Genomic DNA, 56568 nt, shown 5'->3' with positions numbered 1-56568 from the left:
CCTGACGCGCGCGTTCAGTCCCATGTCACCCTCATCCCCATCTGTCCGCAGGCGGCGATCGGTCCACCGTCGCCCCAAGCACCACCCATTGCACCAGCGTGCGGGGCTTTCGACATCCTTCGCCGGGAGGCTCCCGTCTCCTCCCCGCGGAGTAGACCGCCGGCCCGGAACGCCCGGAACCCGTAAGGGTTCTCCCCACAGGGGTGCGCAGGACACGCGCAAGGGGCGGTGCGCAGGCACCGCCCCTTCCCGTCTCCGCGCGCCGGAGCGCGCCCGCGCACGGCTACCGCGTACGGTCCGCCACCAGGTCGCACAGCGCCGCCATGGACGCCTTCGCCGGCCCCTCCGGCAGCGGGGCGAGGCAGCGGCGCGCGTCGTCCGCGAACCGCAGCGTGTCCTGCTTCGCCGCCTCCAGCGCCGGATGCGCCCGCAGCCCGGCCAGCGCCGCCGCCAGCCGCGCGTCGTCGCTCAGATCACCGGCGATCAGCTCGCACAGCTCCCGGTCCGCCGCCGACCCGCCGCGCGCCGCCATCTCGCGCAGCCGCAGCACCGGCATCGTGGGGACGCCCTCGCGCAGATCGGTCCCCGGCGTCTTCCCCGACTCGCCCCCGTCACTGGCGATGTCGAGCACGTCGTCCGCGAGCTGGAAGGCGATCCCGATCCGCTCCCCGAACTGCGTGACGACATCCACCACGGCCTCCTCGGCGCCCGACATCATCGCGCCGAACCGCCCGGCCACCGCGATCAGCGAGCCGGTCTTCCCGGCGATCACGTCCAGATAGTGGGCCACCGGGTCCTCACCGGCCCCGGGCCCCGCCGTCTCCTGCAACTGCCCGGTCACCAGGCGCTCGAACGCCTCGGCCTGGATGCGCACCGCCGCCGGGCCGAGATCGGCCACCATCGTGGACGCCCGGGAGAAGAGGAAGTCGCCGGTCAGCACCGCCACCGAGTTGTCCCAGCGGGCGTTCGCGCTGGGCACCCCGCGCCGCATCTCCGCCTCGTCCATGATGTCGTCGTGGTAGAGCGTCGCCAGATGCGTCAGCTCCACCACCACCGCGGCCGGCACGACCCCTGGCGCGTACGGATCGCCGAACCGCGCCGCCAGCATCACCAGCAGCGGCCGGAAGCGTTTGCCACCGGCCCGCACCAGGTGCTGGGCGGCCTCCGTGATGAAGGGGACATCGCTCTTCGTGGCCTCTATCAGACCCGCCTCGACAGCCGCCAGACCGGCCTGGACGTCCACTTCCAGAGCCCGGTCCCGCACGCTCACCCCGAACGGACCCACGACGGTCACGAGCGTTCTCCTGTCTCCGTTGCCATGTCCTGGGCAGCGTAGCCGGTCACCAAAGGATCACCACGGGCACATCCCCATCAGCGGCGCGTACCCGTCAAGCAGTCGGGCATACGCTGTCCCCGCCCCGTAACCGACGACCTCGAAGGCGAGGCACCGCATGGCCGTCACTCCCCAGGAACTCTTCGGTCTCGACAACTTGCCCTACGGAGTGTTCAGCATCCCCGGCGACCCCGGAGAATCCGGCGAACCCGCCCGGCGCCGGATCGGCGTCCGGTACGGCGACCACGTCCTGGACGCCGGCGCCGCGGCCCACGCCCTGGGCTCGCCCCACACCCCGCTGCTCCGGGCCCCCTCCCTGGGCCCGCTGCTCGCCGCCGGACGGCCCGTGTGGCAGTCCGTACGCGCCGCTCTGCGCGACTGGCTCGGCAACCCGGCGCACCGGGAAACCGTTTCCCCGCTGCTTCTCCCCCTTCACCCGCCCGCCGAATCCCCCCGGCTCACCTTCCATCTGCCCTTCGACGTGGCCGACTACGTGGACTTCTACGCGAGCGAGCACCACGCGACCAACGTCGGCCGCATCTTCCGCCCGGACGGCGAACCCCTCACCCCCAACTGGAAGCATCTGCCGATCGGTTACCACGGCCGGGCGGGCACGGTGGTGGTCTCCGGCACCCCGGTCGTCCGCCCCAGCGGCCAGCGCCGCCCGCCGGGGGCCGAGGCGCCCGGCTTCGGCCCCAGCCGCCGGCTGGACATCGAGGCGGAGGTCGGCTTCGTCGTCGGCACCCCGTCCGAGCTGGGCAGCCCGGTCCCGATGGCGGCCTTCCGCGACCACGTGTTCGGCGTGGCGCTGCTCAACGACTGGTCGGCGCGGGACATCCAGGCGTGGGAGTACGTGCCGCTCGGCCCGTTCCTCGGCAAGTCCTTCGCCACCTCGCTGTCGCCGTGGATCACGCCGCTGGACGCCCTGGAGCACGCCCGTACCGCGCCGCCCCGGCGCACCCACCCGCTGCTGCCGTACCTGGACGACACGGGCCCGGACGCCGAGCCGCAGGGGCTGGATCTGCGGCTGTCGGTGTACCTGAACGGCACGCTCATCAGCGAGCCGCCGTTCTCCGCCATGTACTGGACCGCCGCCCAGCAACTGGCGCACCTGACGGCCAACGGCGCGAGCCTGCGCACCGGCGACCTGTTCGCCTCCGGCACCGTCTCGGGCCCCGAGCCGGGCCAGCGGGGCTGTCTGCTGGAGCTGACCTGGAGCGGGGCCGAGCCGCTGCGGCTGCCGGACGGCGAGGAACGCGCCTTCCTGGCCGACGGGGACGAGGTGACCCTCACCGCGTGGGCGCCGGGGCCGGACGGCGCCCGGATCGGCCTGGGCGAGGTGAGCGGCCGGGTGCTGCCCGCCCGGTAGGGGTGTCCGGCAGGTTGCGCCCTGGCCGCGTCCGCGCAATAGGTCCGTAACCGATGGGATGATCATGCCCTTTTCGTAGGGGAGTGTCGGTGGGTCCGGATAAGGTGCCCTCACCACACAGTTCGAGGGGAACTCATGCGCAAGGCAGTACGACTCGCCGCGCCCGCGGCGCTCGCGGCGGCGGCTCTGGTGCTCACCGGTTGCAGCAGCGACAGTGACAGCGACAGCGGAAACGACGCCAAGGGCAGTGGCTCCCAGGAGGAGACCACCACCGGCGGCGACGACGCCACGGACGACGAGGCCGCGGGCGACGACGCGCCGGCCGGTGGCCCCAACGCGGAGGACCTGACCGGCTGGTGGTCCTCGGACCTGACCTCCACCGAGGCCAACACCATCGTCGTCTCCGAGGGTGAGGTCACCGCGCTGCTGAACCTCAGCGCGGTAGACGCCGACATCTGCAGCGGCACGGTGACCGACGGGGCCCTGGCCCTCGACTGCGCCCTCGGCGCCGACTTCGAGGCGGCCACCCTCACCCTGGACGGTTCCACCCTCGACGTGGCCTGGTCCAACGGCACCACGGAGACCTACCACCAGGTCCCCGGCATGGAGGACTTCGACATGGGCGACCTGGGTGACCTCGGCGACCTCGGTGACCTGGGCGAGATCGACATGGAGTTCGACTTCTGACGGTCCACGCACCCCAGCACCGGCTGAGGGCCCGGAACCCCGCGGGGTTCCGGGCCCTCAGCCTGCGCGCACCCCGGACCGCGGGGACGGGCGCCCGGCGCTACCGCAGCACGAACACCCCGGCCTGACCGGCCAGGTCAAGGAAGTACTGCGGCGCGATGCCCAGCACCAGCGTGACCGCCGCCGCGAGCCCGACCACCGACATCGTCAGCGGGCTCGGGATGACCACCGAGGGGCCGTCCGCCTTCGGCTCGCTGAAGAACATCAGCACGATCACCCGGACGTAGAAGAACGCCGCCACCGCCGAGGCCGCCACACCCGTGATGACCAGGCCCATCGCGCCCGCGTCCGCCGCCGCCCGGAACACCGCGAACTTCCCGGCGAAGCCGGAGGTCAGCGGAATGCCCGCGAAGGCCAGCAGGAACAGCGCGAAGACCCCGGCCAGCAGCGGCGAACGCCGCCCGAGCCCGGCCCACTTCGACAGGTGCGTCGCCTCGCCGCCCGCGTCCCGCACCAGCGTGACCACCGCGAACGCGCCCAGCGTCACGAAGGAGTACGCCGCCAGGTAGAACAGCACCGAGGACACCCCGTCCTCGCTCACCGCCACCACACCGGCCAGGATGAACCCGGCGTGCGCGATCGAGGAGTACGCCAGCAGCCGCTTCACATCGGTCTGGGTGATCGCGATGACCGCGCCCGCCACCATGGAGGCGATGGCCACGCCCCACAGCACCGGCTCCCAGTCCCAGCGGGTGCCGTCCAGCGCCACGTACAGCAGCCGCAGCAGCGCGCCGAACGCCGCCACCTTGGTCGCCGCCGCCATGAAGCCGGTCACCGGGGTCGGGGCGCCCTGGTACACATCGGGGGTCCACATGTGGAACGGCACCGCGCCCACCTTGAACAGCAGCCCCATGACGACCAGCGCGCCGCCGATCAGCAGCAGCGCGTCGTTTCCCATCGTCGAGGCGAGCCCCGGGTCGATGGCCGCCGGCGCCCCGCTGATGACGTCCGCGATCCCGGCGTAGGTGACGGTCCCGGCGTAGCCGTACAGCAGCGCGATCCCGAACAGCAGGAACGCCGAGGCGAACGCGCCCAGCAGGAAGTACTTGACCGCCGCCTCCTGCGACAGCAGCCGCTTGCGGCGGGCCAGCGCGCACAGCAGGTACAGCGGCAGCGACAGCACTTCCAGCGCGATGAACAGCACCAGCAGGTCGTTGGCCGCCGGGAAGATCAGCATGCCGCCGACCGCGAACAGCAGCAGCGGGAAGATCTCCGTGGTGGTGTGCCCGGCCTTCACCGCCTCCTGCTCGGCCTCGCCGCCCGGCACCGCCGCCGGCTGCGCCGCGAAGGAGTCCACCCGGGTACCGTGCCGGGCCGGCTCCAGGCGGCGCTCCGCGAAGAGGAACACCGACAGCAGCCCGACCAGCAGGATGACGCCCTGGAGGAAGAGGGCGGGGCCGTCCACCGCCAGCGATCCCATGCCCGCGATCTGCGCCTCGGTGGTGGCGTGCCCGCCGGCCGCGAGCGCCACCACGGCGGCGAACGCGCCCGCGAAGCCGAGGGTGGTGAGCACCACCTGGGTGCCGTACCGGGCCGCCCGGGGCGCGAACGCCTCGATCAGCACCCCGATCACGGCGACCCCGAACACGATCAGGCTCGGCAGCAGGGCCAGCCATTCGATCGAAGGAGCCTGAAGGTCATTCATGGGAGGCGCCCTCCGCTTCGGTCACGGTCACATTCGGCTGCGGATCGGTCTTGTTGACGTCCGACAGCGTGTGCTCGACGGCCGGGTTGACGATGTCGGTGACCGGCTTGGGGTACACGCCGAGGAAGATCAGCAGCGCGATCAGCGGGGCCACCACCGCCAGTTCCCGCATCCGCAGATCCGGCAGCTTCTCCAGCCCCGGCTTCACCGGTCCTGTCATGGTCCGCTGGTACAGCACCAGGACGTACAGCGCCGCCAGCACGATGCCCACGGTCGCGATGATCCCGGCCGCCTTGTACCGGCTGAAGGTGCCCACCAGCACCAGGAACTCGCTGACGAACGGGCCGAGCCCCGGCAGCGACAGGGTGGCGAGCCCGCCGACCAGGAAGGTGCCGGCCAGCACCGGCGCGGTCTTCTGCACCCCGCCGTAGTCGGCGATGAGCCGGGAGCCGCGCCGCGAGATCAGGAAGCCGGCCACCAGCATCAGCGCCGCCGTCGCGATCCCGTGGTTGACCATGTACAGCGTCGCCCCGGAGTGGCCCTGGCTGGTCATCGCGAAGATGCCCAGCACGATGAACCCGAAGTGGGAGATCGACGCGTACGCGATCAGCCGCTTCATGTCCCGCTGGCCGAGCGCCAGCAGCGCCCCGTACACGATGCTCACCAGCGACAGCACGATCACCGCCGGGGTGGCCCAGTTGCTCGCCTCCGGGAAGAGGCCGAGGCAGAACCGGAGCATCGCGAAGGTGCCGACCTTGTCCACCACGGCGGTGATGAGGACGGCCACCGGCGCGGTCGACTCGCCCATGGCGTTCGGCAGCCAGGTGTGCAGCGGCCACAGCGGCGCCTTGATGGCGAAAGCGAAGAAGAAGCCGAGGAACAGCCAGCGTTCCGTGCCGGTGCCGAAGGTCAGCTCACCGGCCGCCTTCGCGTCGGCGATCGCCGCCAGCGAGAAGGTGCCGCTGCCCAGCTGGTCGTTGGTGGCGACCCACAGGCCGATCACCGCCGCCAGCATCACCAGACCGCCGGCCAGGTTGTACAGCAGGAACTTGACGGCGGCGTAGCTGCGCTGCCGCGCCTGCCCCGCCTCGTCGCCGCTGCCGGCCCGGTCCCCGAAGCCGCCGATGAGGAAGTACATCGGGATGAGCATGGCTTCGAAGAAGATGTAGAAGAGGAAGATGTCGGTGGCGGCGAAGGACATGATGACCATCGCCTCGACCAGCAGGATCAGCGCGAAGAACCCCTGGGTGGGCCGCCACCGCCTGCCCTGCGGGGTCTCGCCCTCCTTCGGGTCCGCGTCGTTCCAGCCGGCCCCGATGAGGAACGGGATGAGGATCGCGGTGAGCCCGATCATGGCGACACCGATGCCGTCCACGCCCAGCTCGTAGGTGACCCCGAAGTCCCTGATCCAGGTGAGGGATTCGGTCAGCTGATACCGGTCGGCACCGGGCCCGGTGTCGAAGCGCAGCAGCACCGCCGCCGCGAACACCACCGTGACCACCGAGAAACCCAGCGCCGTCCATTTGGCGGCCGTGCGCCGCGCCGCGGGCACCGCGGCCGTGGCCACCGCGCCGATCGCGGGGGCCAGGGCCGTGGCCGTCAGCAGGGGAAATGACATCTCAGACCGCCCTCATCAGCAGGGTCACGGCGATCAGGACCGCCGCACCGCCGAACATCGAGACCGCGTAACTGCGGGCATAGCCGTTCTGCACCCGCCGCAGCCGCCCGGACAGACCGCCGAACGCGGCGGCCAGTCCGTTGACCACGCCGTCCACCAGCTTGTGGTCGACGTACACCAGACCCCGGGTGAGATAGGTGCCGGGGGTGACGAACGCGGCGTGGTTGAAGTCGTCCTGGAGCAGGTCGCGGCGCGCCGCCCGGGTGACGAAGCTGCCGGCCGGTGCGACCACCGGCGCCGGGCGCCGCCCGTACTGGAGGTACGCGGCGCCGACCCCGATCACCATCACGGCGGTCGCGGCCAGCGACACCGTGCCGTGCCCGACCGGGGAGTCGCCGTGGGCGAGCCCGGTGACCGGCTCCAGCCAGTGCGCGAAGGACTCGTTCAGGTTGAACGCGAAGCCCGCGCCGACCGAACCGATCGCCAGCACGATCATCGGGATCGTCATGGTGGCGGGCGACTCGTGCGGGTGCGGCTCGTGCCCGTGCGCGTCCGGCTGCCAGCGCTTCTCGCCGAAGAAGGTCAGCAGCATGATGCGCGTCATGTAGTACGCGGTGAGCGCCGCGCCGAGCAGCATCACCGAGCCCAGGATCCAGCCCTGGGTGCCGCCCTTGGCGAACCCGGCGTAGATGATCTCGTCCTTGGAGAAGAACCCGGACAGATACGGGAAGCCGATGATCGCCAGATAGGCGAGCCCGAAGGTGATGAAGGTGACCGGCATGTACTTCCGCAGGCCGCCGTACTTGCGCATGTCGACCTCGTCGTTCATGCCGTGCATGACGGACCCGGCGCCCAGGAACAGCCCGGCCTTGAAGAAGCCGTGCGTCACCAGGTGCATGATCGCGAAGGCGTAGCCGATCGGGCCGAGCCCGGCGGCCAGCATCATGTAGCCGATCTGCGACATGGTCGAGCCGGCCAGCGCCTTCTTGATGTCGTCCTTGGCGCACCCGACGATCGCCCCGAACACCAGGGTGACGGCCCCGACGACGATGACGACGGTCTGGGCGTCCGGCGCGGCGTTGAAGATGGCGCCGGAGCGGACCACCAGGTAGACGCCGGCGGTGACCATGGTGGCGGCGTGGATCAGGGCCGAGACCGGGGTCGGGCCCTCCATGGCGTCGCCGAGCCAGGACTGGAGCGGCACCTGGGCGGACTTGCCGCAGGCTGCCAGCAGCAGCATCAGGCCGATGGCGGTGAGGGTGCCCTCGCCGGTCTCGGCGGCGCTGGAGAGCACCGGGCCGAAGGCGAAGGTGCCGAACGTGGTGAACATCAGCATGATGGCGATCGACAGGCCGATGTCGCCGACCCGGTTGACGATGAACGCCTTCTTCGCCGCGGTGGCCGCGCGCGGCCGGTCCTGCCAGAAGCCGATGAGCAGGTACGAGGCGAGGCCCACGCCCTCCCAGCCGGCGTACAGCAGCAGGTAGTTGTCGGCCAGGACCAGCAGCAGCATGGCGGCGAGGAACAGGTTGAGATAGCCGAAGAACCGCCGCCGGCGCGGGTCGTGCTCCATGTAGCCCACCGAGTACAGGTGGATGAGCGAGCCGACACCCGTGATGAGCAGGACGAACGTCATCGACAGCTGGTCGAGCTGGAAGGCGATGTCCGCCTGGAAGCCCGCCACCGGCACCCAGCTGAACAGGTGCTGGTGCAGGGTGCGGTCACCGTCCGCGCGACCCAGCAGGTCGAAGAAGAGCACCACCGCGAGGACGAAGGACGTGGCGGCCAGCGCGGTGCCGAGCCAGTGGCCCGCGCGGTCCAGCCGCCGCCCGCCGGTGAGCAGCACCAGCGCGCCGAGCAGCGGTGCCGCGACGAGCAGTCCGATCAATGACTCCACTGGTATTACCCCTTACAGCTTCATCAGTGAGGCGTCGTCGACCGAGGCCGAGTGGCGGGAGCGGTAGAGCATCACGATGATCGCCAGCCCGACCACGACCTCGGCGGCGGCGACGACCATGACGAAGAACGCCAGGATCTGGCCGTCGAGGTTGCCGTGCATCCGGGAGAACGCGACCAGCGCGAGGTTGGCGGCGTTCAGCATCAGCTCGATGCACATGAACACGACGATGGCGTTCCGCCGCAGCAGCACCCCGCAGGCGCCGAGGGTGAACAGCAGCGCCGCCAGATACAGATAGTTGTCCGGGCTCACCGGCTCTCCTCCCCGGCGTCGCCGCGCTCATCCTCGGTCCCGTTGCCGGCGCCGACGGACGCGCCGTCCGTGCCGCCGTCGATGCCCTGTTGCCGCCGCTGCCCGTGGTAGGTGGCGGTGCGCTGTTCCAGGGCGGTGAGATCGCGCAGCGCCTCGCGGTGCACCTCGCGGATCTGGCCCCGGCCGCGCAGGGTGGCGTTGACGCTCAGCTCCGACGGGGTGCCGTCGGGCAGCAGGCCGGGGATGTCCACGCCGTTGTGCCGCGCGTACACGCCGGGGGCGGGCAGCGGCGGGATGTGCGTGGCGTTCTTGATGCGGTCCACCGACTGCTCGCGCTGCGACTTGATGCGTTCGATGCGCTCGCGGTGGGTGAGCATGGTGGCGCCCACGGCGGCGATGGTCAGCAGGATGCCGGTCACCTCGAAGGCCACCACGTAGCGGGTGAAGAGCAGCGAGGCCAGCCCTTGGACGTTGCCGCCGGCGTTCGCCTGGCCGAGCCCGGTGAAGGAGCCGCCCGCCGCCTGCCCGATGCCGGCGATCAGCAGGGTGCCCAGGCCCAGGCCGAGCAGGGCGGCCAGCCAGCGCTGCCCCTTGAGTGTCTCCTTGAGCGAGTCGGCGGCGCTCACCCCGACCAGCATCAGGACGAACAGGAACAGCATCATCACGGCGCCGGTGTAGACGACGATCTGCACCACGCCGAGGAAGTAGGCGCCGTTGGCGAGGTAGAACAGCGCCAGGATGATCATGGTGCCGGCCAGGCAGAGCGCGGAGTACACCGCGCGCCGCATCAGCACCGTGCCCAGGCCCCCGGCCACCGCGATCGGGGCGAGGATCCAGAACTGGACGGACTCCCCGGTGGAGGTGGAGGTCTCGGCGGCCAGGGTGCCCAGGGTGGTCAGCGCGTTCATGCCGGCACCCCCGAACCGCCGCCGGCGCCGGGGGCGTCGGCGGCCGGGTCGGGCAGCCTGCCCGCTTCGGAGAGGGCGTCGACGGGGGCGTCCTCCGCGCCCGGCTCGCCCTTGGAGCGGGCCGGCTGCCGTACGGTCCCGGGTGCGGCGGCCTTCACCTCGCCCCGGTAGTAGGTCTGCTCGTCGGCGCCGGGGTACATGGCGTGCGGCGAGTCGACCATGCCGTCCTGGAGCCCGGCCAGCAGTTCCTCCTTGGTGTAGATCAGGGAGGCGCGGGTGCGGTCGGCCAGCTCGTACTCGTTCGTCATGGTGAGCGCCCGGGTGGGGCACGCCTCGACGCACAGGCCGCACAGGATGCAGCGCAGGTAGTTGATCTGGTAGACGCGGCCGTACCGCTCACCCGGGGAGTAGCGCTCCTCCTCGGTGTTGTCGGCGCCCTCCACGTAGATGGCGTCGGCCGGACAGGCCCAGGCGCACAGCTCGCAGCCGATGCACTTCTCCAGCCCGTCGGGGTGACGGTTGAGCTGGTGCCGGCCGTGGAAGCGCGGCGCGGTGGGCTTCTTCTCCTCCGGGTACTGCTCGGTGAGGGGCTTCTTGAACATGGCCTTGAAGGTCACGCCGAAGCCGCCCACGGGATTCCGGAACTCAGGCACGGTCGCCCTCCTTTCCTCGGGTTGCCTCGGATTCAGCGCGATCGGCGGTGTCGGTGGCCTCGGCGGCCCCGACCTTGGCCGTGGGCCCGCGCGAGGGCCGGCGCGGCACCGGCGGCAGCGTCTGCCCCGGCAGCGGCGGTACGGGGAACCCGCCCGCCATCGGGTCGAACGGCTCCTCGGCGCGGGCCGCTTCCTCCGCCTCGCGCCGTTCGTCGGCGCGGTCGCGGAAGATGTCCACGACGAAGGAGATGAGCAGCAGGGCGATCACGCCGCCGACGACCCACAGCACGATGTCGCGGAAGCCGTAGCCCTCGTTCTGCATGGCGCGGACGGTGGCGACCAGCATCAGCCACACCAGGGCGGCCGGGATCAGCACCTTCCAGCCGGCGACCATGAACTGGTCGTAGCGGACCCGGGGCAGCGAGGCCCGGACCCAGATGAAGAAGAAGATGACCGCCAGCATCTTGAGGGTGAACCACAACAGCGGCCACCAGCCGGTGTTGGCGCCGTCCCAGAAGCTGAGCGGCGCCGGGGCCCGCCAGCCGCCCAGGAACACGGTGACCATCAGCATGGAGACGGTGACCATGTGGATGTACTCGGACATCATGAAGAACGCGAACTTGATGGACGAGTACTCGGTGAGGTAGCCGCCGACCAGGTCGCCCTCGGACTCCGGCATGTCGAACGGCGGCCGGTGCGCCTCACCGATCATCGCGATCATGTAGATGAGGAACGACACCGGCAGCAGCACCATGAACCAGCGGTCGCTCTGCGCCTCCACGATGGCCGAGGTGGACATCGAACCGGAGTAGAGGAAGACGGCGGCGAAGCTCAGGCCCATGGCCACCTCGTACGAGATGATCTGCGCCGTGGCCCGCACCCCGCCGAGCAGCGGGTAGGTCGAGTTGGACGACCAGCCGGCCAGCACCGTGCCGTACACCGCGATGGCGCCGGTGGCCAGCACGTACAGCAGCGCCACCGGCAGATCGGTGAGCTGCATGGCGGTGCGGGTGCCGAAGATGCTCACCGGGTTGTCGGCGGGACCGAACGGGATGACCGCGACCGCCATGAAGGCCGGGATGGTCGCCAGGGCGGGGGCAAGGATGTAGAGCACCTTGTCCGAGCCCTTGACGACGATGTCCTCCTTGAACATCAGCTTGATGCCGTCGGCCAGCGACTGGAGCATGCCCCAGGGCCCGTGCCGGTTGGGGCCGATCCGCAGCTGCATCCAGCCGAGGACCTTGCGCTCCCCGACGATGCAGATCAGCACCGTCAGCATCAGGAACGCGAAGCAGAAGACCGCCTTCAGCAGGATCAGCCAGAAGGGGTCACCGCCGAACACCGACAGATCCGCCTCCTGGGCGAGCGGCAGCATCGACGCGCGCATCAGGCGTTCACCTCCTGGGACTGGCTCGGGGCGTCCGCCGGGGCCGCGCCGATGGTGACCACGGCGCCGGGGACGGCGCCCAGGTCGGAGGGGACGCCGCCGCCGCGGGAGTTGAGCGGCAGCCACACCACCCGGTCGGGCATCTCCTCGGTCACGGTCAGCGGCAGCACCACCGAACCGGTGGGCCCGGTGACGGCCAGCGGCTCGCCGTCGGCGACCCCGGCCTCCTCGGCGGTGGCGGGCGACAGCCGGGCGACGGTGGCGTGCCGGGTGCCGGCCAGCGCCTCGTCCCCCTGCTGCAACAGGCCCTGGTCGAGCAGCATCCGGTGCCCGGCCAGCACCGCCTCGCCCGGCTCGGGGCTCGGCAGTTCCACCGGGGTGGCGGTCGGGCCCAGCGGCAGATCGCCGGTCCACGGCTCCAGGCCGTCGATCTCGGCCCGGATGGTGGGCAGATCGGGCAGCCCGAGGTGGACGTCCATGGCGTCCGCCAGCATGTTCAGCGCGCGGGCGTCGGTCTGCACCAGGCGCCGCGTCATCTGGTCGGGCTTCACGGCGGCCTCGAACGGACGCGCCCGGCCCTCCCAGTTGAGGAAGGTGCCGCCCTTCTCCACCACGGCCGCCACCGGCAGCACCACATGGGCGCGCGCGGTGACCTCGGAGGGCCGCAGTTCCAGCGACACCAGGAAGCCGCTCCCGGCGACCGTGTCCAGGGCCTTCCTGGCCAGCGCCGGGTCGGGCAGGTCCGCGACCTCGACCCCGCCGACCACCAGCGCGCCGATGTCGCCGGCCGCGGCGGCCTCGATGATCTGCCCGGTGTCGCGGCCCGCGCGCTCGGGCAGCGCGGCCACCCCCCAGGCGGCGGCGATCTCCCGGCGCGCCCGCGGGTCCTCGGCCGGCCGGCCGCCGGGCAGCAGCCCGGGCAGCGCGCCCACCTCGATGGCGCCGCGCTCGCCGGCGCGGCGCGGGATCCACACCAGCCGGGCGCCGCTGGATCCGGCCAGCGCCACGGCGGCGGTGTACCCGCCGGGGACGGCGGCCAGCCGCTCGCCGACCACGATCAGCGCGCCGTCGGCCGCGATGGCCTCGCGCGCCGCGCTGCCGTCCGGGCCGAGCCCGCTGCCGCTCGCCAGCGCCTCCAGCCAGCCCGTCTCGGTGCCGGGCGCGGCCGGCAGCAGGGTGCCGCCGGCCTTCGCCAGGCCCGGGGTGATGTGCGAGGCGAGCGAGAAGACCCGCATCCCGCGCTTGCGGTGCGCCTTGCGCAGTCGCAGGAAGACGCTGGGCGCCTCTTCCTCCGACTCGAAGCCCACCAGCAGCACGGCGGGCGCGGCCTCCAGCGCGCGGAACGTCAGCCCCTGGGTGCCGTCCAGGTCGATGCCGTGCCCGGCGACCTGGGAGGCGAGGAACGCGGCTTCCTCCTGGCTGTGCACCCGGGCCCGGAAGTCGATGTCGTGGGTGTGCAGCGCGACCCGGGCGAACTTGGCGTACGCGTAGGCGTCCTCGACGGTGCCGCGGCCACCGGTGAGCACGGCGGCGCCCCGGTCCCGGCCGGCGGCCAGCCCCCGGGCGGCGGCCTCCAGCGCCTCGGGCCAGCTCGCCGGGACGAGTTCCCCGCTGTCGGCGTCCCGGACCAGCGGCGTCGTCAGCCGGTCACGCTGCTGGGCGTACCGGAACGCGAACCGGCCCTTGTCGCAGATCCACTCCTCGTTGACCTCGGGGTTCTCCTCGGCGAGCCGCCGCATGACCTTGCCGCGCCGGTGGTCGGTGCGGATGCCGCAGCCGCCGGCGCAGTGCTCGCACACGCCGGGCGAGGAGACCAGGTCGAAGGGGCGGGAGCGGAAGCGGTAGGCGGCCGAGGTGAGCGCGCCGACCGGGCAGATCTGGATGGTGTTGCCGGAGAAGTAGGACTCGAACGGGTCCCCCTCGCCGATGCCGACCTGCTGGAGGGCGCCCCGGTCCACCATCTCGATGATGGGGTCACCGGCGATCTGGTTGGAGAAGCGGGTGCAGCGGGCGCACAGCACACACCGTTCCCGGTCGAGCAGCACCTGGGTGGAGATCGGCACCGGCTTCTCGAACGTCCGCTTGTGGCCCTCGAACCGGCTCTCGGCCGATCCGGTGGTCATCGCCTGGTTCTGGAGGGGGCATTCGCCGCCCTTGTCGCAGACGGGGCAGTCCAGCGGGTGGTTGATGAGCAGCAGCTCCATCACGCCGCGCTGCGCCTTCTCGGCGACGGGCGAGGAGAGCTGGGTCTTGACGACCATGCCCTCGGTGCAGGTGATGGTGCAGGAGGCCATCGGCTTGCGCTGGCCCTCGACCTCGACGATGCACTGCCGGCAGGCGCCGGCCGGGTCGAGCGCCGGGTGGTCGCAGAACCGGGGGATCTCGATGCCCAGCTGCTCGGCGGCGCGGATCACCAGGGTGCCCTTGGGCACGGAGAGCGCGATGCCGTCGATCGTGAGGGAGACCAGGTCCTCCTGCGCCGGCCGGGCGGCCTGCCCACCACCGTTCTTGGCGTCGGTGGTGACCGTCATGCCTTCACCTCCACTGATGCGTTCGAGTCGTCGTCCGCCCAGACGGTGGACTTGGCGGGATCGAAGGGGCAGCCGCGCCCGGTGATGTGCTGTTCGTACTCCGCGCGGAAGTACTTGAGGGAGGAGAAGATCGGCGAGGCCGCTCCGTCCCCGAGGGCGCAGAAGGACTTGCCGTTGATGTTGTCGGCGATGTCCGCGAGCTTGTCGAGATCGTCCGGCCGGCCCTTGCCCGCCTCGATGTCGCGCAGCAACTGCACCAGCCAGTACGTGCCCTCGCGGCACGGGGTGCACTTGCCGCAGGACTCGTGCGCGTAGAACTCGGTCCAGCGGGTGACGGCCCGCACCACGCAGGTCGTCTCGTCGAAGCACTGGAGCGCCTTGGTGCCGAGCATCGATCCGGCGGCGCCGACGCCCTCGTAGTCGAGGGGGACGTCGAGGTGCTCGTCGGTGAACATCGGCGTGGAGGAGCCGCCGGGGGTCCAGAACTTCAGCCGGTGGCCGGGGCGCATCCCGCCGCTCAGCTCCAGCAGCTCCCGCAGAGTGATGCCCAGCGGCGCCTCGTACTGGCCGGGGCGCGCCACGTGGCCGGAGAGCGAGTAGAGCGTGAAGCCGGGGGACTTCTCGCTGCCCATGGACTTGAACCAGTCCTTGCCGCGGTCGATGATCGCGGGGACCGAGGCGATGGACTCCACGTTGTTGACCACGGTGGGGCTGGCGTACAGACCGGCGATCGCGGGGAACGGCGGGCGCAGCCTGGGCTGTCCGCGCCGTCCCTCCAGCGAGTCGAGCAGCGCGGTCTCCTCGCCGCAGATGTACGCGCCGGCCCCGGCGTGCACGGTGACCTGGAGGTCCTTGCCGGGGCCGAGGGCGTCCTTGCCGAGGAACCCGGCGGCGTACGCCTCGGCGACCGCGGCGTGCAGCCGCCGCAGCACGGGCACCACTTCGCCGCGCAGATAGATGAAGGCGTGCGCGGAGCGGATCGCGTGGCAGGCGATCACGATGCCCTCGATGAGGGAGTGCGGGTTGGCGTAGAGCAGCGGGATGTCCTTGCAGGTGCCCGGCTCGGACTCGTCGGCGTTGACGACGAGGTAGTGCGGCTTGCCGTCGCCCTGCGGGATGAACTGCCACTTCATGCCGGTGGGGAAGCCGGCGCCGCCCCTTCCCCGGAGTCCGGAGTCCTTGACGTAGGCGATGACGTCGTCGGGCTCCATGTCCAGCGCCTTGCGCAGGCCGCGGTACCCGCCGTGGGCCCGGTAGGTGTCCAGCGTCCAGGATTCGGGCTGGTCCCAGAAGGCGGACAGCACCGGGGAGAGCAGCTTCTCCGGGCCGCCGCGTGCGGTGTCGTCGGTGCTCACGATCATCACTCCCCCTCCTCGGCGGCCGGCCCGGCGGGGTGGTGCGGGTCGGAGGCCGATGTCTGCTGGGGCGCGTCGTGCGAACTCGGGTGCTCGGCCGGCTGCTCGCCGGACGGCCGGTCGGCGCCGCGCTGGGTGACCACCCGGCCGGGGCTCGACTCGCCCTTGGCGAGCCGCAGTCCGGCCAGCGAGGCGGGGCCCGCGCTGCCGCCGGCGGCGGTGGCGCCGGGCCGCTCGTCGGGGAAGCCGGCCAGGGTGCGGGCGGTCTGCTTGAAGTCGCACAGCGGCGCGCCGCGGGTGGGGACGACCTTGCGGCCGGCCCGCAGGTCGTCGACGAGGCGCTTGGCGGACTCGATCGTCTGGTTGTCGAAGAACTCCCAGTTGATCATCACCACGGGGGCGAAGTCGCAGGCCGCGTTGCACTCGATGTGTTCGAGGGTGACCTTGCCGTCCTCGGTGGTCTCGCCGTTGCCCAGCTCCAGATGTTCCTGGAGGGCGGCGAAGATGGCGTCGCCGCCGAGCACCGCGCACAGGGTGTTGGTGCACACCCCGACCTGGTAGTCACCGGAGGGCTTGCGCCGGTACATGGAGTAGAAGGTGGCCACGGCCGTCACCTCGGCGGTGGTCAGCTCCAGGACGTCGGCGCAGAAGCCGATGCCGGTGCGGGTGACGTACCCCTCCTCCGACTGCACGAGGTGCAGCAGCGGCAGCAGCGCGGAACGGGAGTCGGGGTAGCGGCCGATGATCTCGCGCGCGTCCGCGGTCAGCCGCTCGCGTACCTCGTCCGGGTAGGCGGGCGGCGGGAGCTGGGGCATCCCCAGCTGGACGTCCGTCATCGGTCGACTCCTCCCATCACGGGGTCGATGGAGGCGACCGCGACGATGACGTCGGCGACCATGCCGCCCTCGCACATCGCGGCCGTCGCCTGGAGGTTGGTGAAGGACGGGTCGCGGAAGTGGACCCGGTAGGGGCGGGTGCCGCCGTCGCTGACCATGTGGACGCCGAGTTCGCCCTTGGGGGACTCGACGGCCGTGTACACCTGGCCGGGCGGGACCCGGAAGCCCTCGGTCACCAGCTTGAAGTGGTGGATGAGGGCTTCCATGGAGGTGCCCATGATGTTCCGGATGTGGTCGAGCGAGTTGCCGAGCCCGTCGGGGCCGAGGGCGAGCTGCGCGGGCCAGGCGATCTTCTTGTCGCCGACCATGACCGGTCCCGGCTCCAGCCGGTCGATGCACTGCTCCATGATCCGCAGCGACTGGTGCATCTCCTCCAGGCGCAGCAGGAAGCGGCCCATGGAGTCGCAGGTGTCGGTGGTCGGCACCTCGAAGTCGTACGTCTCGTACCCGCAGTACGGGTCGGACTTGCGCAGGTCGTGCGGGAGTCCGGCGGAGCGCAGCACGGGGCCGGTGGCGCCGAGGGCGAGGCAGCCGGCGAGGTCGAGGTAGCCGACGTCGGTCAGCCGGGCCTTGAACACCGGGTTGCCGGAGCAGAGCTTGTCGTACTCGGGCAGGTTCTTCTTCATCTTGCGGATGAAGTCGCGCAGCTGCTCGATGGCGCCGGGCGGCAGGTCCTGGGCGAGGCCGCCGGGGCGGATGTAGGCGCTGTTCATCCGCAGGCCGGTGATCAGCTCGAAGATGTCCAGGCAGTGCTCGCGGTCCCGGAAGCCGTAGATCATGACGGTGGTGGCGCCCAGCTCCATACCGCCGGTGGCGATGGCCACCAGGTGGGAGGAGAGCCGGTTCAGCTCCATGAGGAGCACCCGGATGACGGTGGCGCGGTCCGGGATGTCGTCGGTGATGCCGAGCAGCTTCTCGACCCCGAGGCAGTAGGCGGCCTCGTTGTAGAACGGGGTGAGGTAGTCCATCCGCGTGACGAAGGTGGTGCCCTGCGTCCAGGTGCGGTATTCGAGGTTCTTCTCGATCCCGGTGTGCAGGTAGCCGATGCCGGCCCGGGCCTCGGTGACGGTCTCGCCGTCGATCTCCAGGATCAGCCGCAGCACCCCGTGGGTGGACGGGTGCTGCGGACCCATGTTGACGATGATCCGCTCGTCGTCGGAGCGGCGGGTCACCGCCTCGGCGACCTCGTCCCAGTCGCCGCCGCTGACGGTGTAGACGGTCCCCTCGGTGGTTTCCCGGGCCCCGGCCGACGCCGTCGCCCGGGGCGTGGTCCGTGTGGTGTGGGATGTGGACATCAGCTGTACGACCTCCGCTGGTCGGGAGCCGGAATCTGGGCGCCCTTGTACTCGACGGGGATGCCGCCGAGCGGGTAGTCCTTGCGCTGCGGGAAGCCCTGCCAGTCGTCGGGCATCATGATCCGGGTGAGCGCGGGGTGGCCGTCGAAGACGATCCCGAAGAAGTCGAACGTCTCGCGCTCGTGCCAGTCGTTGGTCGGATAGATGTCCACGACGGACGGGATGTGCGGGTCGGCGTCGGGGACGGAGACCTCCAGCCGGATCAGCCGGCTGTGGGTGATCGAGCGCAGGTGGTAGACGGCGTGCAGTTCCCGGCCGGTGTCGGCGGGATTGTGCACCCCGCTCACCCCGGTGCACAGCTCGAACCGCAGCGCGGGATCGTCGCGCAGGGTGCGGGCCACCTGGGGCAGGTACGCGCGCGCGATGTGGAAGGTCAGCTCGTCGCGGTCCACGACGGTCTTCTCGATGGCGGTCTCCGGGTCGACGCCCTGTTCCTCCAGGGCGCCCTCCAGTTCGTCGGCGACCTCGTCGAAGTAGCCGCCGTAGGGCCGGGAGGAGGCGCCGGGCATCCGGACGGTGCGCCGCAGTCCGCTGTATCCGGAGGTGTCGCCGCCGTTGTTGGCGCCGAACATGCCGCGGCGCCGGGCGATGGTCTCCCCGGTGTTCCCGCGGGGTGCCGGGACTCCGCCGGCCCGCTCGCTGTCGTCACTCACCGCAGCAGCCCCTTCATCTCGATGGTGGGGAGGGCCTTCAGCGCGGCCTCCTCCGCCTCCCGGGCGGCCTGCTCGCGGTTGACGCCGAGCTTCTCCTCGCGGATCTTCTGGTGCAGTTTGAGAATCGCGTCCATCAGCATCTCGGGCCGGGGCGGGCAGCCGGGGAGGTAGATGTCGACCGGCACCACGTGGTCCACGCCCTGCACGATCGCGTAGTTGTTGAACATCCCGCCCGAGGAGGCGCACACCCCCATGGAGATGACCCACTTGGGGTTGGGCATCTGGTCGTAGACCTGCCGCAGCACGGGCGCCATCTTCTGGCTGACCCGCCCGGCCACGATCATCAGGTCCGCCTGCCGCGGGGAGCCGCGGAAGACCTCCATACCGAAACGGGCCAGGTCGTAGCGCCCGGCCCCGGTCGTCATCATCTCGATCGCACAGCAGGCCAGGCCGAAGGTGGCCGGGAAAACCGACGACTTCCGCGACAGCCCGGCCAGCTGCTCGACGGTGCTCAGCAGGAATCCACTGGGAATTTTGTCTTCGATACCCATCGGAACGCCCTTCCTGGGTTTGTCATGTATCAGGCGCGCGGCAGCTTCCGCCGGCTAGGTCAGTCCCATTCGAGTCCTCCCCGGCGCCAGTCATAGGCGTAGGCGACACCGATGAGGCCGACGAAGACGGCCATCTGCGCGAGCCCGAACATCCCCAGTGCGTCGAAGTGCACGGCCCAGGGATAAAGAAAGACGATCTCGATGTCGAAGATGATGAAGAGCATCGCCGTCAGGTAGTACTTCACCGGGAAGCGACCACCGCCGACGGGTTGCGGGGTCGGCTCCACACCGCACTCGTACGCGGACAACTTGGCCCGGTTGTAGCGCTTGGGACCGACGATCGATGCGAGCACCAGGGACACCACAACGAAGCCCGCCCCGAGGGCCCCCAGTACGAGGATGGGAACGTACGCGTTCACCGCACCTCGCTCCTTCCAGTCAACGGCGACTGCCAGCGATGAAGATCAGATCTATGTGAGTCAGTTCACAAGGCTGGTGAGCATCCTAAGCCCGGGCCCTGTGACCTTCGACACTGGGGCACCGACCAAGTTTGTGATCTCTCCCACCCGACGAAGACGACGAACCCAAGGTAAGCCACCCCACTGACACTCAACGCGACGAGTCCGATACGGACCGCCAAATCCGGAAGTAGCGGGGCGCGGTATCCAGCCGCCGCCTTTACCACTACATGGTCAGTACAAGCAAATTCGCAGCTGAAATGGGTATCTGGTATATGGCGAGCGGTGCCTGACATATCCCTGACCACCGTCGTCCTGCTCTGCCTCGCCGCCGCCCTCGCGGGCTGGATCGACGCGGTGGTGGGCGGCGGAGGTCTGCTGCTGCTCCCCGCCCTGCTCATCGGCTTCCCGAACCTCGCCCCGACGTACGCGCTCGGCACCAACAAGGCCGTGGCGATCACCGGTACCTCGATCGCGGCCGTCACCTACGCGCGCCGGACCCGCCTCGATCCGGCCCTCGCGGCCCGGCTCGCCGGCCTCGCCCTGCTCTCGGCGGGCGGCGGCGCGCTGTTCGCATCCGCGGTGAACAAGGAGATCCTGCAACCGCTGATCATGGTCGTCCTGCTCGGCGTGGCCGCGTTCGTCGTCTGGAAACCGCGCTTCGGCACCGAGGCCACCGGCCGCGAAGTCACCCGCAAGCGCCGCCTGCTGGCCCTCGCCGTGGCCGGGATCGGGGTCGCCTTCTACGACGGGCTGATCGGCCCGGGAACCGGCACCTTCCTGGTCATATCCCTGGTGGCGATCCTCCATCTCGACATGCTCACCGCGTCCGCCACGGCCAAGGTCGTGAATGTCGGCACAAACCTGGGCGCCCTGCTGGTGTTCGGCGCGGCCGGCACCGTGCTGTGGAAACTGGCGGCCGGTATGGCGGCGTTCAACATGGCGGGCGGCTGGATCGGCGCCCACATGGCGGTGCGCAAGGGCAGCGGCTTCGTGCGCGCGGTGCTGCTCGTGGTCGTGACGGCGCTGGTGCTGCGCCTCGCGTACGACCAGTGGTGGTCGTGACGTGCGCCACGGCGGGTCACAACTGACGCTCCGACAGATTGCCCGGGGGTCCGCCGCGTGCTAGCCAAACGGGCATTCCGGACAACGTCCAGCATACGAGCGTCGAGTCAATCGCCGGGCGAGCGCCAGCACCAGGGAGCAAAAAGGACCAAGCCACCCATTCCAAACGCCGTTTATCGCACCTGTGGCTCACGCCACAACAATTGAGAACAACCGGACATCACTGGTACGGATGATGTCCATGTCCCCAATCCGTTACCGAGGCCGGCACCGCAAGCCGTCCCGTGCCAGCACTCTGATACGCGGCGGAGTCCTCTCCGGCGTGGTCGGCACCGTCGCCGTCACCGGGGCCGCCACGCCCGCCAACGCGGCCGAGGACCCCGTGGAGACGACCGCAGAGCTCCGCGCCCTGAACGAGATCCTCTCCACCTCCGGCAGCCAGGCGGCCCGGGCCACCGAGACGTACGCCGATCTGTCCGGCCTGCGCCAGCAGCACCAGCGCGCCGAACAGCGCGCCTTCGCCACCGCCCAGCAGGCCGCCGCCGAGCAGCGCGCCGAGGAAGAGGCCGCGGCCGAGGCCGCCGCCGAGGAGGCCCGCCGCGCGGCCGAGGAGGCCGCCGCCGAGCGCGAGGCCGAGGAAGCCGCCTCCCGCTCCGCCGAACGCACCACCCTGGCCGCCGCCTCCGCGCCCGCGGCCACCGAGTCCGCCCCCGCGCCGGCCCCCGCCCCCAGCGGCAGCGCCGCCGCGGTCGTCGCCTTCGCCCAGGCCCAGCTCGGCGACGCCTACGTCATGGGCGCCACCGGCCCCGACGCCTGGGACTGCTCCAGCCTGGTCCAGGCGGCCTACGCCTCGGCCGGCGTCTCCCTCCCCCGCACCTCCCAGCCGCAGTCCACCTCCGGCACCCAGGTCTCGCTGAGCAACCTCCAGCCCGGCGACATCCTCTACTGGGGCAGCGCCGGCAGCGCGTACCACGTGGCGATCTACATCGGCGGCGGCCAGTTCATCGGCGCCCAGAACTCCTCCACCGGTGTGGTCCAGCGCGACATGGCCTGGGACACCCCCACCGGAGCCGTCCGCATCCTCTGAACCACCCGTCACACCCGTCGCGAGGGGCCCGGCCGGACGGCCGGGCCCCTCGCGCGCGATGTGAGAAGCGCCTCGGCACCGGCCCGGCGGCGCACGGGTCTCCTACAGTGTCTGTCCATGCTCTACGGCAGATCGGCCGAGTCCGGCACGCTCGACGAGGTGATCGCCCGGGCCCGCGCCGGACACGGCGGAGCAGCCGTCCTGCGCGGCGAGGCCGGAGCCGGCAAGACGGCCCTGCTCGACGCCGCCGCCGGACACGGCACCGACGCCCGCGTCCTGCGCGCCACCGGCGTCGAGGCCGAAGCCGGCCTCGCCTTCGCGGCGCTGCACCAGTTGCTGTGGCCGGTGACCGGCGCACTGGACGCACTGCCCGCACCGCAGCGCGACGCCGTCCGCGCGGCCCTCGGGCTCACCGGGGAGACGGCGGGCGACCCCTACCCGCTGGGCGCCGGCGTGCTCTCGCTGCTGGCCGAGGCCGCCGCCCCGCACGGACTGATCTGCCTCATCGACGACTTCCAGTGGGTCGACCGGGCCTCGGCCCACGCACTGCTGTTCACCGCCCGGCGGCTGGCCACGGAACGGATCGCGCTGCTGTTCGCCGTGCGCGGCGACACCCCGGTGCCCGGGATACCGCTGACGGTCCAGGTCGGAGGACTCCCCCACGCCGCGGCGGCCGAGATGCTGCGCGCCCGGCACGGCGTCCCCTCCGGTGTGGCGCGCGACCTCATCGCCGCCACCGGCGCCAATCCGCTCGCGCTGGACGAGATCGCCGCCCGCCTGTCCCCCGCGCAGCTCGCCGGGACCGCCCCGCTGCCCGACCCGCTGCCCGGGGGCGCCCGGCTGTTCGGCGACCGGGTCGCGGCCCTGTCCCCCGGCGCCGCGCTACTGGCCCGGGTCGCCGCCGTGGAGCCCGAAGTCGGTCCGGCCCTGCGCGCCACCGGCCTGCTGCACGCGGAGGACTCCGGCCGGGCCGGCCCCCTGGCGGACGCCGGCCGTACCGCGCTGGCCGAGCTGGAGGAGGCGGGTCTCGCCGAACTCCACGGCGCCCGGCTGCGCTTCCGTCATCCGCTCATCCGTTCGGCGGTGTACGAGGCGGCCCCCCGCGCCGGACTCCGCCGCGTCCACACCGTCCTGGCACAGCTGACCACCGGCGACCGCCGCGCCTGGCACCTGGCCTCGGCCGCCGTCGGCCCCGACGAGCGGGTCGCCGCCGAGCTGGTGGCCGCCGCGGAGCGGGCACGCGAGCGCGGTGGATACGGCAGCGCCGCCACCGCGCTGGCCAGAGCCGCCGAACTGACACCCGAACCGGGGCCCCGGGCGGTGCGTCTGAAGGACGCCGCCGTCGCCGCCTGGCTCGGCGGACGCCCCGGGCAGGCCGAGTCGCTGCTCGCCGAGGCCCGCGAGCAGCCGGGCACGGACACCGCTCTCGCCCTGGAGATCGCCCGGCTCCGGGGCCGGTTCGAGCTGAACGCCGGTGACGCCACCGAGGCCGTCCGCATCCTGTCCACCGGCGACAGCATCGGGATGCTGGCCGACGCGGCGGAGGCCGCCTCGTACGCCGGCGACACCGCGGCCCTCATCCGGCTGGGGCGCAGGGCCGCGGCGCACCCCCCGGGTTTCCTGCGGGACACGGTGGCCGGGATCGGCCTGGCGCTGGACGGCGACCCGGCCGGCCCCGGCCTGCTGCGGCGGGCGCTGGCACAGGCACGGGCCGGGGAGCCGCGGGAAGCGGCGGAGTACCTGTGGGCGGCAGCCGCCGCCGGACAGCTCGGCGAGACGGACCTGGCCGCCGGGATGGCCGAGCGCGCCGGACGGGTGGCGAGGGTGTCCGGGATGACCGGGCAACTGCCCGTGGTGCTGGAGTTCGTGGCGACGGCCGAACGGCTGGCGGGCCGGCTCGCGAGCAGCCGGGCGGTCTCCGAGGAGGGCCTGGCGCTGGCCAGGGAGGCCGGATACCCGAACACCGTGGCCGCCCATCTGGCCAACCTGGCGGTGGTGGCGGCGCTGCGGGGCGAGCAGGAGGACTGCGAACGGCTGGCGCGGGAGGCGCTGGCCATCGCCGTACCGCACCGGGTGGGCCTGCGGGCCGGAGTCGCCGGGTACGCGCGGGCGCTGCTGGATCTGGGGCTGGGCCGGCACGCGGCGGCGCACGAACGGTTCACCGCCCTCACGGCGGCGGGCCCGGGAGCCACCTCGCCCGCGGTGGTGTGGCGCATCGCGCCCGATCACATCGAGGCCGCCCTGGGCGCGGGCGAGGAGGCGGCGGCGCGGGAGGTGCTCGCGGCGTACGAACGCTCCTCGGCGCACGCCACGACACCCGAGTCACGGGCGCTGCTGGCCCGCTGCCGGGGGCTGGCCCACTCCCGCGCGGAGGACCTCGCCGAGGCCCTGCGGCTGCACACCAACACCTTCGAGGCGGCCAGGACGGCGCTGCTGCTGGGCGAGCGGCTGCGCCGCGCACGGCGTCCCGCCGAGGCCCGCGGGCAGCTGCGCCGGGCCGCCGAGACGTTCGAGCGGGCGGGCGCCGGGCCGTGGGCGCGGCGCGCCCGGGACGAGCTGCGGGCGGCGGGCGGGGGCGGACCGGCGCCGGTACCCGCGGTCCTGGACGCGCTGACCCCGCAGGAACTGCGCATCGCGGGCCTGGTCGCCGAAGGGCTGTCGAGCAAGCGGATCGCCGACCGGCTGTTCCTGAGCCCGCGCACCGTCGAGTACCACCTGTACAAGATCTACCCGAAGCTCGGCATCGGCTCCCGTACGGAGCTGGCACGACTGGTGGTTCTACGGAAGGCACCGGTACCGGAGGCGGACAGACTCTGAGGCATGAGTGATGTACATCTGTGGAGCGAGGAGTTCGGCGCGGCGACGGACGCGCCGATCCTGTTGATCATGGGGTCGATGTCGCAGGGGGTGCTGTGGCCGGACGCGTTCGCCGGCCGTCTCGTCGCCGGGGGCCGCCGGGTGATCCGGTACGACCACCGGGACACCGGGAAGTCGGAGACCGTCGACTTCGCGGCGCACCCGTACACCTGGGAGGACATCAAGAACGACGTCCACCGGGTGCTGGACGCCCACGGCCTGGGCAGCGCGCACCTGGTCTGCCATTCGGCGGGCGGGCTGCTGGGCCAGCTCATCGCGGTGGAGCGGCCGGACCGGGTGCGCTCGCTGACCGTCATCGGCTCCTCGCCGCTGGGCGGCGGCGAAGGGCAGGTGATCCTGCGGGCGCTGACCGGCGAGCCGCAGGAGGAGGGCAGCCTGCCCGCGCCGACCGCCGCGTTCACCGCCTTCTACCGGGCGCTGCTGACCGCCCCGCCGCCGCAAGGCCGGCGCGCGCTGATCGACGGCATGGTCGCCGAGCAGCGGGTGCTGCACGGCACCGGCCTGCCCTTCGACGAGGACGCGGCGCGCCGCCTCCAGGAACGGATCCACGACCGCGCCAACGACCTGTCGGCGGCGGCCAACCACCGGCTGGCCGCGGCGGCCGGCCCCGGCTTCGAGCCGGTGGGCGTCCTGCACCGGGTGACAGCGCCCACGCTGGTCGTCGAGGGCAGCCACGAGCCGGTGAAGCCGGGTCACGGAGCCCTGATCGCGCAACGGATCCCGGGCGCACGGCTGATGACCGTGCCGGGCATGGGCCACACCCTGCCCCCCGAGACCCACGAGCAACTGGCCACGGCCGTCCTCACCCACACGGCGGAGTGAGGCCGTGCCACGCGGTCGCCGGCCGGCCGTCCAGGTGTGTGGCATGAACCGTCATGCCTCGGACGGTAGGGCGTGACACCGGTGTGAAGGTCGAGCCCGGCGGCCGGCCCGGCCGTTATGCGCGGGGGGTGATCTTGGTGAGCCCGTTGATCAGCCGGTCCATGGCGTCGCCGCCGCGCGGGTCGGTCAGGTTGGCCATCAGCTTGACCGTGAAGCGCATCAGCAGCGGATGGCTGAGCCCGCGCTCGGTGGCGATCTTCATGATCTGCGGGTTGCCGATCAGCTTCACGAAGGCCCGGCCGAGCGTGTAGTAGCCGCCGTAGGTCTCCTGGAGCGTCTTCGGGTACGCGCGCAGCGTCAGCTCCCGCTGGGCGGGCGACTGCCGCGCCATCGCCTGGACGATCACCTCGGCCGCGATCTGGCCGGACTCCATGGCGTACGCGATGCCCTCGCCGTTGAACGGGTTGACCAGGCCGCCGGAGTCGCCGACCAGCATCAGCCCGCGCGAGTAGTGCGGCTTGCGGTTGAACGCCATGGGCAGCGCGGCGCCGCGGATCGGGCCCGACATGTTCTCGGGGGTGTAGCCCCACTCCTCGGGCATCGAGGCGCACCACGCCTTGAGCACCTCGCGCCAGTCCAGTTCGCGGAAGGCGCTGGAGCTGTTGAGGATGCCGAGGCCGACGTTGGAGGTGCCGTCGCCCATGCCGAAGATCCAGCCGTAGCCGGGCAGCAGCCGGGGCTCGGGGCCGCGCCGGTCCCACAGCTCCAGCCAGGCCTCCAGATAGTCGTCGTCGTGCCGCGGGCTGGTGAAGTAGGTGCGCACGGCGACGCCCATCGGGCGCTTGTCGTCGCGGTGCAGGCCCATGGCGAGGGAGAGCCGGGAGGAGTTGCCGTCGGCGGCGACCACCACCGGGGCGCGGAAGGTGACGTTCCGTTTCTCCTCGCCCAGTTTGGCCGTCACGCCCACGATGCGGCCGGCGGCGCGGTCGTCCTGGACGGGGCCGGTCACGTTGCACCGCTCGAAGAGCTGGGCGCCGGCCTTCTCGGCCTGCCGCGCGAGCAGTTCGTCGAAGTCCTCGCGGCGGCGCACCAGTCCGTAGTCGGGGAAGGCGGCCAGCTCGGGCCAGGGCAGTTCGAGCCGGTGTCCGCCGCCGATGATGCGCAGGCCCTTGTTGCGCAGCCAGCCCGCCTCCTCGGAGACGTCGATGCCCATGGCGACGAGTTGCTTGGTGGCGCGCGGGGTCAGGCCGTCGCCGCAGACCTTCTCGCGGGGGAAGGCGGTCTTCTCCAGCAGCAGGACGTCGAGCCCGGCGCGGGCGAGGTGGTACGCGGTCGTGGAGCCGGCCGGTCCGGCCCCGACGACGATCACATCAGCGGTGTGTTCGGAAGCGCTTGCATCGATGTCGGCCACGGTCGGCTCTCCCCATCGGTCCGGGTTCGGCGGCTACGAGTCTATGAGCGGATCAGGGTGCGGGCGGGTGGGACGGGTTCAGCCGGCGGCCGGCTTGGTGCCCCGGTGCAGGGCCACGATGCCACCGGTGAGGTCGCGCCAGGCCACCCGCTCCCAGCCGGCCTTCTGGAGCAGCGCCGCCAGGGCGGGCTGGTCGGGCCAGGCGCGGATGGACTCGGCGAGATAGACGTACGCGTCCGGGCTGGAGGAGACCTTTTCGGCCACCGGAGGCAACCCGCGCATCAGGTACTCCGTGTAAAGGGTGCGGAACGGCGCCCAGGTGGGGTGGCTGAATTCGCACACCACCACCCGGCCGCCCGGCCGGGTGACACGCAGCAGCTCGCGCAGCGCGGCGTCCGTGTCCTGGACGTTGCGCAGCCCGAAGGAGATGGTCACCTTGTCGAACACATCGTTCCGGAACGGCAGCCTGGTGGCGTCTCCCGCGGTGAACGGCAGCCAGGGCTCGCGCCGCTTGCCCTCGTTCAACATCCCGGTGCTGAAGTCGCACGGCACGGTGTACGCGCCGGCGGCGGCGAAGGGCAGGGAGGAGGTGCCGGTGCCGGCGGCGAGGTCGAGGACCCGCTCGCCGGGGCGGGCGTCGACGGCGCGGGCGACGGCCTTGCGCCAGCGGCGGTTCTGGCCGAGCGCCAGCACGTCGTTGGTGAGGTCGTATTTCGCGGCCACCGCGTCGAACATGGCGGCGACTTCACGGGGCTGCTTGTCCAACGTGGCACGAGTCACCCCCCCATTGTCGCGGGTCACCTCGCGCGGTGGCGGGCAGGGTCCCCCGGGTGTCCGCCGAGGCAGGCGGAATGATCATCGTGTTGTAGCGTCAACGCCGATGCCTTCCGTAGACCGAACCATCCGCCGTGCGGGGCGCGCCGTCCTGCGGCGCCGCCGGCTCCAGCGGCGCAGACGTGCGGTCGCCCTGTTCGCCGCCGCCGGCCTCGTCCTGCTGCTCGCGCTCGGATTGGGCGCCCGGCTGGTGCTGGGGGGCGGGGACGAGGACGGGGCCGGTGAGCCGGCCGCCGCGCCGCCCTCGCCCACCGAGGAGCCCGGGCCGGACCCGGAACCCGACCCCGAGCCGGAGCCCGAGCCGGACCCGGAGCCCGAGCCGATCGACATCCCGCCGACCGGCCCCGGCACCTTCCGCACCGCGCCCGCCACCGGACACCAGGTGGGCGAGGGCACCGTGCGCCGCTACATGGTGCAGATCGAGGACGGCATCGACCTCGACCCGGTGGAGACGGCCGAGGAGATCGAGACGATCCTGGCCGATCCGCGCGGCTGGACCACCGACGGGGTGAGCGCCTTCCAGCTGGCCGAGGAGGGCCCGGTCGACTTCACGGTGAAGGTCGCCACGCCCGGCACGGTCGACGACATCTGCGGCGAGTACGGCCTGGACACCGGCGGCGAGGTCAACTGCCAGGTGGGCCAGACGGTGGTGGTCAACCTGCTGCGCTGGATGGAGGGCTCGCCCCAGTTCCCGGGTCCGGTGACCGAGTACCGGGCGCTCATCATCAACCACGAGGTGGGCCACCGCCTCGGCCACGGTCACGAGGGCTGCCCCGAGGAGGGCGCGCTCGCCCCGGCGATGATGCAGCAGATCAAGGGGCTGAACGGCTGCGTGGCCAACGCCTGGCCGTACGACGAGGACGGCCGGTACATCAGCGGCCCGTCCGTTCCCTGAAGCGTCCGGGGGACGTTCGGGCGTCGGACCGTTGACCGGCTTACACCGTACGAGGGATTTGGGGCGGATCGGGATGAAGAGGGGACCGGCGTCCCACTAGCGTGGCCTGCCGGTTCCGTATCGCTTCTTCCTACCCCAAGCAGGTGGATTCATGGGCTCCCACTCCCGCCCCTCCCGTCCCGTGCTGCGGATCGCAGCCGTCACCGCCGCCGCCACCGGCGCCGTGGTCGCCGGTGGCGGGGCCGCCTCGGCGAGCACGGCCACGGACAACATCGGCGCGGCGCTGACCGGGGTCGACACCGCGCTGACCTACGGCCTGGCCGGTCCGCTGGACCTCCAGCTGTACCCGATGGCCGGTACCGGCGTGGACCCGCTGACCAACGGGCTGAACACCCAGGTCGCCGACTTCCAGTCGGTGGGCACCACGACCCTCACCCAGCCGCTGACGGACGGCGCCTCCGCCAAGGACGTGCTCGGCGGCCTGACCGCCCCCGTCACCTCGCTGCTCGGCGGGCTGCCGCTGCTCGGCGGCGGCAGCTGAGACCCCGCTCGTCCGCGCCGGGCCACCGCGGCCCGGCGCGGCGCGGCGGCGTCAGCGGGCGTCGAGCAGCTTCAGCTCCGGGTGCGCGGTGCCGCCCTCGATGGCGGTGGACGACAGGTGGGAGACCACGCGGTCGTCGACCGGGTCGTTCGCCGGGTCGTCGTGCACCACCAGGTGCTCGTACGTGGTGGCCCGCTGCGCCGGGACGCGGCCGGCGGTGCGGATCAGGTCGATCAGCTCCAGCCGGTTGGACCGGTGCTTGGCTCCGGCCGAGGAGACGACGTTCTCCTCCAGCATCACCGAGCCGAGGTCGTCCGCGCCGTAGTGCAGTGTCAGCTGGCCCACGTCCTTGCCGGTGGTCAGCCACGAGCCCTGGATGTGCGCCACGTTGTCCAGGAAGAGCCGGGCGATCGCGATCAGCCGCAGGTACTCGAAGATGGTCGCCTGGGTGCGGCCCTTCAGGTGGTTGTTCTCCGGCTGGTAGGTGTACGGGATGAACGCCCGGAAGCCGCCGGTGCGGTCCTGCACGTCGCGGATCATCCGCAGGTGCTCGATCCGCTCGGCGTTCGTCTCACCGGTGCCCATCAGCATGGTGGACGTCGACTCGACCCCCAGGCCGTGCGCCGTCTCCATGATCTCCAGCCAGCGCTCGCCGGACTCCTTCAGCGGGGCGATCGCCTTCCGCGGGCGCTCCGGCAGCAGTTCGGCCCCGGCGCCCGCGAACGAGTCCAGGCCCGCCGCGTGGATGCGCCGGATGGCCTCCTCGGCCGACACCCCGGAGATCCGCGCCATGTGCTCGATCTCGGAGGCGCCCAGCGAGTGGATCACCAGCTGCGGGAAGGCGGCCTTGATGGCGGAGAAGTGCTGCTCGTAGTACTCGACGCCGTAGTCCGGGTGGTGCCCGCCCTGGAACATGATCTGGGTGCCGCCCAGTTCCACCGTCTCCGCGCAGCGCCGCAGGATGTCGTCCAGGTCCCGGGTCCACACGTCCGGGCTCTTCGGCGCGGCGTAGAAGGCACAGAACTTGCAGGCCGTGACGCAGGCGTTGGTGTAGTTGATGTTCCGCTCGATGATGTACGTGGCGATGTGCTCGATGCCCGCGTACCGCTTACGGCGCGCCGCGTCCGCCGCGCGCCCCAGCGCGTGCAGCGGGGCGCTGCGGTAGAGCTCCAGCGCCTCCTCCGGACTGATCCGGCCGCCGTCGGCGGCTCGGTCGAGCGCGGACTTGAGCTGAGCACTCAGGGCCATGGCGGGCGTCCCTCCGGCGGGCGGATACAGGGTGGTCGATACCGGAAGCCAGCGTACGCCAGGGGCTAACCGGGGCGATTGAGCACTCCCCGCGCACCGCTGTCCGGGTGGACGCTGGTGTACCGCAGCACCTGCCCGTCCCCGTCCAGCCGCAGGATCATCCGGAACGTGTCGGTCACACAGACGCCGGGCGTGGACTCCCCGGTGTCCACCAGCGCGTCGAAGACCGCCTCCTCCTCGCTCACCTCGGTCAGCGTCATCCGGTCCACGCAGGTGGAGATGTTCAGCAGATCGCGGGTGGACGCGTGGCCGACCTCCTCGCCGACCACGCCCTCCCCCAGGGTCAGCGTCATCCGGCCGCCGGGGATGCCGAGATCGAGGGTCAGGTCGCCGACCCACTCCCCGTGGAACGCCTCGGGCAGCGCGTCGGCCACCGGCGCCGGTTCGGGGGTGGGTGCGGGGGCCGGTTCCTCCTCGCCGCCGGGGCGGGTGAAGGCGTACAGCCCGCCGCCCGCGAGGCCGAGCACCAGTACGGCGGCCAGCACCGCCCGTATCCCGCGCCCGCGCCGGGTACGGGTCCCGGCGGGCGCGGGCGGCGCGGGCGGCGGGCCCGGCGGCGGCAGCGGGATCGCCGGCCCGAACCCGGCGGCCGGCGCGGGCGGCACCGGGGACGGCGGCGGTACGGGTCCGGCGGGCGCGGGCACGCTTTCCCCGCCCGCCCCGGGCCCTTCGCCGCCCGGCTCCGCCGGAACGTCCAGATCCAGCAGCGCGGTGGCCCGGCGGCCGATCCCCTCGACCACCTCCGGCGGCAGCCACCCGGCCCGGATCAGCGGCCCGGCCCCGCCCTCCCCCGCCAGCGCCCGCGCGACCTCCGCGAGCGGCGGGCGGGCGGCCGGCTCCTTGGCGAGCATCGCGGCGGCGAGCCCGCGCAGCGCGGCCGGGACGCCGGTCAGTTCGGGCGCCTGGTGCACCACCTGGTACAGCACCTGGGTCACCGACTCGCCGGGGAACGGCGGCCGGCCGCCCGCCGCGTACACCAGCACGGATCCCAGCGAGAACACGTCCGTGGCCGGCCCCGGCGCCCCGGCCTGCCCGGCCTCCGCTCCCAGCACCTGCTCGGGCGACATGTACGCGGGCGAGCCGAGGGAGACCCCGGTGGCGGTCAGTTCGCCCGCCGCGTCCGCCGCCCGCGCGATCCCGAAGTCGATCAGCCGGGGGCCGTCCACCGCGAGCAGCACGTTGGACGGCTTGACGTCCCGGTGCACCAGACCGTGCCCGTGCACCGCCGCCAGCGCCTCGGCCAGTCCCGCGCCCAGCGCCCGTACCGTGGCGAGCGGCAGCGGCCCGCCCTCCGCGACGGTGCGCCGCAGATCGGGCCCGGCCACGTAGCCGGTGGCCACCCACGGCAGTTCGGCGTCCGGGTCGGCGTCCAGCACCGGCGCCGTGTACGCGCCGGAGCCGCCCACCAGCCGGGCCGCCGCCACCTCCCGGGCGAACCGGGCGCGGAACTGCTCGTCGGCCGCGAACTGCCGGTGCACCACCTTCACCGCGACCGTGCGGCCCCCGGCGCTGCGGCCGAGGTACACCCGGCCCATGCCGCCCCGGTCGAGCCGGCGCAGCAGCCGGTACCCGCCCACGGACGGCGGGTCCTCCCGGGTCAGCGGCTCCAACGTCATCCCCTCCGTCAGCCGGGCGGCAGCAGCCGCACCCGGTCCGCACCGTCGAACCCGATCCGGCGGGCGAACTCCCGGGCCCCGCCCAGCTGCCGCTCGCCGAACCGGAAGTCCAGGGTGGTGAAGTACCGTTCCAGCACGGCGGCGTCGAAGGACTCCCAGCGGGCGGCCTGCTCGGCCACCTTGGAGACCTCGGCCAGCGACAGATCGCGGGAGGCGAGGAACGCCCGGTGCACCTCGCGCACCGTCTCCTCCTCGCGTTCCAGGTAGTCCGGGCGCACCGCCCACACGGCGAACACGAACGGCAGCCCGGTCCACTCGTGCCACATCCGCCCCAGGTCGTGCACCTGGAGGCCGAGCCGGGGCGCGTCGTGCAGGGCGGCGCGCAGCGCGGCGTCCCCGATGAGGACGGCGGCGTCCGCCTCCTGCATCATCAGCCCGAGGTCGGGCGGACAGGTGTAGTAGTCGGGGCTGACGCCGTACCGCTCGGCGAGCAGCAGCCGGGCCAGGCGCACGGAGGTGCGCGAGGTGGAACCGAGCGCCACCCGCGCCCCGTCCAGTTGCTCCAGCGGCACCTGGGAGACGATCACGCAGGACATCACCGGGCCGTCGCAGCCCACGGCGATGTCGGGGAGGGCGACGAGTTCGTCCGCGTGCCGCAGATATTCGACGAGGGTGACGGGGCCGATGTCGAGTTCCCCGGCGACCAGGCGTTCGCTCAGCTTCTCGGGGGTGTCCTTGGTGAGTTCCAGATCCAGCAGGGTGCCGGTCCTCGCCAGGCCCCAGTACAGGGGGAGACAGTTCAGAAACTGAATGTGCCCGACTCGGGGACGGGTCCGGGGGTGTGTACTCACCCCTGTGAGGGTACGCCTGGTGTCATGCGAGCCGACCGCCAGTTGCGATTCCCCCCGACGGGGGACTTCCATCCTTCCGGTCGTGCACACAGCGTGCTACGCTCGCAGCAAGTTGCAGTTTGGTTTCCCTTGCAGTACGAGCCTGCGGAGCATGTAACCGCGGGCTTTCGTCGTTTTCAGACTTCTTGCAGGTTCTGGAGCAGGGCGACCCTTATAGGCCCAGGGAGGGCTTATGGCTACCGGAACCGTCAAGTGGTTCAACGCCGAGAAGGGCTTCGGCTTCATTGCCCAGGACGGCGGCGGCCCCGATGTCTTCGTCCACTACTCCGCCATCAACGCCTCTGGCTTCCGCTCGCTTGAGGAGAGCCAGCAGGTGACCTTCGACGTCACCCAGGGTCCGAAGGGCCCGCAGGCCGAGAACGTCACCCCGGCCTGATCCGTCGCCCCAGGGCGTCGAACGCAGTACCCAAGGAGCCCCCGCCCGGCGCGGGGGCTCCTGCCTTTGCGCGCAGCCGCAGAACCGGGGCCCGGCCGCCGGCGTCCCTGTCATGCGTGCGACAGATAAAGCGAACCGGCCCTCCCGCGCCGCCTCCGGAAGCGGGAACCTTGCGGCTGATGGCGGCGGTGTTCACCGACGTCCTTTTCGCGCTCGGGGCGGGGGTGGCGCTGGCCCGGGCATTGTTCCCGGATACCGGTGGAGCCGGTGAATTCCTCGCGCCGGCCCTCACCGCGCTGGCCCTCTCCTGCGTCAATCATGTGATTCTCGTCCTGCTCTTTCGGGCGAGCCTCGGAAAACTGCTCTGGGGCCTGCGGGTGGTCCGGGTGACCGATGCCGGACGCCCGCGTTTCCTGCGCGCGGTACGGCGTTGGCTCTTCGGTTACCTTTTCTTCATCCTGATCGTGCTCCTGGAGGACGCCGACGCCATCGGGGAGGCGTGCGGGCTGCGCACGGTGCGCCGCCGGGACCTACGCTCTTAGCTGAATTCTCCCCCGGCCCCGGTCCCCCGGCCCGGCTCACCGGCCCCCGCGGTACAGGTTCTCGACCGGCTCGGTATGGTCGCGCAGCACCGCCGTGCGGCGCAGGGTACCCGCCGGGGTCAGATAGCCGGAGGCCACCGTGAACGGGCGGGGCAACAGGTGGAAGCGGTGGACGCGGCCCGCCTCGTCGATCACCCGCTGGATGTGGCGCAGCAGTTCGGGGTCCTCGGCCATCCGCTCGGCCGCCGCCGGGCGGCGGCCGGCCGCGCGCAGCCACTGGGCGAGCCCTTCGGGGTCGAGGGTCAGCAGCGCGGTGAGGTAGGGACGTCCCTCACCGGCCACCACGCAGTGGCCGATCACCGGATCGGCGCGGATGGCCTCCTCCAGCGGCCCCGGCGAGAAGCGGGCGCCGTCCGCCAGGGTGATCAGGTCCTGCTTGCGGCCGTGCACCGTGAGGTAGCCGTCCTCGTCCAGCGCGCCGAGGTCCCCGGTGGGCAGCCAGCCGCCGGAGCCGGTGACGGGGCGGATGCTGCGGGTGCGGGAGTCCCAGTAGCCGCTGCAGATCTGCCCGCCGCGCAGCAGGATCTCGCCGTCCTCGGCGATGCGCACCGCCGTACCCGGCAGCGGCCAGCCCACGGTGCCGAGCCGCGGGGCGTGCGGCGGGGCGAGGACGGCACCGGCGGCGGTCTCGGTGAGGCCGTAGCTCTCGTGCACCGGGATGCCGACGCCCTCGTAGAAGGTGGCCAGCGAGCGGCTGAGCGGGGCACCGCCGCACAGCACGTGGCGGACCTCGCCGCCCAGCGCCTCGCGCACCCGCCGGTAGACGCCGGCCTCGTACAGCGAGCGGCCGGCCCGCAGGCTGAGCCCGGGTCCGTCGCCGGTGCCGTGCTGCTCGGCGGCGACGGCGGCGCCGATGCGCCGCGCGAGCGCGGCGGCCCGGTCGAACGCGGCGGCCCGGCCGGCCTCTTCGGCGGTGGCCCGGGTGGTGTGGTGGACGCGTTCCAGCAGCCGGGGGGTGGTGACCAGGAAGGTGGGCCGGAACCCGGCCAGGTCCGGCAGCGCGTCGGCGTCCGGCGCGTGGCCGAGCCGGATCCGGGCCCGTACGCAGCCCAGCGCGACGGTCCGGCCCAGCGCGTGGGCCAGCGGCAGGGTCAGCAGGGTGGCGGCGGGCCGGTCGGTGAGGGAGCGGTAGACGGGGTAGAGCAGTTCGATCGTGTTGTCGATCTTGGTGAAGAGATGGGCGTGGGTGAGAACGCAGCCCTGCGGCAGGGCGGCGGTGCCGGAGGTGTGGGTGAGGGTGGCGATGTGGCCGGGGGTCAGGAGCCGGCGGCGTTCGGCGACGGCGGAGTGCGGCAGCCCGCGCCCGGCGGCGGAGATCTGGCCGATGGCGCTGGACTCGTTGCCGTGGATGGCGGTGAGCTGCCACAGGTGTTCCAGGTGCGGCAGTTCGCCGCGGACGGCGGTGAGGGTGCGCGCCTCGTCCACCCCCTCGACCGCGCAGGCCCGGGCCCCGGCGTCGCGCAGGATCCAGCTGACCTGACGGGCGGTGGCGGTGGGATGCACGGGGACGGTGATGAGGCCGGCGGCCCAGGCGGCGAAGTCGAGGAGGGTCCACTCGTACCGGGTGCGGGACATGATGGCGAGCCGGTCGCCGGGGGCGAGCCCGTGGGCGATGAGGCCCTTGGCGACGGCCAGCACCTCGCCGGCGAACTGGGCGCAGGTGACGTCGTACCAGGTGCCGTCCCGGTGCTTGCGGCTGAACGCGACGGCGTCGGGGGCCTGCTGGGCGTTGACGAACGGGATGTCGGCGAGGCTGCCCTGTTCGACGGCGGGCACGAGCGCGGGCAGCGACGCCTCCAGGACGGCGCCGTGGGCGCGGCGCAACCGGGGGCGGGTGACGGGGGGCGGTGGTGCGAGGGGATCTTGCGGTGGCGTCATGGGCACTCCCGGCACGGTGCGGCGGTTCCCGGGGATTCTGCCCGCCCGCACGCGCCCCTGACCGGCTCCTTCACCGGACCGCCACGCCTTTGTCCGGCGGAGCGGCGGTCGTACCGGCACACATCACCCCAAGGACGGGAGAAGGTCGGCGTGATCACGGCTGTGCTGCCGGCTCCCTCCTGGCGATGGGGCCCGGCCGCCCGGCGCGTGGCCGGGACGGACGGCCCGGTGATCAGGCCGGGCCCGCAGCCTCGGCCAGCCGACGGCGATGACCGGCGCTGGTGCCGGCCGCCACCAGCGCGGCGAACACCACGCCCAGCGTGCCGACCGTCACGGTGTAGCCGGTGACGTGCGGCCCGCCGAGGCTCGGCGGAACCGCCCGCCGCGGATCGACCAGCACCCGCAGCCGGTCGCCGACCGCGCTGGTGCCGTGGCACACCACCCGGTCCGGAGGCGAGCCGTCGGTGAACTCCAGGTCGCAGGTGGGCTGTTTGCCCCGGCCACCGCCCTCCGCTTTCGCCACCACGACTGCCTCGGTCCACTCGCCGCGTTCGGCCAGCACCCGCTGTTGCTCCACCTGGTGGCCGGCGACGAACAGGAAGGCGCCGGCGATGAGCGCCAGGACGGGAAGGAGCGGCCGGCGGACGTACCCGGCGAACACGACGACCAGCGCCAGGGCGAGCGGGGCGGCCGGGAGCATGGGCCACGGGCCCAGCAGTCCGCTGCCCGGCAGCGCGATCCCGGCGGCCAACAGCCCGGCGTACAGGGCGAGACGCCAGGTCGGCAGGGCCCGGTGCCGGCGGTCGAAGGCACCACCGGGCGTCACCCGGCGCAGCAGGTCCGGCAGAAGCTTGCGTTCGGCGGCCGGCGGCAGTGGATCCGCCGGCCACGGTGGCCACGGCGGGCTGCCCGGCGGGCCGGCGGGAGGGGAGGTACCCGTCTCGTGCGTGCCGGACATCTGCCGTACCGCCCTCCCCATTCGCCGCGGACCCCATCATCCGCTCCGGCACGCGGCGCGGCAACCTCCGTCCACCGCCCCGCGCGCGGACACGGAGCGAGGTGACCGGAGCGGCGCTCTTGACGCGCTCCTTGCCATGGGCATGATGACACCGCATGACGCGCCCTCATCGCACGCTCCTGCTGCCGCTCGCCGCCGTGCTCGGGCTGAGCCTGGTGTGGTCCTCCGGAACAGCCGGTGCCGGGGACACCGGACGGCCCGGGTTCGCGGACACGATCGACTCGATCCTCACCGACCCGCTGCTCTCCGGCGCCGCCGCCCAGGTGGTGGTACGCGACCCGGCCACCGGCCAAACCCTCTACGACCGCGACGGCGACCGGCGGCTGATGCCCGCCTCCACCACCAAACTGCTGACCGCCTCCGCCGCCCTCGACATCCTCGGCCCCGACCACCGCTTCCGGACCGAGGTGCTGCGCACCCGCGACGGCGACCTCTATCTGCGCGGCACCGGCGACCCCGTGCTGCTGCCCGGCGAACTCGACGACCTCGCCGCCGAGGTGGCCGCCGCCGGTATCACCCACGTCCCCGGCGATCTCGTCGCGGACGACACCCTCTTCACCGGCCCAGGACTCGGCCGCGCCTGGGGCTGGGACGCCGAACAGTACGCCTACTCCGCCCCGGTCTCCGCGCTCACCCTGGCACCCGACACCGACTACGACTCCGGCAGCGTCCGGGTGAGTGCCGGCCCCGGCGCCGCCCCCGGCAAGCCGGCCTCGGTCACCCTGCACCCCGCGCCCGACCTGCTGACCGTCGACAACCGCGCCGTGACCGTGGCCGCCGGCGGACCGCACACCCTCTCCGTCGGGCGGACCCACGGGCAGGACACCATCACCGTCACCGGCACCGTCCCGGCCGGCGCCGCGCCCACCGACACCTGGCTGAGCGTCACCGACCCCACCGCGTACACCGCCGCCGTCTTCGCCGACGCGCTCGCCGCCCACGGCGTCACGGTGGCCGGGACCACGGTGACCGGACGGGCCGTACCGGCGGGCGCCGAGACCGTGGCCGCGCACACCTCGATGCCGCTGTCCGAGATCCTGGTGCCGTTCCTGAAACTGTCCGTCAACCCGCACGGCGAAGCACTGCTGAAGGCGATCGGCGCCGCCGACACCGGCACCGGCAGCTGGACGGCGGGACTCGCGGCCGTCGCCGACCACGCCACCCGGCTCGGCCTGGACCCCGGCGGCTACGCCCAGGTGGACGGCTCGGGCCTCTCCCGGATGAACATGATCGCCCCGGCCGACTTCGCCGACCTGCTCGCCGCGGTGCGCGACGAACCGTGGTTCGGCCACTGGTACGCGGCACTGCCCATCGCCTGCGAGCCGGACCGGCTGGTGGGCGGCACCCTGCGCAGCCGGATGTGCGGCACCCCGGCGGCCGGCAACGCCCGGGCGAAGACCGGCACGCTGACCGGCGCCACCGCGCTGTCGGGCTATGTGACGACGGCCGGCGGGCGGGAGCTGGCGTTCAGCATCATGATCAACCACCATCTGGGCTCGGGCCAGACCCGGGTGCAGGACGCGATCGTCGCCGCACTCGCGGCGGACGGCGGCCCCGGCCCCCGTACCACCGCACCCCCGCCGATCGCGCCGCTCACCGAGCGCCAGGAGGAGGTGGCCGAAGCGGGCCTCGAATGCTCCTGGGTGAAACCGGCCGTCTGCTGACCACGGAACACACGCGAACGGCGCCGCCCGCCCCCCACCAACGGGACGGACGGCGCCCGTCAACGGGGGCACGGAATGGCCGACCCCGGTCTCCGCCCATCAAGCGACCGTGTACTCCGCATCCCCGAAGTCCGCCACCACACGAAGGCGCCCACCCAGCGCCTCCACATAGGAGCGCAGGGTCGCCAGCTCGGCGCGGTCGAGCATCCCGTGCTCGATCGCCGACACACGGGGAGCGGAGACACCCATGGACGCCGCGACCTCCCGCTGCGTCAGCGCCTGTTCCCGCCGGATCTCCGCGAGCTTGTAGGCACGCACCTCGGACACGAGCCTGTTCATCGCCGCCTGCTTCTCCGCGGGCGTGCGCACCGTCAGCCCCGCGGCCTCACGCCGCTCACGGGCCGCGCGCTTCGCGTCCTCCCACCTGACTGCGTCACTCATTCGTACTCCCTGGTCTCCAGATCATCGAGGTGGGCCTGGTAGCGCTTCTCAGCGAGAGGGATGTTGCTGTCGTACCAGCCCCGCCAGTCCCGGGCCTTGTCTCCCGCGACCAGCAGCACCGCCCGGCGGACCGGGTCGAAAGCGAACAGGATCCGCATCTCACTGCCACCACCGGACCCGGGCCTGAGCTCCTTCAGATGATGCTGTTCCGCTCCCTTGATCCGGTCCACCAGCGGGCGACCGAGCGTCGGCCCCGTCGCAGCCAGGAGATCGATCGCGTCTTCCACCTGTTCAGCGCTGGCCCAGTCACTTTCGGCCAGAGCCTCGAACCATGCCGCGACCTCCGCGACGAGGATCACTTCCCATTGAGCCACGCTGCGCATGTTAACGCAAGAGTTAACCCCATCCCGTACTCGCCGCTCCCGCCCGGCTACACAGCGGTGAGACGAGGGCGGGGCACCTGGCCGGGGAACGCGACGGTACGCCACCGTGCGCATGGCCGAGCCCCGCTGGTTTCCCGGTCCAGCGGGGCTCGGACTGTGGTCTGGAAGCGGAACGGCTACGACGCGGCGCCCACCGGACGGGCCGTCTCCGTGCCCTCGTCCTCATCCTTGTCCCAGTCGTCCAGGTCGAACGACGTGGCGGTGTCGTACTTCTCCCGGTCCAGGATCTTCTCCCGGGCCGCGACGATCACCGGGACCACGGACTGGCCGGCCACGTTCACGGCGGTGCGGATCATGTCCAGGATCGGGTCGATGGCCAGCAGCAGACCCACGCCCTCCAGGGGCAGGCCCAGCGTGGAGAGGGTCAGGGTGGTCATGACGGTGGCGCCGGTGAGGCCGGCGGTGGCGGCGGAGCCGATCACCGACACGAACGCGATCAGCACGTAGTCCTGGATGCCCAGCGAGATGTCGAAGATCTGCGCCACGAAGATCGCGGCCAGCGCCGGGTAGATCGCGGCGCAGCCGTCCATCTTGGTGGTGGCGCCGAACGGTACGGCGAAGGAGGTGTACTCCTTCGGCACCCCGAGCCGTTCGGTGACGCGCTGGGTGACGGGCAGGGTACCCACCGAGGAGCGGGAGACGAAGGCCAGCTGGATGGCGGGCCAGGCGCCGCGGAAGAACTGGAGCGGGTTGAGGCCGGCGGCGAAGCGCAGCAGCAGCGGGTAGACGCCGAACAGCACCAGCAGGGAGCCCACGTACACGTCGATGGTGAAGGTGGCGTAGTCGCCCAGCAGGTCCCAGCCGTAGTTGTTGATGGAGCGGCCGATCAGGCCCAGGGTGCCCAGCGGCGCCAGGCGGATGATCCACCACAGGGCCTTCTGGAGCAGTTCGAGCGCGGTCTCGCCGAAGGTGACCAGCGGGGCGGCCTTGTCACCGAGCTGGAGTGCGGCGATGCCGACGGCGGCGGCCAGGAAGACGATCTGGAGGACCTTCAGCTCGGTGAAGGGCGTGATGACGTCGGTCGGGATGATCCCGGTGAGGAAGTCCAGCCAGGAGCCGGAGTTCTCGGGGGCCTGGCCGTCCGCGGCGGTGAGCGCGGAGCCGGAGCCCGGGTTGGTGACCAGGCCGATGAAGAGGCCGATGGCCACCGCGACCAGCGAGGTGACCAGGAACCACAGCAGGGTGCGGCCGGCCAGCCGGGCGGCGTTGGAGACCTTGCGGAGGTTGGTGATGGAGACGGCGATGGCGAAGAACACCAGCGGGGCGACGGCCAGCCGCAGCAGCTGGACGAACCGGCCGCCTATCTCGTCCAGGGTGCGGGCCAGCCAGTCCACCTCCCAGTTGCGGGCTATCCAGCCGAGCAGCACACCGGCGGCGAGACCGATGAGGATCTGGGCCCAGAACGGCGGCAGGGACAGCTTCCGTCTGGCTTCGGGGGCTGCGGACGGGGAGGACGGGGAGGACACGGGCACGCTCCGGTCGGCGAGTGAGTTTTCGACATGGGTCAGGGCAGGGGAATGCCCTGGGGGGACACAGCACGGGAAGGGTCGCGGTGAAACGGCCGGAAGGCCAGGGGTACGGCGACGTGCGGGTCAGCGACGACAGGCCGCGGTGGGGCGGCGGCACAGGTCGATGTGCAGGCGCGCGACAAGGAGCACCCCGTGCAGGGGGCGCGGCGCGGCTGCTGTGTTCATGTCCATCACGGTAGCACCAGGAAACCGTGACCTGGCTCACACCGGCGTACGCCGGGAACTTCCGGGGCGGCGGATGGTTCAGGCCGAACGGGCGGCATCATCCGCGTCGTCCTCCATGCCCTGGTTCGCGCGGAGTTTGCCCATGGCCCGGTCCACGCGCGGCGCGAGCTGCGCGGACATGGCGTCGCGCTGGTTGCGCAGCAGCACGAAGCTGAGCGGCGCGGAGATCACCGTCGCCAGCAGCACCAGCCACAGCGGGTTGGCCGTGCCGAAGCTCTCCGGGATCACACCGATGTACGCGAGGACGGCGACCACCGCGAAACAGCCGGCGAAGATCGCCAGCCGCAGACCCGTATAGCGAAGCGTCGCGCTCTTGGTGCTGCTGCTCACGGCGGGGACCCTTTTCCTCATTCCGGCGTCTTCGGTCGTCCCAGTCAAACACATGCCGAACGGGCGCCCGCAGCCGCCCGCCCCACCCGGGCGTTCAGTCCAGCGGGCGCCACATCATGACGTCGTCGCGCAGCTCGCCGCCGCCGACCGCGATCGCGTCCGGGACCCGGCCGACCTCCTTGTAGCCGCACGCCGCGTAGAACCGCTCAAGACCCATGCCGCCCCGGCAGGTCAGCCGGATCGCGCGGATGCCGCCGAAGCCGCGTATCGCCCGCTCCGCCTCGGCCATCAGCTCCCGTCCGGCCCCGGCCCCCTGGGCGGCCGGCCGCACCATCACCGTCTTGAGCCACACCCAGTGGCCCATCAGCGCGTGCCCGGTGTGCACGATGAACGCGGTGGCCGCCGGGCCGCCGGCCTCGTCCACGCCCAGCAGCAGCCGGGTGGTGCCGGCCCCGATGCCCGCCAGATGCCGGTCCAGCTCCGGCAGCACCCCGGCCGGCCCGGTGCCGGGCGGGAACCCGACGGCCCCGCCCGCCTCCACGACCTCGGACCACAGCCCGGCCAGCTCCTCCCGCAGCCGCGGGGTGATCTCCGGGTCCAGCACCCAGCGCACCGGCGTCACACCCGCATCGGCTGCGGCGACTCGCGCCGCCCGGCGTCCGGACCGTCGTACTCGCGCACGATCTCGTAGCGAGTGTTGCGCTCCACCGGCCGGAACCCGGCGTCCCGGATCAGCTCCAGCAGATCCTCGCGGGTCAGCTTGTCCGGGGTGCCGAAGTTGTCGGCGTCGTGGGTGATCTTGTACTCCACGACCGAGCCGTCCATGTCGTCCGCGCCGTGCTGGAGCGCCAGCTGGGCGGTCTGCACCCCGTGCATCACCCAGAACACCTTCACGTGCGGCACGTTGTCGAACAGCAGCCGGGAGACGGCGAAGGTGCGCAGCGCCTCCGCGCCGGTGGCCATGGTGGTCCTGGCCTGGAGCCGGTTGCGGATCTTGCCGTCCTTCATGTCCACGAAGTCGTGCTGGTAGCGCAGCGGGATGAAGACCTGGAAGCCGCCGGTCTCGTCCTGGAGTTCGCGCAGCCGCAGCACGTGGTCCACCCGGTGCCGGCGCTCCTCGATGTGCCCGTACAGCATGGTGCACGGGGTCTTGAGACCCTTCTCGTGCGCCAGCCGGTGGATGCGGGACCAGTCCTCCCAGTGGGTGCGGTGGTCCACGATGTGCTGGCGGACCTCCCAGTCGAAGATCTCCGCGCCGCCGCCGGTCAGCGACTCCAGCCCGGCGTCGATCAGCTCGTCGAGGATCTCGGAGGCGGACAGCCCGGAGATCGACTCGAAGTGGTGGATCTCGGTGGCGGTGAACGCTTTGAGCGAGACCGTGTCCGGCAGGACCTCCTTCAGCGCCCGCAGCGACCGCGGGTAGTACCGCCACGGCAGCGACGGATGCAGGCCGTTGACGATGTGCAGCTCGGTGAGCCGGTCGCCCTCCATGGCCTTGGCCAGCCGCACGGCCTCCTCGATGCGCATGGTGTACGCGTCCTTCTCCCCCGGCTTGCGCTGGAAGGAGCAGTACGCGCACGACGCGGTGCACACGTTGGTCATGTTGAGGTGGCGGTTGACGTTGAAGTGGACGACATCGCCGTTCTTCCGGGTGCGGACCTCGTGCGCCAGCTCGCCCAGCCACGCCAGGTCGTCCGCCTCGTACAGGGCGATCCCGTCCTCGCGGGAGAGCCTTTCCCCGGCGCGCACCTTCTCCTCAAGGTCCCGCTTGAGTCCCGCGTCCATCCTCGCGCCTCCTCGCCTCGACACTCCTGACGACCCTACGCCTGGCCACTGACAGGCAGCTCCCCGACCCGGTTCTCCCACTTCGTGGACAACACGATCGTGGTCCGGGTGCGGGAGACGCCCTGGGTGCCGGACAGCCGCCGGATGGTGCGCTCCAGGCCGTCCACGTCGGAGGCGCGCACCTTCACCATGAACGAGTCGTCGCCCGCGATGAACCAGCAGTCCTCGATCTCGGCCAGCTCCTTCAGCCGGCCCGCGACGTCCTCGTGGTCCACCGCGTCCGACAGCTGGATCCCGATGAGCGCCGTCACCCCCAGGCCCAGCGACCGCGCGTCCACCGTGGCCCGGTAGCCGGTGATGACGCCCGCCGCCTCCAGGCGGTTGATCCGGTCGGTGACGCTCGGCCCCGACAGACCCACCAGACGCCCCAGCTCCGCGTACGAGGCCCGCCCGTTCTCGCGCAGGGCCTGGATGAGCTGTCTGTCCACCGCGTCCATCGTCACGAAGCCTTTCTCATTGCCCGGTCCGGTCGATGTGCACGGATGAATCTAAGGCATGAGCGCCCCGTGGCCTTAACTGTGCCCACCCGCGCGGGCGGCGGCCCCCAGCTCGCCATTCCAACGGCGGTACAGCGTGTGGGCCACCCCGGCCGCGTCCAGCACCCGCCCCGCCACGAAGTCCACCAGTTGCTGGAGGTCGCGCGCACCCGCGTAGAACGCGGGCGAGGCCGGGGCCACCACCGCGCCCGCCTCGTCCAGCGCGACCAGGTGGCGCAGCGTCGGGCCGGTCAGCGGCGACTCGCGCACCGCGACCACCAGCGGCCTGCGCTCCTTCAGCGTGACGGAGGCGGCCCGCTGGAGCAGGTCCTTGGAGAGGCCGAGCGCCACCCCGGCCACCGCGGCCGTGGAGGCGGGCACGATCAGCATGCCGCGCGCCGGGTACGAGCCGGAGGACGGGCCCGCGCCCAGGTCGCCGGCCGGCCAGTACCGTACGCCGCCGGTGTCCACCGCGAAGGCGTCCGGCGTCCCGTCCGCGCCCTGGCGCAGCCAGCGTTCCAGGTCGGGCTGCCAGTGGGCGTCGCGGAAGGGCCCGGCGGTCTCATCCAGGAGGGTGAGCCGCGCCGCCCGGCTGACGACCAGGTCGACCGGTTCCCCGGCGGCGAGCAGCGCCCGCAGTACGGCGGCGGCGTACGGGGTGCCGGAGGCCCCCGACACCCCCACGATCCAGGGGCGGCGGCCCTGCGGCCCGTCACTGCTCGGCATGCCCCCGAGCGTAACCAACCGGCCGTCCGCAGCTAACAGTCCCCTTACCGGACGGTGACGCCTTCGCCACAGAGCTGTGCCCCAGCGCCCGGCCACCGCCGCGCCCATGGAAACTGGAACGGCACGGACCGCACCACCGTCCCCCCACCCGTACGCCCCAGGAGCCCGACATCGATACCCCGCGCCGCACCGTACTGCGCCGGCTGGCCGCCCTCGGCGGGGTCGCCGCGCTCGCCATCGGCACCAGTGGCTGTTCGCTGATTCAGCAGGCCCAGACCGGGTTCAGCGTCAGCGGTGCCGTCGATCAGCTGCTGTCGTGGGAGGGTCTGTCGCTCCAGGCGACGCTGGACGCCACCCCCGACGAGATGTACGACTATCTGCTGACGCTGGCGGCGCGGGACGGCGGCCCCGAGCCGTCGATGGACGACGCGCGGCTGCTCGCCGACATGGAGCTGCTGGCGGTCGTCGGCGACCCGGAGCGCGAGATCCGGCTGAAGGACCGCAGGAACGCCGACCCGCTGGCCGGGGCCGTCGCCCTCAACTTCGGCGGCCTGGACGCGGTCGGCGTCAAGAACATACTGGGCAGGACGTTCGTGCGGGTCTCGGTCGACACCGTCGTCCGCGACGTCTACCGGGGCGGCGAGGCGGCCAACGCCGAGGCGGCGCACTTCGTGCGCGACGCCGGCGCGCTCCCCGACTCGCTGCGGGTGGCGCGCGACGCGCTGCGCGGCGCGTGGGTGGAGGTCGACCCGTACCAGTACGACGAGTACGCCCGCGCCGTCAGCGACCACACCCTGCTCGGCGCGGAGCAGGCGCAGGTGTTCGCGGCGGCGATGTCGGAGGGCGGCAATACCCTGGACCCGGCCGGGCAGTGGCGGTTCGCCGCCGACCTGGGCGCGGCGCTGCGCTCGGGGGCGACGCTGGAGCGCGCCGGGCAGGAGCGGGGCGCGGAGCTGGTGGAGGTGCGGCTGCCGGCCGGGCAGGCGCAGCGGGCGCTGTCGCCGCTGCTGACGCTGCTGACCGAGCAGGGCGCGCGGTTCGGGCTGCCGCCGGTGTTCCATCCGCCGGCCGACCCGGACGAGCGGGTGACGGCCCGGCTGGCGATCCGCAACGGGGTGCTGTCGGAGGTCGCCTTCGATCTGGGCCAGTTCGGGGGCGCGGGCGCGGGTGAGCTGCCGCTGCGGATGACGCTCACCGGCGGGTCGGCGATCAGTCTGACCGCGCCGCCGGAGAACCGGGATGTGCTGACCCCGCAGGATCTGACGGTGGCGCTGATGTATCTGCAGACGCAGCGGGACGCGCGCGAGGAGAACCCGGAGCGGGCCAACATCCCCGGGCCGCTCCAGCCGTGACCGGGCCCGCCGCCGGACGGACGCGGCGGGAGGACCCGGGGCGCACGGGGTAGGCAGGACGCAGGACCGGAGCACTCGGAAGGCTGGGAGGGGCAGACCGTGCCGATCGGAGGATCCCGTGGCCGCCGCGCGCTGGCGGCCGGCGTACTGATGCTGGTGTGGCTGGCGGTGCTGTGGGGGCTCGCCGCCGCCGACGGCAGCGATCCGTACTGCCTGCCCTACGACTACGACCCGCCGCTGGTGTGCGAGTACGGCATCGAGCCGCGCGACACCGGTGCCCTGCTGGACATCTACCCGGCGGCGTTCCTGCACTTCGGCTTCGACCATCTGGCGGCGAACAGCTGGCCGCTGGTGATCTTCGGGTTCCTGGCGGCGCTGCGCGGCATCGGGCGGTTCCTCGCCGTGTCGTTCGTGATCATCACGGTGTCGGGTCTCGGCGTGTGGCTGACGGCGTCGGGCGGCTCGATCACGGCCGGGGCGTCCGGGGTGGTGTTCGGGCTGTTCGGCTATCTGCTGGCGCGCGGCTTCGTGGAGCGCAACGCGGTGGACATCACGGTGGGGATCACCGTGTTCCTGGTGTACGGCTCGCTGCTGTGGGGGGTGCTGCCGACCGAGACCGGGGTGTCCTGGCAGGGCCATCTGTTCGGCCTGCTGGGCGGGGTGGCCTCGGCGTTCTGGCTGCGGCGCGGGGAGCGCGGCCCGCGCCGGCGCCGTACGGTGTGGGACCGGCGCGGGCTGACCGGTCCGCCCCCGGGCCACCCGGGCTGAGGGGTGACTACAGTCACATCATGAGCATCGACATCGTCCATCCCGCCCTCAGCGACTATCTGCTCGATCACGCCACTCCGGCGGACGAGGTGCTGCGCGATCTCGCGGCGGAGACCCGCCGGCTGCTGCCGGACAACGCCCGGATGCAGATCAGCCACGACCAGGGCACGCTGCTGACGCTGCTGGTGAAGCTGACGGGCACCCTGCACGCGGTGGAGGTGGGCACCTTCACCGGGTACTCCTCGATCTGCATCGCCCGGGGGCTCGCGCCGGGCGGGCGGCTGCTGGCGTGCGACGTGAGCGAGGAGTGGACGGGGACGGCCCGCCGGTACTGGGAGCGGGCGGGGGTCGCCGACCGCATCGAGCTGCGGATCGCGCCGGCCGCCGAGACGCTGCGGGCGCTGCCGCGCGAGGAGTATCTGGACTTCGCGTTCATCGACGCGGACAAGGTGGGCTACCCGGTGTACTACGAGGAGCTGCTGACCCGGCTGCGGCCGGGCGGGGTGATCGTGCTGGACAACGTGCTGCGCGAGGGCCGGGTGCTGGATCCGGCGGCGGGCGAGGAGCCGGATCTGGTGATCCGGGAGCTGAACGACGCGATCACCGCCGATGAGCGGGTGGAGAGTGTGCTGCTGCCGGTGCGGGACGGGGTGACGGTGGTCCGCAAGCGCTGAGCCCTTCGGTGGAGCCCTTCAGCGGAGCCCTTCAGCGGAGCCCTTCAGCGGAGCCCTTCAGCGGAGCCCTTCAGCGCACAACCCGGACATATATGCTGAACATATGCCGGAACTCCCCGAGGTCGAGGCCCTGCGCGACTTCCTCACCGGCCACCTCGTCGGCCGCGAGGTGGCCGGCGCGCTGCCGGTGGCCTTCCATGTGCTGAAGACGTACGACCCGCCGCTGTCCGCCGTCACCGGCCGCACGGTGGAGGCGGTGCGCCGGCACGGCAAGTTCCTGGACCTGGACCTCGGGGGCGGCCCCGGCGACCGCCTCCATCTGATCACCCACCTGGCCCGGGCCGGCTGGCTGCGCTGGCAGGAGAAACTGCCGGCCACTCCTCCCCGTCCCGGCAAGGGCCCGCTCGCGCTGCGCGTCACCCTGGCCGATCCTCCCCCGGACTCCTCCCCCGGGGAGGGGCCGCCGGGCGCCGGCTTCGACCTGACCGAGGCCGGCACCCAGAAGCGGCTGGCGGTGTACGTGGTCCGCGACCCCGCCGAGGTGCCCGGCATCGCCCGGCTCGGCCCCGACCCGCTGGACGCCGGCTTCACCACCGAGGCGCTGGCCGCCGTCCTCGGCGGGGAACGGCGGCAGCTCAAGGGCGTCCTGCGCGACCAGTCGGCCATCGCCGGGATCGGCAACGCCTACTCCGACGAGATCCTGCATGTCGCGCGCATGTCACCCTTCAAGCCCGCGGGGAACCTCACCGAAACCGAGACCGCCGCCCTCCACCAGGCGATCCGCACCACTCTCGACGACGCCGTCGCCCGCTCCCGGGGCATCGCGGCCGGCAAGCTCAAAGCCGAGAAGAAGAGCGGCCTGCGTGTCCACGGCCGCACCGGCGAACCGTGCCCGGTGTGCGGGGACACCATCCGCGAGGTGTCCTACCGGGACTCCTCGCTCCAGTACTGCCCCACCTGCCAGACCGGCGGCAAACCGCTGGCCGACCGGCGCACCTCACGCTTCCTGAAGTGACTCCGCGTCCTCGGACTCCCCGTCCTCCCCGGCCTCCTCGCCGTCGCCGCCCCCGACATTGACGCCGTGCGTCTCGGCGATCTCCCCGAGGCCGCCCGCGTACCCCCGGCTGATGGCGTGGAAGCCCCAGCCGTCCTCCTCCAGCGTCAGCTCCCCCAGCGTCAGCCCCGTGCAGTGCACCGGGCCGACCGGGAAGCCGTAGCACAGCAGCTCGGTGTCGCCGGCCGGATCGAGCAGCCGGATGTGCAGCGCCCGCGCGTCCGACAGATCGTGCCCGCGCGCCTGGGCGTCGTGGACGGACAGCGCGAACCGTACGGTGGCGGCCCGCTCGTCCAGCTCCGGCAGCCGGACGGTGATCCGCGCCTCCCGGGTGCCCTCCTCCTCGCCCTCGCCGGGCTCCTCGCCGGCCAGCTGGACGCTCTCGTCGCCCGGGTCGAGGTTGTTGTAGAAGATGAAGTGCCGGTCGGACAGCACCCGCCCGTCCTCGTCCAGGATCAGCGCGCTGGCGTCCACCTCGGGCACCTCCTCCGGATCGACGTCCTCCGGGTCCTGCCAGTCCAGACCGATGGTGAAGGTGTCGGCGCCGGGCAGCACGTCCCCCAGCAGCAGCCGCTGCCCGGTCGCCAGCGGCAGCCGGCCGCCGCCGGGGCGCGGGCAGCTGGAGAGCAGCACCGCCCGGGGGTCCACCCGGGTCGGCTGGTACACCAGCGCCTCCTCCACCGGCTCGGCCGGCAGGTCCACCGCCAGGATCGCCAGCTCCCGCAGCCGCTCGGCGACCTCGGCCGCGCTGCCGGGCCGCTCGTCCGGGTCCTTGGCGAGCAGCGTCATGATCAGCTCGTCCCACTCCGCGGGCAGCTCGGGGCGCAGCTCGCTGGGGGGCGGCGGATCGGTCTCCATCTGCTGGCGCAGCAACTGGTAGAGCGAGGCGCCGTGGAACGGGGGACGGCCGGTGGCCAGGGCGTACAGCACGCAGCCGAACGCGTACAGGTCGCTGCGCGCGTCCACGGTGCCGCCCTCGACCTGCTCGGGCGACATGTACGCGGGGGTGCCGATGACGACGCCGGTGGAGGTGAGCCGGGCATGGTCGGTGGACTCGGCGAGCACGGCGGCGATGCCGAAGTCGAGCACCCGGGCCAGGCCGTCGGACTCGACCATGACGTTGCCGGGCTTGAGGTCGCGGTGCACCACGCCGGCGTCGTGCGCGACGGCCAGCGCGCGGCAGATCTTCTCGCCCCACCGGCCGACCTCGCCCAGCGGCGGGATCTCCTCGGCCAGCACCTGGTCGAGCGAGCGGCCCGGCAGCCGCTCCATGACCAGATAGAGCACGGTGTTGCCGTCGAACTCGGCCTCGCCGACGTCGTGGACGGTCACGATGTACGGACTGGAGAGCCCGGCCAGCAGTTTGGCCTCGCGGGCGAAGCGCTGACCGGCCTGTGGATCGCGGTTGACCGCCGAGGTGTTCACCACCTTGATGGCGACCTGCCGCTCCAGGCGCATGTCCAGCGCTTCCCAGACGGTGCCCATGCCACCCGCTCCCAGCAGCGGCCCGATCTGGTACCGGTCGTCGAGAACCCGGCCCTGCATCTTCTGCACCCCCTGGCACACCGAACTGTTCGCCGCCCCGGGTACGTTAGCCGTTCTGCTGTCTGCCAGCGGAAAGGGCGCCGCTGACGCTAACTTTATGCCGCACGGACAGCGCTGAAGAGGGGACAGGGATGAGTGGCATAGCAGGAGGCACCGGATATCCCCCGCCGCCACCCTGGCAGGGACCACCAACTGCGGGCAAACCCGACCGTTCTCCCGGCCCCTTCCTGCTGATCGGCGCCCTGGTCATCGTCGGATCGCTGCTCGGCTTCCTCGCCTACCAGTCGGCGAGCGGCAAACAGGAGGAGAACGGCACGGGCGGCGGCAGCGGCGGCGGCCTCGACAGCCCGCTGTACATCCACGCGGTGGACAGCGCCCTGGAGGGCCAGGACTGCCCCGCCGCCGAACAATCCGGCGGCACCGCCGTGTTCAATCCCGCGACCTCCTCCTGCCTCGTCCTGGACACCGCGACCGACACCATGCGGGTGGACGCCCTGCTGGAGGCCACCGCGACCTACGGCCCGTCGGGCACCTGGATCGTCGGGCTCACCTTCACCCCCGAGGACGGCGCCCGGTTCGCCGACCTGACCGAGACGGTGTCGGCCCGGCCGATGCCGCAGAACCAGCTGGCGATGGTGCTCGACGGCCAACTCCTCACCGCCCCGGCCGTCACCGCCCGCATCGAGGGCGACCAGGTCGAGATCTCCGGCTCCTTCACCCGCGAGGAAGCGGAGGACCTGGCCGATCGTCTGGCTCCCTGACCAGCGCCCCCCGGATGGTCCGCACCATCCACCGGGGCCGCCGGAACACATCCTGCGCGGTGAACCGCAGGATGCCCCGCACACCGGGCAGGGACATCAGCCGGTTGAACCGCAAGGTGTCCCCGGCGGCCAGCGGCGCCCGGTGCACCCGCATCCCGCTCAGCGCACCGCCGCCCCCGGCCCTGGTCACCTCCAGCGCGTGCCGCAGTACATCGAATCCGAGCAACGCGGCGGCCGACCGATGACTGGCGACCACATCGGGCCGGCGCCGCTGCACCGCATACAGCCGCATCCAGTAACTCACCTCGCACCCCGGCTCCGCGTACGCCCCCACCCCCACCCGCTGCCACCGGCGGCGCCGCAGCACCCCCCGTACCGTCCCGGCCGGCACCCCGGCCCGCACCATCTCCTCCACGAACAGCACCCCGCCATGACGAACCCCCAACTCCTCCCACACCGCATCGAACGACGTCACGACACGATCACACACCGTCACCACAGCCGCCGTCCACCCCTGTGGATAACTCCGCGACTGTCAGACCCTCCCCCTACCGTGACGCCCATGACGGAAGACGTACTGGAGCCGTACCCCGGGCAGCTGACCGGCTACTGCTACCGGATGCTGGGCTCGGCCTTCGAGGCGGAGGACGCGGTCCAGGAGACGATGATCCGCGCCTGGCGCGGCCTGGACCGCTTCGAGGGCCGCAGCGCGCTGCGCTCCTGGCTGTACCGGATCGCCACCAACGTCTGCCTGACCATGCTGGAGAACCGCAAACGCCGCGCCCGCCCCATGGACCTCACCGCCCCCGGCAGCCCCGACCACCTCCCGGGCGCGCCGCTCGCCGAGACCACCTGGGTCGAGCCCGTCCCGGACGCCCTGCTGGACCCGGCCGACCTCGCCGAGGCCAGGGAGTCCGTACGGCTCGCCTTCGTCGCCGCCCTCCAGCACCTGCCGCCGCGCCAGCGCGCCGTGCTGATCCTGCGCGAGGTCCTCAGCTGGCGGGCGAGCGAGGTCGCCGAACTGCTCGGGACCACCGTCCCCTCGGTCAACAGCGCCCTGCAACGCGCCCGCGCCACCCTGGCCGGCCTGCCCGACACCACCCCGCGCCGGCTCACCCCCGACGACGAGAACCTGCTGGCCCGCTACCTGGAAGCCTTCGAGGCATACGACCTGGACGCCCTGACCGCCCTCCTCCACGAGGAGGCGACGCTGTCCATGCCGCCCTTCGACCTGTGGCTGCGCGGCACCGGCCACATCCGCGCCTGGCTCACCGGCCACGGCGCCGGCTGCCGCGGCTCCCGCCTGATCCCCACCCGCGCCAACGGCTCCGCGGCCTTCGGCCAGTACCGCCCCGGCGGCGAACCCTGGGCGCTCCAGATCATCGAGACCCGCGACGGAAAGGTCACGGCGATCAACGCGTTCCTCGAAGTGAAGCGCTGGTTCCCGCTCTTCGGCCTCCCACTCTCCCTCAGCTCAGCGGCTTGACCCACCGCACCCACGCCTCCTGGGGCCCGTACCCCCCGGCCTCCCAGGCCCGATGAGCGGTGACATTGCGCCGCAGCACCATGGCGTCGGCCCGCCGCCCACCCAGCGCGGCGAACCGCTCCTCGGCGGCGGCGAGCAGCGCCGTGCCCACCCCCTGCCGCCGCGCCTCGGGCGCGACGGCCAGCCGGTACAGATGACACCGCCACCCGTCGAACCCGGCGATCACCGTCCCCACGAGCACCCCGTCCCGCTCGGCCACCAGCAGCGCGCCCGGATCCCGCTCGACCAGCCGCGTCACCCCGGCCGGGTCGTCACTGATGCTGACCCCCTCGGCCGCCCGCTCCCAGAACGCCAGCACAGCGGCCACCTCATCCACCCCAGCAGCCCGAACGGTCACATCAGCACCCATGCCGAAAACCCTACAAGCCCCCCACTCCGGTCACCCACCGCATTGTTAGGCTTGCTCATCGGATACATGACACCGGCACGGGGGAGGACCGCCAGGCCATGGCCGATCAGCCGGACCTGTACGTCAGCTCGGAAGAACTGGACCCCATCGCGACCGCGGCCCGGGACCTCCACGACGACCTCGCCGAACACGGCCGCCTGGCCGAACCGGACGAACGCGCCGCCGCCGAAGCCCTCTCCGCTCACGGCTTCGCCACCGGCCGCTCCCTGACCCTCCTGGCCGAGGGCTGGTCCCGCCAGGTCGACGACCTTCTGCAGGACTGCACCCGGATCTCCGACCACTTGGTGGAGACGGTGAACGCGCACACGCACCAAGACCTGGAGATTCGGACGACTCTCCAGCAGATCCACCAGCCCCTGTCCGCCTACGACAGGATCTCCGCGCTTGCCGAGGCACCCACCCCGCAGACGGAGGGCCCTCGGGCCACCGAGATCAACTGGGGTGACCGGTGAACTTCCGCCCCGGATCCGGCGCCGACTCGTTGTTTCACTCCCTGTCTCCCTTCTCCGGAGCCCATGTCACCTACGAAAGCGTCCGCAACGTCGATCTGCGTGCCCTGAACAGCGCCGTGTCCTCCCTCGACACCCTGGTGGGCAAACTCGCCACTATGGATGAGGACGCGCGGAACATGGACCGCATGGCCTGGGCCTCGGAGTGGCGCGGTGAAAACGCCGGGGCCAGCAAGCCCGTGGTCGAGCAGACGGCGAACAAGTTCATCGCAGCACACGAACAAGCCCAAGCCCTGCACAGCATCCTCCAGTCACTCTTGGGTGATCTGCATGAGTGCCAGGAGGCCCTGGGACGCTACGAGCAGAACGCCGCGCACTGGGGCGCGCATCTCTCGACCGACGGCACCATCCGCACGGCGGAACCGCCTTACACCACGCTCGCCCAGGCCCGGGTGATGGGGCTCATGCCTTTCGGCGAGGCAGTGCCGCCCGAGACCCTGGAATCGATGAACGTCCTGGAGCACGAGATCGTCAGGGTCATCGAGCGCGCCGCCGAATCGGACCGCGTGGCAGCCCGCGAACTCAGCACGCTCATGAGCCGGAGCGGAGGCCAGTTCAGCACACCTCGCTCACCGACGATGCGCGATGCCGCGGACGCCCAAGCCCTTGAAGACGCCCGCCGGGTCGTTGACCTTGGCAACAAGGGGGAGAAAACCGCCTCCGACTGGCGCAGAATGGGCAAGCACTTCGCCCTCCACGCGGACGATCCCCTCTTCGCCCAATACGTGATCGACAACCTCGGCATGGAGGCATATCTGGCCCTCGGCCAGGAGTTGGACCACGCCGCGACCGAACTCGCCTCGGCGAGCGTGGACGTCGATTCCATCAGAACCGGCATGGGCAACACCTTCGTCACGGCGATGCAGCCACCCGGCACCATGGAAACCCACCCCCCAGGCTCCCCCGCCTACAACGCCTGGCTGCGAACCTATGAAGGCCAGGCATACCAGCGCCGCCTGGACGGCCTGAACGCCGTCGGCCTCGAATCTCCCAGTGCGAATGGCCCCTGGGGCACTGTCCTTGGCGACACTCGGACCGGCTACGACATCGCACTGGATCTCCTGGAGGCAGCCGACCTGCCCATGGACGATCAGTTCTTCTACCAACTCACCAGCGATCTCATCGAAGTTGAGCAGGAGCATCCCGGCGTCTGGGACAGACAGCGCTATTCGGATGACCCCATACGGGACGTCAGAAACGATGCGGTTGACCGCCTGCTGGGCATCGGCGTGGAGAACAATCCAGCCGCGGTGACAGCCTTCTTCGACCCGGATGGCAACGGCACGGGCGAGAACCACGTCAGTAACAATCATTTGGATTACTTCATCGGAGAGGGCGAGGACTCCCGCAAGCCTCCGCGTGTTCTCTTCGAATACACCTCAGCCTTCGGTTACTCCTCCCCGGGATCCCCGGGCCTGGCCGCCGCGCTGGAAACAGCGGCCACCGGACTTACGCCGGGCAGCCAGCCAGGAGCGGACTACACTGGCCACTCGCCGGCGAACGCCCGCATCGCGGAACAGGTCTGGAACACCTTCGCGGCCGACCCTTCACGCGTCGCGGCGGACTCCGCCTTCGAATACCTGGCCCCCACGCTGGGCCACATCGGCGCCGATTACATGTCTGACATCTACCTGGCGGTCAATGGCATCGATACGGGAACGGCAGAGCATCGCCCGGAATTTAGCCCTCTCAGGAGCGAGCGCCTCCTCCGTGAAATCGCAATGAACACAGAGGCAAATACCTCGCTCACTGCCGCCAACCAGGCAAACTTGCAATTGACAATTGATCAGGTGATTTTGGCCCAGGAAGGCGGTGTTCCTGGGATGCGATCATCGATCGAGGATGTGTCACGTCCGAGCGGCTTCATTTCGGGCGTCATGGCAGAGGCCCGAGCTTCGGAAATATATCAGAGCCAGATGGAATCCGATGCATCCCATAATGCCGTCGTCGATACGATTAACACTTGGACAGATCGGGCCCTGAATGTGGCAATCTACCAAGTTCTCAAAGATTATCCAGGACTGGCATCAATTTCTGATGCCGTCAAGGGTGATGCAACAGAGGTAATTTTTGACTTTTTCAGGGAAGACAATTCCGAGGATGCCGAATCAGAGGCAATAGATGAACTCGAAGAGTCACTAACCGCTCATTCAAACATAGCCAGGGACGCCGTCAAATCGGCAATACTCAACCATGATCTGAATCTGACAGAGACCGAAGCAAACTCTCTGGCAAATGGGGCTGCCGAACGGGTCGATACAGGATACCGCCTGGGGAATACGCCACTCTCGCCAAATGCACAATAAGGACCCCAAGGAATACGGAAAGCAGGGCAGATGAAAGTAAACGCTATCGGAATTCTCATTGCAGCCGCTTCACTTGTCGCACTCCAAGGGTGCTCAGGATCCATGTCCAAGGAGTACGCCTACGAAATTCCTGGAGATCTATGTGATGTAGAAATAAACAACGAATCCTATTCTTCACTATTCCCTCCCGGCGATTCTGTCAAGAAGATTGGAATGGACCCGTACGAAAGCGGGTCTCTTCCCGCTGGCGGCCTGTGCACGGTGTTCGTCGACAGAGATCCCGTCATTAGGGTTGACACTCTAGGGTCGAGAGATAGGGAATCTGGTGGCGGCCCGATCGCTCCCGGAATCGACTCCTACCTGGAGGAGCGCCGGTTTGGCCTTTCCGTCGCCGACTCCGAACTCATCGAAGAAATCCCCAACGAGGTCCGAGTCTGGAAGGATTTCGCCGCCGTACATGTGCCCTGCGCCGAATCTTCAGGGATGGACTACACCGGGATGAATGTCTCCATCGACCTTCGTGGGAACGTGGATCGCGACTTCAGCGATGAACTCAAGGAAATCATCGAGCCGTACGCCCTTGATCGTATCGAGAGGATGGGCCCCGGGGTGTGCGACAACCCCTGATCCGTTCCTCGCACAGGGCCGCATGTCAAGGGCTGGTGACGCACCATCGGGCAACCAGCCCATCACGAATGTGTAGCGAATGGCGTTTCCGCCCCCGATCCGGCGCCCCATATCGGTCGGCCGGGCCCGGTACCCGTAAGCTCGGTCGGGCTTGACGCCGTAGCCGGGGGCTACCGAACGGGGAGGAACGGCGAATGGAACCGCTGGGGGCGGCCGATCCGCGACAGGTCGGCACGTACAAACTGCTCGGCAAGCTCGGCGAGGGCGCCATGGGCCAGGTCTATCTGGCCCGGTCGTCGCGCGGGCGCACCGTCGCCGTCAAGCTCATCCGCAACGAACTCGCCGGCCACCCCGACTTCCGGCGCCGCTTCCAGGCGGAGATCGAGGCGGCCACCCGCGTCGGCGGACAGTGGATCGCGCCCGTACTGG

General features: G+C 71.6%; 54 protein-coding genes and 1 pseudogene (1 of these 55 only partly in view). 21 read left to right on the top strand and 34 right to left on the bottom strand.

From position 1 onward, the window contains the following. Window positions 1–24, bottom strand: partial view of a LolA family protein gene (locus BM385_RS25255; RefSeq protein ID WP_139275232.1) — the start only. The gene continues 861 nt to the left of window position 1, outside the view; the window shows 24 of its 885 coding nt (coding positions 1–24); it begins with the start codon at window positions 22–24; its stop codon lies beyond the left edge, outside the window. Between the two features lie 259 nt (window positions 25–283). Beyond that, window positions 284–1294 (bottom strand): polyprenyl synthetase family protein, encoded by a 1011-nt coding sequence (locus tag BM385_RS25250; RefSeq protein WP_019435775.1) that lies wholly within the window; start codon window positions 1292–1294, stop codon window positions 284–286. A gap of 157 nt (window positions 1295–1451) precedes the next feature. Between BM385_RS25250 and fahA the strand changes: the two genes are divergently transcribed. Both fahA and BM385_RS25240 read left to right on the top strand, forming a co-directional pair. Continuing rightward, complete coding sequence (fahA, locus tag BM385_RS25245) at window positions 1452–2702, top strand: fumarylacetoacetase (protein WP_093844463.1); 1251 nt, start codon at window positions 1452–1454, stop codon at window positions 2700–2702. Between the two features lie 135 nt (window positions 2703–2837). Continuing rightward, complete coding sequence (locus BM385_RS25240) at window positions 2838–3389, top strand: hypothetical protein (RefSeq protein WP_019435772.1); 552 nt, start codon at window positions 2838–2840, stop codon at window positions 3387–3389. A gap of 100 nt (window positions 3390–3489) precedes the next feature. Here the strand turns inward: BM385_RS25240 and nuoN are convergent, their stop codons facing one another. Genes nuoN through BM385_RS25170 form a run of 14 tightly spaced genes read right to left on the bottom strand, consistent with a single transcriptional unit; the run spans window position 3490 to window position 19629 of the window. Then, window positions 3490–5094, bottom strand: a complete 1605-nt coding sequence (gene nuoN, locus BM385_RS25235) for an NADH-quinone oxidoreductase subunit NuoN (RefSeq protein WP_093844462.1) — start codon at window positions 5092–5094, stop codon at window positions 3490–3492. Next, window positions 5087–6712, bottom strand: a complete 1626-nt coding sequence (locus BM385_RS25230; protein ID WP_019435770.1) for an NADH-quinone oxidoreductase subunit M — start codon at window positions 6710–6712, stop codon at window positions 5087–5089. Before BM385_RS25230 ends, nuoN begins: the two co-directional genes overlap by 8 nt. Window position 6713: 1 nt before the next feature. Beyond that, window positions 6714–8609 (bottom strand): NADH-quinone oxidoreductase subunit L, encoded by a 1896-nt coding sequence (nuoL, locus tag BM385_RS25225; protein WP_026047780.1) that lies wholly within the window; start codon window positions 8607–8609, stop codon window positions 6714–6716. 12 nt (window positions 8610–8621) lie between these two features. Continuing rightward, window positions 8622–8921: an NADH-quinone oxidoreductase subunit NuoK gene (gene nuoK / locus BM385_RS25220; RefSeq protein WP_019435768.1), complete on the bottom strand. Its 300-nt coding sequence runs from the start codon at window positions 8919–8921 to the stop codon at window positions 8622–8624. Continuing rightward, complete coding sequence (locus tag BM385_RS25215) at window positions 8918–9829, bottom strand: NADH-quinone oxidoreductase subunit J (protein ID WP_019435767.1); 912 nt, start codon at window positions 9827–9829, stop codon at window positions 8918–8920. Before BM385_RS25215 ends, nuoK begins: the two co-directional genes overlap by 4 nt. Beyond that, entirely contained in the window at window positions 9826–10482 is a 657-nt protein-coding gene (gene nuoI / locus BM385_RS25210) for an NADH-quinone oxidoreductase subunit NuoI (protein ID WP_019435766.1), read from the bottom strand. Before nuoI ends, BM385_RS25215 begins: the two co-directional genes overlap by 4 nt. After that, window positions 10475–11869: an NADH-quinone oxidoreductase subunit NuoH gene (nuoH, locus tag BM385_RS25205; RefSeq protein ID WP_019435765.1), complete on the bottom strand. Its 1395-nt coding sequence runs from the start codon at window positions 11867–11869 to the stop codon at window positions 10475–10477. The genes nuoI and nuoH overlap by 8 nt, the downstream gene beginning before the upstream one ends. Beyond that, the gene (locus BM385_RS25200; protein WP_093844461.1) at window positions 11869–14400 is read right to left on the bottom strand and encodes an NADH-quinone oxidoreductase subunit G; all 2532 of its coding nucleotides are present in this window, start codon (window positions 14398–14400) and stop codon (window positions 11869–11871) included. Before BM385_RS25200 ends, nuoH begins: the two co-directional genes overlap by 1 nt. Beyond that, window positions 14397–15761 (bottom strand): NADH-quinone oxidoreductase subunit NuoF, encoded by a 1365-nt coding sequence (nuoF, locus tag BM385_RS25195; protein WP_019435763.1) that lies wholly within the window; start codon window positions 15759–15761, stop codon window positions 14397–14399. The genes BM385_RS25200 and nuoF overlap by 4 nt, the downstream gene beginning before the upstream one ends. Then, the gene (nuoE, locus tag BM385_RS25190) at window positions 15761–16591 is read right to left on the bottom strand and encodes an NADH-quinone oxidoreductase subunit NuoE (protein WP_093844460.1); all 831 of its coding nucleotides are present in this window, start codon (window positions 16589–16591) and stop codon (window positions 15761–15763) included. Before nuoE ends, nuoF begins: the two co-directional genes overlap by 1 nt. Next, the gene (locus tag BM385_RS25185) at window positions 16588–17946 is read right to left on the bottom strand and encodes an NADH-quinone oxidoreductase subunit D (protein WP_019435761.1); all 1359 of its coding nucleotides are present in this window, start codon (window positions 17944–17946) and stop codon (window positions 16588–16590) included. The genes nuoE and BM385_RS25185 overlap by 4 nt, the downstream gene beginning before the upstream one ends. After that, on the bottom strand, window positions 17946–18659 hold the full coding sequence (locus BM385_RS25180) for an NADH-quinone oxidoreductase subunit C (RefSeq protein WP_019435760.1): 714 nt from the start codon (window positions 18657–18659) through the stop codon (window positions 17946–17948). The genes BM385_RS25185 and BM385_RS25180 overlap by 1 nt, the downstream gene beginning before the upstream one ends. Then, window positions 18656–19210: a NuoB/complex I 20 kDa subunit family protein gene (locus BM385_RS25175; protein ID WP_019435759.1), complete on the bottom strand. Its 555-nt coding sequence runs from the start codon at window positions 19208–19210 to the stop codon at window positions 18656–18658. Before BM385_RS25175 ends, BM385_RS25180 begins: the two co-directional genes overlap by 4 nt. A 59-nt stretch (window positions 19211–19269) precedes the next feature. Then, the gene (locus tag BM385_RS25170) at window positions 19270–19629 is read right to left on the bottom strand and encodes an NADH-quinone oxidoreductase subunit A (protein WP_019435758.1); all 360 of its coding nucleotides are present in this window, start codon (window positions 19627–19629) and stop codon (window positions 19270–19272) included. 324 nt (window positions 19630–19953) lie between these two features. On the opposite strand from BM385_RS25170, the gene BM385_RS25165 reads away from it, so the two are divergent. From BM385_RS25165 to BM385_RS25150, 4 genes are all read left to right on the top strand, one after another. Further along, window positions 19954–20733: a sulfite exporter TauE/SafE family protein gene (locus tag BM385_RS25165; RefSeq protein ID WP_093844459.1), complete on the top strand. Its 780-nt coding sequence runs from the start codon at window positions 19954–19956 to the stop codon at window positions 20731–20733. 241 nt (window positions 20734–20974) lie between these two features. After that, window positions 20975–21820: a C40 family peptidase gene (locus BM385_RS25160; RefSeq protein ID WP_026047777.1), complete on the top strand. Its 846-nt coding sequence runs from the start codon at window positions 20975–20977 to the stop codon at window positions 21818–21820. 117 nt (window positions 21821–21937) lie between these two features. Beyond that, window positions 21938–24637, top strand: a complete 2700-nt coding sequence (locus BM385_RS25155; RefSeq protein ID WP_093844458.1) for an AAA family ATPase — start codon at window positions 21938–21940, stop codon at window positions 24635–24637. Window positions 24638–24640: 3 nt separating this feature from the next. Next, window positions 24641–25519 (top strand): alpha/beta fold hydrolase, encoded by an 879-nt coding sequence (locus BM385_RS25150; protein ID WP_093844457.1) that lies wholly within the window; start codon window positions 24641–24643, stop codon window positions 25517–25519. 115 nt (window positions 25520–25634) lie between these two features. Here BM385_RS25150 and BM385_RS25145 read toward each other — a convergent pair whose 3' ends face one another. Continuing rightward, complete coding sequence (locus BM385_RS25145) at window positions 25635–26921, bottom strand: geranylgeranyl reductase family protein (protein ID WP_037756615.1); 1287 nt, start codon at window positions 26919–26921, stop codon at window positions 25635–25637. Window positions 26922–27008: 87 nt separating this feature from the next. Continuing rightward, window positions 27009–27710, bottom strand: coding sequence for a demethylmenaquinone methyltransferase (locus tag BM385_RS25140; protein WP_093844456.1), 702 nt, complete (start codon window positions 27708–27710; stop codon window positions 27009–27011). Between the two features lie 100 nt (window positions 27711–27810). Between BM385_RS25140 and BM385_RS25135 the strand changes: the two genes are divergently transcribed. Both BM385_RS25135 and BM385_RS25130 read left to right on the top strand, forming a co-directional pair. After that, window positions 27811–28659 carry a DUF3152 domain-containing protein gene (locus BM385_RS25135; protein WP_019435751.1) on the top strand — a complete coding sequence of 283 codons (849 nt, stop codon included), beginning with the start codon at window positions 27811–27813 and terminating at the stop codon, window positions 28657–28659. Between the two features lie 151 nt (window positions 28660–28810). Next, on the top strand, window positions 28811–29200 hold the full coding sequence (locus BM385_RS25130; RefSeq protein WP_093844455.1) for a hypothetical protein: 390 nt from the start codon (window positions 28811–28813) through the stop codon (window positions 29198–29200). Between the two features lie 51 nt (window positions 29201–29251). Here BM385_RS25130 and mqnC read toward each other — a convergent pair whose 3' ends face one another. The 3 genes from mqnC to BM385_RS25115 form a co-directional block, all read right to left on the bottom strand. After that, window positions 29252–30448, bottom strand: a complete 1197-nt coding sequence (mqnC, locus tag BM385_RS25125) for a cyclic dehypoxanthinyl futalosine synthase (protein ID WP_019435749.1) — start codon at window positions 30446–30448, stop codon at window positions 29252–29254. A 65-nt stretch (window positions 30449–30513) separates the two neighbouring features. Next, window positions 30514–32118 (bottom strand): serine/threonine-protein kinase, encoded by a 1605-nt coding sequence (locus BM385_RS25120; RefSeq protein ID WP_093844468.1) that lies wholly within the window; start codon window positions 32116–32118, stop codon window positions 30514–30516. A 14-nt stretch (window positions 32119–32132) separates the two neighbouring features. Further along, window positions 32133–32975 carry a menaquinone biosynthetic enzyme MqnA/MqnD family protein gene (locus tag BM385_RS25115; RefSeq protein WP_019435747.1) on the bottom strand — a complete coding sequence of 281 codons (843 nt, stop codon included), beginning with the start codon at window positions 32973–32975 and terminating at the stop codon, window positions 32133–32135. Window positions 32976–33207: 232 nt separating this feature from the next. On the opposite strand from BM385_RS25115, the gene BM385_RS25110 reads away from it, so the two are divergent. Beyond that, window positions 33208–33411 carry a cold-shock protein gene (locus BM385_RS25110; protein ID WP_019435746.1) on the top strand — a complete coding sequence of 68 codons (204 nt, stop codon included), beginning with the start codon at window positions 33208–33210 and terminating at the stop codon, window positions 33409–33411. Between the two features lie 179 nt (window positions 33412–33590). Then, complete coding sequence (locus BM385_RS25105; RefSeq protein WP_093844454.1) at window positions 33591–33953, top strand: RDD family protein; 363 nt, start codon at window positions 33591–33593, stop codon at window positions 33951–33953. A 36-nt stretch (window positions 33954–33989) separates the two neighbouring features. On the opposite strand, the gene BM385_RS25100 is transcribed toward BM385_RS25105, so the two are convergent. After that, the gene (locus BM385_RS25100; protein WP_175543105.1) at window positions 33990–35891 is read right to left on the bottom strand and encodes an AMP-dependent synthetase/ligase; all 1902 of its coding nucleotides are present in this window, start codon (window positions 35889–35891) and stop codon (window positions 33990–33992) included. 232 nt (window positions 35892–36123) lie between these two features. Further along, window positions 36124–36849, bottom strand: coding sequence for a hypothetical protein (locus BM385_RS25095; protein WP_093844452.1), 726 nt, complete (start codon window positions 36847–36849; stop codon window positions 36124–36126). 155 nt (window positions 36850–37004) lie between these two features. Between BM385_RS25095 and dacB the strand changes: the two genes are divergently transcribed. After that, window positions 37005–38573: a D-alanyl-D-alanine carboxypeptidase/D-alanyl-D-alanine endopeptidase gene (gene dacB / locus BM385_RS25090; protein WP_093844451.1), complete on the top strand. Its 1569-nt coding sequence runs from the start codon at window positions 37005–37007 to the stop codon at window positions 38571–38573. Window positions 38574–38672: 99 nt separating this feature from the next. Here dacB and BM385_RS25085 read toward each other — a convergent pair whose 3' ends face one another. The 8 genes from BM385_RS25085 to BM385_RS25050 all read right to left on the bottom strand — a co-directional run bounded on the left by BM385_RS25085 (window position 38673) and on the right by BM385_RS25050 (window position 44588). Further along, window positions 38673–39014 (bottom strand): XRE family transcriptional regulator, encoded by a 342-nt coding sequence (locus BM385_RS25085; RefSeq protein ID WP_093844450.1) that lies wholly within the window; start codon window positions 39012–39014, stop codon window positions 38673–38675. Beyond that, on the bottom strand, window positions 39011–39397 hold the full coding sequence (locus BM385_RS25080; RefSeq protein ID WP_093844449.1) for a type II toxin-antitoxin system RelE/ParE family toxin: 387 nt from the start codon (window positions 39395–39397) through the stop codon (window positions 39011–39013). Before BM385_RS25080 ends, BM385_RS25085 begins: the two co-directional genes overlap by 4 nt. Before the next feature lie 176 nt (window positions 39398–39573). After that, window positions 39574–40923: a dicarboxylate/amino acid:cation symporter gene (locus tag BM385_RS25075; RefSeq protein ID WP_093844448.1), complete on the bottom strand. Its 1350-nt coding sequence runs from the start codon at window positions 40921–40923 to the stop codon at window positions 39574–39576. Window positions 40924–41229: 306 nt separating this feature from the next. Further along, complete coding sequence (locus tag BM385_RS25070) at window positions 41230–41541, bottom strand: DUF4229 domain-containing protein (RefSeq protein ID WP_019435740.1); 312 nt, start codon at window positions 41539–41541, stop codon at window positions 41230–41232. A gap of 94 nt (window positions 41542–41635) precedes the next feature. Beyond that, a complete protein-coding gene (locus BM385_RS25065; RefSeq protein ID WP_247483060.1) occupies window positions 41636–42163 on the bottom strand; it encodes a GNAT family N-acetyltransferase in 528 nt (175 codons plus the stop codon). Beyond that, entirely contained in the window at window positions 42160–43326 is a 1167-nt protein-coding gene (gene mqnE / locus BM385_RS25060) for an aminofutalosine synthase MqnE (protein ID WP_019435738.1), read from the bottom strand. The genes BM385_RS25065 and mqnE overlap by 4 nt, the downstream gene beginning before the upstream one ends. A 35-nt stretch (window positions 43327–43361) precedes the next feature. Then, entirely contained in the window at window positions 43362–43823 is a 462-nt protein-coding gene (locus BM385_RS25055) for an Lrp/AsnC family transcriptional regulator (protein WP_093844447.1), read from the bottom strand. Window positions 43824–43898: 75 nt separating this feature from the next. Next, complete coding sequence (locus BM385_RS25050) at window positions 43899–44588, bottom strand: UbiX family flavin prenyltransferase (protein ID WP_037756590.1); 690 nt, start codon at window positions 44586–44588, stop codon at window positions 43899–43901. Window positions 44589–44953: 365 nt separating this feature from the next. Here BM385_RS25050 and BM385_RS25045 point away from each other — a divergent pair, with 365 nt between their 5' ends. From BM385_RS25045 to BM385_RS25030, 4 genes are all read left to right on the top strand, one after another. Beyond that, window positions 44954–45940 (top strand): hypothetical protein, encoded by a 987-nt coding sequence (locus BM385_RS25045; protein ID WP_019435735.1) that lies wholly within the window; start codon window positions 44954–44956, stop codon window positions 45938–45940. Window positions 45941–46090: 150 nt separating this feature from the next. Beyond that, entirely contained in the window at window positions 46091–46708 is a 618-nt protein-coding gene (locus BM385_RS25040) for a rhomboid family intramembrane serine protease (RefSeq protein WP_078576409.1), read from the top strand. 20 nt (window positions 46709–46728) lie between these two features. After that, window positions 46729–47382 carry an O-methyltransferase gene (locus BM385_RS25035; RefSeq protein WP_019435733.1) on the top strand — a complete coding sequence of 218 codons (654 nt, stop codon included), beginning with the start codon at window positions 46729–46731 and terminating at the stop codon, window positions 47380–47382. A gap of 103 nt (window positions 47383–47485) precedes the next feature. Continuing rightward, entirely contained in the window at window positions 47486–48397 is a 912-nt protein-coding gene (locus BM385_RS25030; protein ID WP_093844446.1) for an Fpg/Nei family DNA glycosylase, read from the top strand. On the opposite strand, the gene BM385_RS25025 is transcribed toward BM385_RS25030, so the two are convergent. Further along, window positions 48380–49981 carry a protein kinase domain-containing protein gene (locus BM385_RS25025; RefSeq protein WP_176127941.1) on the bottom strand — a complete coding sequence of 534 codons (1602 nt, stop codon included), beginning with the start codon at window positions 49979–49981 and terminating at the stop codon, window positions 48380–48382. The genes BM385_RS25030 and BM385_RS25025 overlap by 18 nt on opposite strands. Before the next feature lie 131 nt (window positions 49982–50112). Here BM385_RS25025 and BM385_RS25020 point away from each other — a divergent pair, with 131 nt between their 5' ends. Further along, complete coding sequence (locus BM385_RS25020) at window positions 50113–50742, top strand: SecDF P1 head subdomain-containing protein (protein WP_093844445.1); 630 nt, start codon at window positions 50113–50115, stop codon at window positions 50740–50742. Here BM385_RS25020 and BM385_RS25015 read toward each other — a convergent pair. Further along, entirely contained in the window at window positions 50696–51217 is a 522-nt protein-coding gene (locus BM385_RS25015; protein WP_139275231.1) for a hypothetical protein, read from the bottom strand. The two genes, BM385_RS25020 and BM385_RS25015, sit on opposite strands and share 47 nt — an antisense overlap. An 87-nt stretch (window positions 51218–51304) precedes the next feature. Here BM385_RS25015 and BM385_RS25010 point away from each other — a divergent pair, with 87 nt between their 5' ends. Further along, window positions 51305–52228, top strand: coding sequence for a sigma-70 family RNA polymerase sigma factor (locus tag BM385_RS25010; protein WP_093844443.1), 924 nt, complete (start codon window positions 51305–51307; stop codon window positions 52226–52228). Here the strand turns inward: BM385_RS25010 and BM385_RS25005 are convergent. After that, entirely contained in the window at window positions 52212–52637 is a 426-nt protein-coding gene (locus BM385_RS25005) for a GNAT family N-acetyltransferase (protein ID WP_093844442.1), read from the bottom strand. The two genes, BM385_RS25010 and BM385_RS25005, sit on opposite strands and share 17 nt — an antisense overlap. Window positions 52638–52735: 98 nt before the next feature. Here BM385_RS25005 and BM385_RS25000 point away from each other — a divergent pair, with 98 nt between their 5' ends. From BM385_RS25000 to BM385_RS24985, 4 genes and pseudogenes are all read left to right on the top strand, one after another. Continuing rightward, on the top strand, window positions 52736–53149 hold the full coding sequence (locus BM385_RS25000; RefSeq protein WP_093844441.1) for a hypothetical protein: 414 nt from the start codon (window positions 52736–52738) through the stop codon (window positions 53147–53149). Continuing rightward, on the top strand, window positions 53146–55512 hold the full coding sequence (locus tag BM385_RS24995; RefSeq protein WP_093844440.1) for a hypothetical protein: 2367 nt from the start codon (window positions 53146–53148) through the stop codon (window positions 55510–55512). The genes BM385_RS25000 and BM385_RS24995 overlap by 4 nt, the downstream gene beginning before the upstream one ends. 102 nt (window positions 55513–55614) lie before the next feature. Then, on the top strand, window positions 55615–56139 hold the full coding sequence (locus BM385_RS24990; protein ID WP_139275230.1) for a hypothetical protein: 525 nt from the start codon (window positions 55615–55617) through the stop codon (window positions 56137–56139). A gap of 194 nt (window positions 56140–56333) precedes the next feature. Continuing rightward, window positions 56334–56568 (top strand): annotated as a pseudogene (locus tag BM385_RS24985) (protein kinase domain-containing protein); the annotation flags it as partial.

It is taken from the genome of Streptomyces harbinensis (assembly GCF_900116145.1).
In the GTDB taxonomy this organism is placed as follows: Bacteria; Actinomycetota; Actinomycetes; order Streptomycetales; family Streptomycetaceae; genus Streptomyces; species Streptomyces carpaticus.
This window is presented reverse-complemented; position numbering and strand designations above follow the sequence as displayed.

Coding starts and splice junctions, on each gene's coding strand:
- BM385_RS25050 (WP_037756590.1), bottom strand. CDS start 44,588: ATGCCGAGCAGTGACGGGCCGCAGGGCCGCCGCCCCTGGATCGTGGGG.
- BM385_RS25105 (WP_093844454.1), top strand. CDS start 33,591: ATGGCGGCGGTGTTCACCGACGTCCTTTTCGCGCTCGGGGCGGGGGTG.
- nuoE (WP_093844460.1), bottom strand. CDS start 16,591: ATGACGGACGTCCAGCTGGGGATGCCCCAGCTCCCGCCGCCCGCCTAC.
- BM385_RS25035 (WP_019435733.1), top strand. CDS start 46,729: ATGAGCATCGACATCGTCCATCCCGCCCTCAGCGACTATCTGCTCGAT.
- BM385_RS25185 (WP_019435761.1), bottom strand. CDS start 17,946: ATGTCCACATCCCACACCACACGGACCACGCCCCGGGCGACGGCGTCG.
- BM385_RS25200 (WP_093844461.1), bottom strand. CDS start 14,400: ATGACGGTCACCACCGACGCCAAGAACGGTGGTGGGCAGGCCGCCCGG.
- BM385_RS25045 (WP_019435735.1), top strand. CDS start 44,954: ATGTACGACTATCTGCTGACGCTGGCGGCGCGGGACGGCGGCCCCGAG.
- fahA (WP_093844463.1), top strand. CDS start 1,452: ATGGCCGTCACTCCCCAGGAACTCTTCGGTCTCGACAACTTGCCCTAC.
- BM385_RS25110 (WP_019435746.1), top strand. CDS start 33,208: ATGGCTACCGGAACCGTCAAGTGGTTCAACGCCGAGAAGGGCTTCGGC.
- nuoN (WP_093844462.1), bottom strand. CDS start 5,094: ATGAATGACCTTCAGGCTCCTTCGATCGAATGGCTGGCCCTGCTGCCG.
- BM385_RS25085 (WP_093844450.1), bottom strand. CDS start 39,014: ATGAGTGACGCAGTCAGGTGGGAGGACGCGAAGCGCGCGGCCCGTGAG.
- BM385_RS25155 (WP_093844458.1), top strand. CDS start 21,938: ATGCTCTACGGCAGATCGGCCGAGTCCGGCACGCTCGACGAGGTGATC.
- BM385_RS25080 (WP_093844449.1), bottom strand. CDS start 39,397: ATGCGCAGCGTGGCTCAATGGGAAGTGATCCTCGTCGCGGAGGTCGCG.
- BM385_RS25020 (WP_093844445.1), top strand. CDS start 50,113: ATGAGTGGCATAGCAGGAGGCACCGGATATCCCCCGCCGCCACCCTGG.
- BM385_RS25030 (WP_093844446.1), top strand. CDS start 47,486: ATGCCGGAACTCCCCGAGGTCGAGGCCCTGCGCGACTTCCTCACCGGC.
- BM385_RS25135 (WP_019435751.1), top strand. CDS start 27,811: ATGCCTTCCGTAGACCGAACCATCCGCCGTGCGGGGCGCGCCGTCCTG.
- BM385_RS25005 (WP_093844442.1), bottom strand. CDS start 52,637: ATGGGTGCTGATGTGACCGTTCGGGCTGCTGGGGTGGATGAGGTGGCC.
- BM385_RS25160 (WP_026047777.1), top strand. CDS start 20,975: ATGTCCCCAATCCGTTACCGAGGCCGGCACCGCAAGCCGTCCCGTGCC.
- mqnC (WP_019435749.1), bottom strand. CDS start 30,448: ATGGCCCTGAGTGCTCAGCTCAAGTCCGCGCTCGACCGAGCCGCCGAC.
- BM385_RS25040 (WP_078576409.1), top strand. CDS start 46,091: ATGCTGGTGTGGCTGGCGGTGCTGTGGGGGCTCGCCGCCGCCGACGGC.
- BM385_RS24990 (WP_139275230.1), top strand. CDS start 55,615: ATGTCCAAGGAGTACGCCTACGAAATTCCTGGAGATCTATGTGATGTA.
- BM385_RS25230 (WP_019435770.1), bottom strand. CDS start 6,712: ATGTCATTTCCCCTGCTGACGGCCACGGCCCTGGCCCCCGCGATCGGC.
- nuoH (WP_019435765.1), bottom strand. CDS start 11,869: ATGCGCGCGTCGATGCTGCCGCTCGCCCAGGAGGCGGATCTGTCGGTG.
- BM385_RS25095 (WP_093844452.1), bottom strand. CDS start 36,849: ATGTCCGGCACGCACGAGACGGGTACCTCCCCTCCCGCCGGCCCGCCG.
- BM385_RS25150 (WP_093844457.1), top strand. CDS start 24,641: ATGAGTGATGTACATCTGTGGAGCGAGGAGTTCGGCGCGGCGACGGAC.
- BM385_RS25010 (WP_093844443.1), top strand. CDS start 51,305: ATGACGGAAGACGTACTGGAGCCGTACCCCGGGCAGCTGACCGGCTAC.
- mqnE (WP_019435738.1), bottom strand. CDS start 43,326: ATGGACGCGGGACTCAAGCGGGACCTTGAGGAGAAGGTGCGCGCCGGG.
- BM385_RS25100 (WP_175543105.1), bottom strand. CDS start 35,891: ATGACGCCACCGCAAGATCCCCTCGCACCACCGCCCCCCGTCACCCGC.
- BM385_RS25055 (WP_093844447.1), bottom strand. CDS start 43,823: ATGGACGCGGTGGACAGACAGCTCATCCAGGCCCTGCGCGAGAACGGG.
- nuoF (WP_019435763.1), bottom strand. CDS start 15,761: ATGATCGTGAGCACCGACGACACCGCACGCGGCGGCCCGGAGAAGCTG.
- BM385_RS25000 (WP_093844441.1), top strand. CDS start 52,736: ATGGCCGATCAGCCGGACCTGTACGTCAGCTCGGAAGAACTGGACCCC.
- dacB (WP_093844451.1), top strand. CDS start 37,005: ATGACGCGCCCTCATCGCACGCTCCTGCTGCCGCTCGCCGCCGTGCTC.
- BM385_RS25215 (WP_019435767.1), bottom strand. CDS start 9,829: ATGAACGCGCTGACCACCCTGGGCACCCTGGCCGCCGAGACCTCCACC.
- BM385_RS25240 (WP_019435772.1), top strand. CDS start 2,838: ATGCGCAAGGCAGTACGACTCGCCGCGCCCGCGGCGCTCGCGGCGGCG.
- BM385_RS25025 (WP_176127941.1), bottom strand. CDS start 49,981: ATGCAGGGCCGGGTTCTCGACGACCGGTACCAGATCGGGCCGCTGCTG.
- BM385_RS25175 (WP_019435759.1), bottom strand. CDS start 19,210: ATGGGTATCGAAGACAAAATTCCCAGTGGATTCCTGCTGAGCACCGTC.
- BM385_RS25130 (WP_093844455.1), top strand. CDS start 28,811: ATGGGCTCCCACTCCCGCCCCTCCCGTCCCGTGCTGCGGATCGCAGCC.